We start from the raw sequence: 49012 nt of genomic DNA on the forward strand, positions 1-49012 counted from the left end.
TTGGAGCGACATATCAGGTTCGAACTGATGACCTATACCTTGGCAAGGTATCGCTCTACCAACTGAGCTAATGTCGCGCACTTTTCGCTTTCTTTTAAAATCTAACAGAAATTTGGAGCGACCTTCTTTATAAATAAAGAGGGGTTCGAACTGATGACCTATACCTTGGAACAAGATTGGTATCGACTCTTACAATTAACTCAACTGAGCTAATGTCGCACATATTTCACTTTCTTTTAAAAACATACAGAAATTTGGAGCGACATATCAGGTTCGAACTGATGACCTATACCTTGGCAAGGTATCGCTCTACCAACTGAGCTAATGTCGCGTACTGGTTGCTTCATTTTAACAATCTGCAAGGTATCGTCTTTCAACCTATCAACTGAGCTAATGTCGCGTACTGGTTGCTTCATTTTAACAATCTGCAAGGTATTGTCTTTCAACCTATCAACTGAGCTAATGTCGCATACTTTCAAATTTCAATACAACTTTCTATGACTCAGAGTTTGGCGCTCTGTAGAAAGTTGAGGCCGCATTATAGGTAAATTTTACTACGCTGCAACCCCCTTTTTTAAAAAAATTGTTCAATTGGTTAAATTTTAAATACTTCTGTGCGATAAAACTGCATTTCAGCAATAGACTCTTTGATATCTTCTAATGCTTGATGAGTATTTTTCTTACTGAAGCCATTCATTGTTTCAGGGCTCCAACGACGAACCAACTCTTTGATGGTACTCACATCGATATTGCGATAATGAAAATACTCTTCAAGCTCCGACATGTACTTATTCATAAAGCGACGATCTTGACCAATACTGTTGCCGCACATTGGCGATGCGCCTTTAGGCACGTACTGAGATAAAAAATCAATCGTTTGTGTTATCGCATCTTGTTCAGAACATTTACTGGCGCGCACACGGTCAATCAATCCTGACTGGCCGTGATGTTTTTGGTTCCAATCATCCATGCCTGCTAGAGCCGCATCGGTTTGATAAATCGCGAGTACAGGGCCTTGAGCAATGATATTAAGGTCTTGGTCGGTCACTAAGGTGGCAATTTCAATAACTCGATCCACAGCGGGTTCTAAGCCTGTCATTTCCAAATCAACCCAAATTAGATTATTCGCATCAACAGCCATTTATGCCGCCTTATGTTATCTGTCGCCTAAATTCAGGCATTTTTATAAAAGAGTGTGTATCATACTGTTTTTTTGACACACAAAAAAACACCTATTTAATGAAGATAAGCCTGTGAGTAAAAAGAAACCCCTAAGTCAGGGCCAATTACGCCGAATGCGCGCTAATCAGACTAAGCGATTAAAGCGCAATGACGATAACACTCAACATGCCGAGTTACAGGACAATCTGTTAGGTCCTGAGCAAGCTGGTGTGGTTATTTCTCGCTTTGGTCAGCATGCCGATATTGAAACTGCAAACGGTATGGTCTCGCGATGTAATATTCGTCGCGCGGTCACCAGTTTAGTCACGGGTGATAAAGTCGTGGTAAGACTCGCGACTGAAGTCCAATCCGGCTCCAGTATCGGTGGTATTGTCGTAGCCGTTCACCCACGAAAATCTTCTTTAACTCGACCAGATTTATACGACGGCGTAAAAATTATTGCCGCCAACATCGATCAAATCTTAATTGTGTCATCGGTTTTGCCTAGCTTTACCACCCAAATTATTGATCGATATCTAGTGGCTTCTGAAGATACCGATATTCGACCTATCATCATTCTGAACAAAATTGATTTATTAGATGATACCAATCGTGATGAAATCGAACGAGCTTTGACACGCTACCAAGATATTGGTTATCCGGTTTATCGGATCAGTAGCCACACAGGCGAAGGCGTAGATGACATTAAAGATTTACTCAATAACAAAGTCAGTGTTTTCGCTGGCCAATCGGGTGTCGGCAAGTCTTCCTTAATCAATGCTTTAATGCCAGAAGCTGAACTATTAATTGGCGATGTGTCCGATAACTCAGGTTTAGGTCAACACACGACGACCACGGCCAAGTTACTGCATTTTGTCAGCGGCGGTGATTTAATTGACTCTCCTGGTATACGCGAATTTGCGTTATGGCATTTAGATGCCATCAGAGTCGGTTGGTGTTTTATCGAATTTAGAGATTTTTTAGGAACATGTAAGTTCCGCGATTGTAAACATGGCGACGACCCGGGTTGTGCTTTACAGCAAGCCTTAGCTGATGGAAAAATAACCAAAGACCGCTTTAGTAATTATCAGCGTATTATTGCCAGTTTAGATGAACAACGTCATGCACGACATTTCCGTGCCATTGATGAATAATATTCTGTATGCCTAATACTCTTTATAAAGACTAGGCTGTAGAAATAGTAGGCTGTAGAATAAAATTTTATCGTTCAACCAGATGAGAGAAAAGGGAAACACATTGGACTCAATTAAAATTGCTTTGCAATACATGTTGCCAAAACACTTTCTGTCGCGCTTAGTGGGCAAATTTGCCGCTGCAGAAGTAGGCGTTATCACCACGGCAGGGATTAAATGGTTTATCAAACAATACAAAATTGATATGTCAGAAGCATTGCAACCTGAGCCCGAAGCCTATAAAACCTTCAATGCCTTTTTTACCCGGGCGTTAAAGCCTCAACTGCGACCTATCTGCCAAGACAGCCATTTCATGGCGCACCCGGTTGATGGGGCGATAAGTCAATGTGGTTCAATTGACGCTCGTAACATTTTCCAAGCCAAAGGTCACAGTTATACGACCGAAGCATTATTAGGGGGTGATAAGAATGATGCTGCACGTTTTGATGATGGCGATTTTGCCACTATTTACTTGGCTCCAAAAGATTACCACCGGATCCACATGCCAATCACAGGTACATTATCAAAAATGACTTATGTGCCAGGCGATTTATTCTCGGTTAATCCTCTTACGGCTCAAAATGTGCCCGGACTATTTGCCCGTAATGAACGTGTGGTGGCTATTTTTGAAACCGAAGCAGGCCCACTTGCAATGGTACTGGTAGGTGCAACAATTGTAGCCAGTATTGAAACAATTTGGTCCGGTACAGTGACCCCACCAGGTGGTAAGCAAGTGTTTAGCTGGGACTATCCAACCACAGGCCCAGAAGCGGTTACCTTAGAAAAAGGCGCTGAAATGGGTCGTTTTAAACTAGGCAGCACTGTGGTGATGTTATTTGCGCAAGATGCCATTGCAACATTTGCTGATGGTGTCGAACCAGGTGAAACCACGCGTATGGGTCAACCGTTCGCCAAATTCAACCAGCAATAACTCGCCACCACTAAACCACACCCTGAATTAATTGAACTATATTGAGCCGTACTGCTTTTGAGTGGTACGGCTTTATATTGTAAACTCATTGCTCATTTACCACTGCATTGCGCTTTTTAAGCGCAAAAATAGCGCTGTAGTATCGTGTTACCCCCTTTTTATGATTGGTGCTAGCACGCAGCATTTTAGACGAGCAACAGACCACTCCAACCACGATTAAATAAATAATGATTGTTGCGACAGCTTTATTTGAAACTCAGCAAAGACATCAAAAATATAGATCATAATCTCGCAAATTTGCTACCATGACCATACTCCAGCCTGAGCCAAGTATTATGTTACGTTTAGCGTGTTTATTTCTGTGTTTTCTTATAGCAAATATACTGTCAGTTTCTGTATTTGCTATTACCCCCCTAACCCTAGATAAGCGTTTGGGGCTCAATAGCCAATCTGAAAATCAGCCGCTTGATATACAATCTCAAATTATAGAACTCGAAAGCAGCATTGAAAAGCTGCAAATTGAACAACAAACCTATACCAATATCGAACGCTCTAACAACGAAGCAAAACTCTCACTGGCAGAGCAACTTGCTGAAGCACAGAAACCGTTAAGCCTAAATGTTGAAATCGATCTTAACCAGCAAGCTTCAATGGCCTATTTTCATTTATCGGAATTAAAAGAGACCGAATCGAGCCTTAATCAGCAGTTACGTCTGATTTCACAACGCCAAACGCAATTACCTGATTTAATTGTTCAAGCACAAAATGCCTTAACGCAACATAATAAAACCCTAAAATCGCCAATTGATATTCCATTAGGCCAACGTAACAAACTTCAGGCAGAACTGCTCGCGCAGCATATTGTGACCTTACAAGCTGAACAATTAGCTAACCCTCAGCAGTTAGAAATTACTCAACTACAACAGCAGCTCAATCGCTTGTCTTTAAGCCAACAAGGAATCTTTATTGAGCTTATCAACAAACACAACATTGAGTCTCGCCAGCAGCAAACCGCAGACACCATAGCCAATAACTTAATTGATGCCCAAGAGCTTGCCGATCCATTATCTCAAGAACTTAGCGAAGTAAATCAGCACTATGCTGAACAATTACAGACCCTCACCAGTAATATAAAATCTGCGATCGAGAATCAACAACGAATTGAGAAACGCTATCAATCACAAAATGCCCAACTATCAAACGTACTTGAGCAAATTACCTGGGTTAAAACTAACTCCGCCTTTGGCGATCGTTTTTTGCAGATGCTGCAATCATTACCTAAGCCACCCAATCTAGACAAACTGCAAACAGAATTAGCCGATGCTCGTTTACAACGCTACAAATTAGAACAGCAACAAGCACTGAACAGCCAGCAACTTGATAACCGCGACATGTTTAATGAAACCCAGATTAAATTACTGCAATCACAACAAGAGCTAATCAATCAACTATCGCAAAGTTACGATCAATATCTAGCTGAATTTGCTAAGTTACGCATTGGTTATGAACAATTAAATCAATTACATACCACATTAAAAAACACTCTTAACGAACATCTATTTTGGGTGCCCAATGCGCCTAGCATTGGCGCTTTATGGTTAATTGACTTAAGTCACAGTAGTGTCTGGTTACTGCAACCGAGTCAGTGGCAGTCGTTACAACAAGCTTGGTCTGAACAAAGTAATTATTGGGCTTGGTGGGGCATTTTATTTTTGTGTTGTTTAATGGCACAAGACATGCTGACACCTAAGTTCAATGAAGCGATTAGTCGCTATGCAGTATATGTTGGCAATGTGACTCAAGATAAATTTAAATACACCATTAAAACCCTAATCATCAGCTTAACGTACGCCTTAATAAGGCCGTTACCGGTGATAATGGCAGGGATTATTTTCTCGCGATCAGAACAAAATCTGGTGTATGCCGTGGGAATTGGCATTTTAGCTATTGGTGTCAGTTATCTGATATATCAGTTCTTTTTCTTGTTAACCCTTGATAAAGGTATTTTGATCAGTCATTTCCGACGACCGAAGGAAATTGTCCAACAAGCACAACAAACCATGGCTTCGTTTGTCATGGTATCTGCGCCATTAATCGGTTTAATGGGCTTTACCGAAGCGTTAGATACCTCATTAGTACGCAACAGTCTTGGCCGTGGTGCGTTTATCGTTTTCTGTGTTGTGCTATTCCTGCTGTATAAAGAAGTCATGTTACTTATTGGCCAATATCGCAAAAATAAGCCTAGCGCCACTAATATGGCTATCATTCAAAAAGCGCTATGGGCAATACTGATCGGGACCCCTGTTTTTAGCGCAATCTTGGCGGTGATCGGCTACTACTTCACCGCATTCCAACTTCTATTACAGCTACAAATTTCGGTATTATTAGGCTTGGGCTTCTTGCTGACTTACCAGTTAATTAAGCGTTGGATGTTGATTGAACGCCGTTTAATCGCATTTGATCGTGCCAAAGCCAAGCGTGCAGAGTTACTTGCACAACGAGAAAGAGACGAATTACAAAACAATGAACCAATAGAAACCTATGAAGAACCGATTGTTGATTTAGAAACCATTTCCAGCCAGTCACTGGGCTTAGTGAGATCAATTTTAATTTTGGCCTTCTTCGCCAGCTTATTGGGCATTTTGGCGCAAACGCATACTGCGGTATTCTCGTTTTTAGATGGCATTACTTTATGGACCACCAACAGCAATGTAAATGGTATTGAGCAACAAGTGCCCATTACATTGAAATCAATTCTATTTGGAATTATGTTAGTAGGTTTCTCATTAGTTATTGCTAAAAACCTCCCCGGTTTGATGGAACTGACGTTATTGCAAAGATTAGATTTATCGCCAGGAACCGGGTTTGCCATTACCACTGTGAGCAGTTATTTAGTGGTGTTTTTTGGCATACTGTTTGGTTTTTCAACTCTTGGGATGGAATGGGCTAAATTGCAATGGCTAGTTGCGGCACTCTCAGTAGGCTTGGGGTTTGGCTTACAAGAAATTTTTGCTAACTTTATTTCTGGTTTGATTATTCTATTTGAAAAACCCATTCGTATTGGCGATACCGTTACTATCCGCGACCTATCAGGTACAGTCAGTAAAATCCAAATCAGAGCGACTACGATTGTCGACTTTGATCACAAAGAAATTATTGTGCCAAACAAAGCCTTTATTACCGAACAACTGGTTAACTGGTCGTTGTCCGATCCGATAACTCGTGTGATCGTAACAGTATCGGTATCTCGTGATGCTGATCCAACCAAAGTCGAAATGTTACTTCATCAAGCCGTGCTTGAATGTGATTTATCATTAGCCATACCGGAGCCAGAAGTATGGTTCGCCGGTTTTGGTCGACACACACAAGATTACGAAATTCGTTCGTATGCGAAAGACATGTCGGATCGTTGGCCGTTACGCCACAGCTTGCATAAACTCATTAATAAAAAGCTTAAAGAAAATAATGTCGAACTTGCCTATCCGCAGATGGACATTCATATTAATCATATGCCTAAAGAATCCACCGGATTATATAAAGGCTAATTCAAGTCTTAATTAAGGACAGCTATGCTCGTTTTTGCTCACCGCAGCGCCAGCGGTTATGAACCTGAAAATACCTTAATTGCTATAGACAAAGCACTCGATTTGGGTGTTAGTGCCATTGAACTTGATGTGCATTGCGTTGAAGGTGAATTAGTGGTGTTTCATGATCGCCGTTTAGAAGGTAAGTCAACCGGAACAGGGCTGATCCACTTAACCACAAAAGCAGCTCTGGCTCTATTTACCGTCGGCGGACAAGCGATCCCCACGTTATGGCAGGCACTCGAACGGATAAGCACAAAAAGCGAAGGCTTGTGCAGCGTCAACATCGAATTAAAAGGCGTTGGCTGCGTAAAACCCTTTCTTGCATTATATCCTCAAGCCCTTGAGCAACTCAATTACACCCCAGAACAACTGTTAATATCATCATTTAACCACCCCTATTTGGCTCAGATAAAAAACACTTTCCCACAAGCTATTATCGCCCCATTACTGGCGGGGATCCCGCTAGACTTAGCTCAAATAATGACGACGCTTAATGCCTATTCGATCAATCTTGACGTGAGTTTTATTAATCAAGCTATTATTGATGACGCCCATCAGCGCGGCGGTAAAGTATTTGTGTATACCGTTGATCATCATGAAGATATTCAAGCGTTAAAAGCAATGGGTGTCGACGGTGTTTTCAGTAATTATCCAGACAAAGCGATGGCAATAGCAATGATGCCGGTCACAGTGGACTACCATGGTTGGTTTGAATAAGCCGTCTACGTATCAAGACTAAATCATGGAATCCCTATGGCGAATAAATTATTATTGCTGACCAGAGAGAACGATCAATATCGCCAATTATTGGCAAAGCATTCATTGCCAGATCTCGAAATTGTCGATGACATTCTCGTTGATACTGGCGATGACACGCTCAGCAATATTAATGATGCTGATATTTGGTTAGCAGAACCCCATTTAGCCGCACCATTACTGCCCCATGCAACAGCGCTTAAATGGTTACAATCAACCTTTGCGGGTGTCGATGCGTTAATGCAGCCATCATTACGACATGATTATTTGCTGACCAATATTCGCGGCGTCTTTGGCCCGCTAATGAGTGAATATGTTTTTGGCTACCTATTAAGCCATTATCGACACCATGCCCAGTATACGCAGCAACAACACCAGCAGCTTTGGCGACCAGGCAGTTACCGAACTTTGCAAGGGCAACAACTATTAATACTAGGCACGGGCTCCATCGCTCAACACCTTGCGATAACAGCCCACCATTTTGGCATGACAGTCAGCGGGCTCAATCGCCAAGGCGCACTCGTGAGTGGCTTTAATCGCATCGACACGATGGATAAATTAGCCGATTATTTGCCCCATGCACATGTCATTGTCAGCGTATTACCCGATACACCTCAAACCAAGCATCTATTAAATGCCGAAAATCTGCCTTTATTAAAACCTGATGCCATGTTATTTAACATTGGCCGAGGTAACGCAATTGATTTGACAGCTTTACAAACTGAACTGATGCTATGCCCACAGCGCCAAGCCATATTAGATGTGTTCGAACAAGAGCCCTTGCCTGCTAACCATCCACTATGGCATTACGATAACGTCACTATTACTCCACATATCGCTGCGCCAAGTTTTCCCGAACAAGTAGTACAAATATTTAGCCAAAACTATTGCCGATGGCAACAGTCCAAATCATTGCACTATGTCGTCGATGCTAGCCATGGCTACTAAAACGGGCTGAAATAGCATTGTTTAACCTCAGATCGGAACAATAGATAGGCTAATTCGTTAAATACGGCTTCATTGCAAGTCTTCAATTTTTCATAAAAAGTGATGTAGATCATACTGTATTAAAAATAATCATTATATTTACAAGAAAGGTATTGCCAATGATAACTATTTTCATTTAGAATTAGGTTACTTTCTTAGCTCTGACCCATTTTAAATGAAGAGGCTTTCTCTATGTACGTTTGTCTTTGTCATGCCATTACAGACACTCAAATTAAAGCAGCCGTTAGCCAAGGTGATTGCTCACTTGCTGACGTGAGAAAGCGTTTGGGCGTTTCAGACCAATGTGGAAAATGTGCTCGGATGGCAACTCAAATCATTCAGACTCAGTTAGAGTACGAACCCAATTTCTATGAAGTTGCATAAAATATTTCCTTTTCATAAAAAAAGCTGCTCATATGAGCAGCTTTTTTTCATTCTTTAGCGATTTACTAACCCAAAAATTCAGGGCTGGTTCACTAACATTAATGCGATCCTCGCAATGTTCAGACAAACAACAAGGTTAACGAAACCATGTGATCCTGAAATAAGCCATTAATCTAACGTCTGCGCAGAATCGTCTACCCCTGGCTCACTGTCTACATGGGCACTGTCAACATCAACACTATCCACACGTTGTAAACCTCTTGGTAGCTTAGCACCTCTTCGTCCGCGTTCACCTCGATATTCCTCTAAATCACTTGGTTTCAAGGTTAACTTACGCTTGCCCGCCCATAACGTTACTGAGGCATTTTGAGGAACCACACACAGATGCAATAGTAATTCTTCGCGATTTTTAGCTCGATCAGTAGCAATACCGATAATTTTATTGCCTTTACCTTTTGATAACTGTGGCAAAGCATCTAAGCTAAACATCAGCATGCGGCCTTCAGAAGTTATGGCTAACAAAGATTGACCTGCGGTTTTATTAATTAACTTTGGCAGCATGACTAACGCATTCGTTGGTAGGCTTAGTAACGCCTTACCCGCCTTATTACGGCTGACTAAATCAGGATAAGCACAAATAAAGCCATAACCCGCATCGGTTGCCAACAACAAGAACTGCTCTTCCTCACCCATTAATACATGTTGCATTACCGCGTTAGGCGCCATATTAAAGCGCGTGGTAATCGGCTCACCTTGGCTTCTGGCTGAAGGCAACGTGTGACTGTCGGTTGTAAATGCTCGCCCTGTTGAGTCAATAAACACCGCCGCCTGATTACTTTTACCCATTACGCTGCACAGGTAACTGTCGCCAGACTTATAAGACAAGCCTTTTACATCAACATCATGACCTTTAGCACAACGTACCCAACCTTTATCTGACAACACGACAGTGACAGGTTCAGTTGGGGTTAACTCTTGTTCAGTCAGTGCTTTGGCATCAATACGTTCAATAATAGGCGAACGACGATTGTCACCATAAATCTCGCCATCTTGGATCAATTCTTTTTTGACTAAGGTTTTTAAACGACGATCTGAACTTAATAATAATTCTAATTTGTCACGCTCGGCGGCTAACTCGTCTTGCTCAGCTTTGATTTTAAATTCTTCAAGCTTGGCCAAATGACGTAACTTTAATTCTAAAATTGATTCTGCTTGTTTATCTGACAAGGTAAACCGAGATATCAACTCAGCTTTAGGCTCATCGTGAAAACGAATAATCTCGATCACTTCGTCAATGTTTAAAAATGCGATCATCAAGGCTTCTAAAATATGTAATCGCGCTAACACTTTATCGAGTCTATATTGCAAGCGGCGCGTTACAGTGGTCATCCGAAACTCTAACCATTCGGTTAATAGTTGCTTTAGCCCTTTCACTTTAGGGAGGCCATCAAGTCCCAACACATTTAAGTTAACCCGAAAGCTTTTTTCAAGATCCGTAGTGGCAAATAAATGGGTCATTAACTGATCACAATCAATACGGCTTGATCGAGGAACAATGATTAATCGCACTGGGTTTTCATGATCAGATTCATCACGTAAGTCAGACACCATCGGCAGCTTTTTTGCCTGCATTTGATTGGCAATTTGCTCTAGGATCTTACCGCTACTTGCTTGATGCGGTAATGAGGTAATGACAATTTCACCATGCTCTTCTTTGTAAACCGCGCGCATTTTGATTGAACCACGCCCGGTATCATAAATCCGCTCAATATCGGCTCTAGGGGTGATGATTTCGGCTTCAGTCGGGTAGTCAGGACCTGGCACTAACTCCATGAGTCGGGCTAAATCAGTTTTTGGATTATCGATAAGCTCAACACAAGCTGAAACTAACTCACGCACGTTATGGGGAGGAATGTCTGTTGCCATGCCAACCGCAATGCCGGTAATGCCATTCAATAAAATATGCGGTAATCGGGCAGGTAAGGTTTTAGGCTCCTTCATGGTGCCATCAAAGTTCACCCCCCAATCGACGGTTCCTTGACCTAATTCCGACAGTAACACTTCAGAAAACTTTGATAGTCTAGCTTCGGTATAACGCATTGCCGCAAATGACTTAGGATCATCTGGCGCGCCCCAGTTACCTTGGCCGTCAACCAGTGGATATCGATAGGAAAATGGCTGAGCCATTAACACCATCGCTTCATAACATGCGCTATCACCGTGTGGATGATATTTACCTAAAACATCACCCACAGTACGGGCTGATTTTTTGTGTTTAGACTGTGCCGATAACCCCAATTCACTCATGGCGAAAATAATACGTCGCTGAACAGGTTTTAAACCATCGCCAATATGCGGTAAAGCACGATCCATAATCACGTACATGGAATAATTTAAATAAGCCTCTTCAGTAAAGCGCCTAAGCGGCATTTGCTCTACGCCATCAAGACTTAATTCAATCGCATCACTCATTATTTCATATCCTGTGATTGTTCGGGTGCGTTATAAAACAAACGGTAAATATTACCTTTTAAATCATCTGAAATGTACATTGCGCCGTCTGGCGCATTAATCACATCAAATGGACGTGCGACGGGAAATTCTCCATCCAAAAAACTCACCACGGTTTCACGTTTACTAATTTTATTATCTTCAATACTCAGCATCACAATTTGATAGCCCACTTTACTTGAACGATTCCATGAACCATTTTCAGCAACAAATATTTGGTTACGATAACGTTCAGGAAATTGCTCTCCTCGGTAAAAACTTAATCCGGTTGGAGCAACGTGTGCTGGCAGTTCAAATTCAGGCACGCTGATATTTAAATTTTCAGGTTTATCATAGGCAGGCTCAATCACATCTGTGGCGTGTAAATAAGGAAAACCAAAGTGGCTACCTTTAATGTCTAAGCGGTTTATTTCATCAGGTGGAATATTATCGCCCATCCAATTACGACCTAAATCAGCAAACCACAACTTGTTGGTCACCGGTGACCAATCAAAACCTGTCACACTCCTAAGGCCTAACGCAACTTGCTCACTGGCGCCGGGATCAACATCGATAGCCAAAATACTGCCAAATGGCGAAGGTGATTCACAGACATTACATGCCGAACCAATGGCAACATATAACAGTCCATCGGGGCCAAAGTGCATCGAACGAGAATATTTCTTATCTAAGCTTGGCAAATTTGAATAGACTTCACGTGCTCGACTAGGACGGCGAAGACGAGATTCTATTTCTTCAAAGCGAATGATACGGTCGTCTTCAGTGACGTATAGCGAACCATTATGGAAGGCTAACGCATCAGGGTAATCTAACCCCCTTGCGATAAGGTAACGCTTATCCACTTGGCCATTTTGATCACTATCAACCAACGCATACACGGTGCCACTTTTTTGAGACCCGACAAATAAAGTGCCGTTATCGCCCACGGTCATTTGCTTAATATCGCCTAAATCAGAGGCATACAAGCTTAATCCAAACCCTTTAGTGACAGTGATCATCACCGATTGTGCGGCAATGGCGAGTGTGGGAAAAAAGCCTAATAATATTATACCCGCGCAAGCAAATTTACTGCCCAGGTTAAGATAAAATCGTACGTTAATATACTGCATGTTAATTATCTTTTTGCCTTATGTTATACATTCTTATTGGCAGTAACAAACACGACTAAAGTGACGCTAAGTCGCCTTTACTTTCTAACCAGGTCTTACGATCTGGAGCACGCTTTTTAGCCAGTAACATATCCATCAAGGCTACCGTCTCATCGGCGTCATCGATAGTCAATTGAACTAAGCGTCGGGTGTTAGGATCCATAGTGGTCTCACGCAGTTGCAATGGGTTCATTTCACCCAAGCCCTTAAAGCGAGTCACTTGCACCTTACCTTTTTTATTTTCTGCGGTAATACGGTCTAAGATCCCCGTTTTTTCAGCTTCATCCAGAGCATAAAAAACCTCTTTGCCGATATCAATACGAAATAGCGGCGGCATAGCAATATACACATGCCCATTATTCACTAATACACGATAATGCTTTAAGAACAACGCACACAACAATGTCGCAATATGCAGTCCATCAGAATCCGCATCCGCTAGAATACAAATTTTACCATAACGTAATTCTGAAATATCATCGCTGTCAGGATCGCAACCAATCGCTATCGAAATATTATGCACCTCTTGCGAGGCTAACACTTGCGAGGAATCGACCTCCCAAGTATTCAAAATTTTACCTCTTAACGGCATAATGGCTTGAAATTCACGATCTCGAGCTTGTTTTGCACTGCCGCCAGCCGAGTCTCCTTCCACTAAAAATAACTCACCTCGCATCGGATCTTGACCGCTGCAATCGGTTAGCTTACCCGGTAATGCTGGCCCAGAAGTCACTTTTTTACGCGCCACTTTTTTAGCGGCTTTTAAACGTCGCAGTGCATTACTAATGCACAATTCTGCTAGTTGTTCTGCTAACTCAGTATTGGAGTTTAACCACAAAGAAAAGGCATCTCGAACAACACCAGAAACAAAGGCAGAGCTTTGACGACTGGATAATTTTTCTTTGGTTTGGCCAGAAAACTGTGGATCTTGCATTTTTGTCGATAAGATAAACGCTGCACGATCCCAAATATCTTCGGGCGATAGCTTAATACCACGAGGAACAAGATTGCGAAATTCACAAAACTCACGCATAGACTCAAGCAAACCTTGTCTAAAGCCATTTACATGAGTACCGCCTAATGGTGTCGGAATTAAGTTAACGTAACTTTCACTCAAACTATCCCCACCTTCAGGCAACCAAGTAATCGCCCACTCAGCGGCGTCTAATTTGCCTTTAAAACTGCCAACAAACGGCTCTTCAGGTAACAATACAGAATCTTTTATCGCTTCTTTGAGGTAATCGGTTAAGCCGCTTTCATAAAACCAGTCATACACTTCACCATTTTGTTTATTGGTAAACTTGATGCGTAAACCGGGGCACAATACCGCTTTAGCTCGTAGTATATAAATTAATTTACTGGCCAAAAAGTTAGCCGAGTCAAAATAACTGGTATCGGGCCAGAAATGCACTCGAGTTCCCGTATTACGGCGCCCACAAGTCCCCGTCACGACCAATTCTTCAACCTTAAAACCATTTTCAAAGGCCATTTCGTATACATGCCCATCACGACGAACACTGACTTCAACACGCAGAGAAAGCGCATTGACGACCGAAATACCCACCCCATGTAAACCACCTGAAAACTGGTAGCTTTTATTCGAGAACTTACCGCCAGCGTGTAACTTAGTCAGAATAAGTTCAACCCCAGGAATGCCTTCTTCTGGGTGAATGTCCACCGGCATACCCCGGCCATCATCGGTCACTTCAAGGGAATTATCTTCATGGAGTACAACTTCAATTTTAGTCGCGTGTCCCGCCAGAGCTTCATCAACGCTGTTATCAATAACCTCTTGACCAAGGTGATTAGGCCTAGAGGTGTCGGTATACATACCAGGACGGCGTTTTACCGGGTCAAGTCCATTAAGGACCTCAATAGCGTCAGAAGTATATTGGTTGGTCATAATCCACACATTTGGAGTTAGATAGAGCCAAAGTTAGCTCAAATTGATCGTTGTTTGTAACGCTAAAACGTTACAGCTGAATAAATTTACATATTTTGTCTAATTGTTGTTCATAGCCAACAAAACTGTGGTCACCATTGGGCTCTAAATGTAATTCACAGCTATGGTACTTATGTAGTGCTTGTCGATAATCTAACACTTCGTCACCAGTTTGCAACAGCACGAGAAAACGATCAGGATGTCGGATCACATGAGTATTATACTGAGCAACATCATATTGATGCTGCGGTAACACTTGATAATGCTCGTCAGTATAAGGATTATATTGAGGACCGATAAACTGTTCAAATAATTCGAACGGTTTTACCGCCGGATTAATCAACACGGCTCTACCACCATAGGTTTCGGCTAAATAACTGGCAAAATAACCACCTAACGACGAGCCAATAAAGCGCAATGTCTGCCCTTGCCGTTTCGCTTGCTCAGTGATATTGCACAGTAAAGTAATTGCAGCAATGGGTGACGAAGGTAATTGTGGTTGGTGAAAATCGACTTGTGGATAATGTTGCTGAATATAGTGTGCGGTTTGAATGGCCTTATCTGACCGTGGAGAACTATTAAAACCATGTATATAAAGCAGCATATTCCCTCGCGAGACGGTTAATTAGCACTAAGGGCGTCCTTATTAACATAATATGGCGCGGTAAACTAGTATCCGCTGGCCTCATTATCTGGCGCAAATAGATTTCCTGGCACGCGATACACGTTAGTACGAATGCTACCATCGCCTGCCAACTCCAGCAAACGATAACCGGGTTGAAGATGGTCTAAGGCAAAATAGGATGATAATGGTTTAAATTGAATACACGTTGACGGTGTCGCCATTAATTGAATAGGACCATGCGCCCCTAAATGAATATTATCCACTTGTTGGTGTACGTGCCCCCAAAGAATACCTTTCACTTGCGGGTAACGGCTGGTCCGTTGCAAAAAGTCTTCTCCATTCATCATGCAGTGCTGATCTAACCAAGCGCACTGCATTAAGATCGGATTATGATGCATCACTAACAAGACATGTTTATCGGGTTCAGCGTTAATTGCAGCATCTATTAAGGCAAATTGTCGCTCGCCCATATGGCCACCAGGCTTACCTCGAAGAGTAGAATCAAGCATTAATATCAGCCATTTACCAATAACCACCCGTTGTTGGCCAAACACTTTTTCACCTTGCATACGCAAGCTCATCAAGCGAGGGTCATCATGGTTACCGGGTAAATAATGGCAAGGCAGATTTAACATTTCAATCTTTTGCACAAAATGCTGATAAGACTCAGGTGAGTAATCTTGGCTAATATCACCGGTTGCTAACAATAAATGAGCAGGATATTGAGTGGCTATGTAGGTATTTAACACCGCTTGGAGACTTTGGGCCGTATTAACACCTAGCAGTTGTCCTTCTGGATCAGAAAAGAGATGCGGATCCGTCACTTGTACTAATCGTACAGGCTCATTTTCAGTAACAGAATAATGCACTGCGTCTTTAAGCACTAAAGATTCCCAACATGGTAAAAGAATAAAATAGCTATGATTGGCAAGTCACTCTCCGAGACCCAATCTTCAACAGATCTTCAAGGAATGCATTCACCTGAAATTTTTCATCGCTATGATGCATATGTATATTAGGGTAATCATACATTGGCTTTAAGCGATAAATCTGTTGGCTAGTTAACACTTCTGCTAATTGAGCATCATGATAAACACGAACAGTTGCTTTGGGAGTTTTAAAAAAATGTCCATTGGGTATAGGACGAGATATTTCGACTAGCTGAGTATACTTAGTATTTTCAAGAAGATTGATCGACAAGGTACCAAATTGACCTTCAATCTGCCATGGCACATTAACGCTCATTTTTTCGGGTAACCATTTTAAAATACGTGCATAATTTCTACCACACACAGCTAAAAAAACACTGACATTAGGTTGATATTTTTGCTTTTTTTTCAGATTAAACTCTGCCACCCAATCATTCCTATCTTGCTCACAATCCTATTCAACAAGTTAAAGTGAGTCACGAATTTGTTGGTAATTCAGCATCAACCATTGGATACCCAACACCGTCGCCGCATTATCGATACGACCATTGTTTACCCATTGATAAGCTTGCTCGCGACTGACAACATGAACCCGAATATCTTCATTTTCATGTTCGAGTCCATGTATTCCAGCCGCTTTGGTGGCATCGACTTGCCCCAAAAACAAATGAAAACGCTCTGTTGTGCCGCCAGGACTGACCAAATAGCTGTTTATAAATGTTAAGCCTAATAAACTTAATCCGGCTTCTTCCGCTAATTCACGTTCTGCCACTTTCTCGGGTAATTCGCCGGGTTCAATTATACCTGCCACTAACTCAAGAAGCCAGATTGATTTAGTGGTCGCTAATGCTGGAACCCTGATTTGCTCTATCAATACGATTTCGTCACGAATTGGATCATAAGGTATTACAACAACGGCATGGCCTCGTTCAAAGACCTCACGCCTCACCTCACCACTCCAGCCTCCTTTAAACAGCTTATGCTTAAAGGTGTATTCGTCCAACTGGAAGAATCCTTTGTATAATACTTTTTTAGATATCAAACTAAACCCAGACTCTGCGTCAAAGGTGGTTATAGCGGCTTGCTCAGACATATTTATCCTCATCTATCAAAACGTAAACCATCTGGTCATTTTACAGTTTAAATTAACATAATTAATAACTAAGCATTTAAGCTTGCATCAGCAAAAACAGGTCTAATTAAAATAAAATCTGTTACACTTCAAATTTGACTTGAAAATGAAAAGATCACTACTATCAGTTAGCGCACAATATGTGAGTAGTGCACAATATGCAGTAATAAACATATGGTGAATAAAATGCAATGAGCAATGCGTTGTGGATGTTGAACGACGATATCTGCTGTAAATTATTATGCATACTCATTAAGCAAGTAAGTTAACACTGATTGCCGCGTTAAGACTGAATAATGTTATCTCATTATCTTAACGGAGGACATGACCAAATTTATAAGTTAATCAACACCTCATCTTACCGAGGAATTGTCTAAAAAGGGCAGCAAATGAAATTCAAAATTGGTTCATTATACGCAGCATTAGCATTTGCTATTGCAGCACCAGCAGTACAAGCTGACGATTTACTTCAAATTTATCAAAAAGCACTCACTAGCGACCCTATCGTTTTACAAGCCAAAGCACAACGTGATGCCTTATACGAAAGTATTGAAGAAAATCGTGCACCGTTATTGCCAAGTATCAGTGCAAACGTTGGCTACGCTAAAGCGTGGAATGATCCTTTAGAAGATAGCGACGGATTAATAGGTGGTGTTAACTTAACTCAAGTTATTTACGATCACAGTGCATGGGTAGGTTTAGACCTTGCTGAAATGGCAGCGTCTCAAGCAGACTCTGCTTATGCATCGACATTACAATCGCTGATTACCCGTGTCACTAAAGCCTATTTTGATGTATTAACGGCTAAAGATAACTTCGAGTTCCAAGGTGCAGAAAAAGCAGCAATTGAACGCCAACTTGAGCAAACTAAGCAACGTTTTGCCGTAGGCTTAACGGCAATTACTGATGTTCATGAAGCACAAGCACAATATGACCTAGCATCAGCATTAGAAATTCTTGCTCAAAATACCCTAGACAATAGCTACGAAGCATTACGTGAAATTACTGGTGTAGATCATAAATCAATTGATATTCTTGATACTAACCGTTTTTCAGCCGTTACACCTGCCCCAGCATCATCTGCGGCTTGGTTAAAAATGGCCGAAACCAGTAGCATCGATTTAATGACTCAACGTATCGCCAAAGATATCGCCAATGAGACGATTAAATTGTACAAAGCTGGCCACATGCCTTCACTTAACTTAAATGCCGGCTATAACAAAGGCGTTGACCAGACTCCAGGTCCAGATTATGACAATACCAATATTGGTGTAACCTTGAGCATTCCGCTTTTCGAAGGCTTTAAAGTGACTTCGCAAGTGAAACAGGCTCAGTTCCAATATGTGGAAGCAAGCGAGAGATTAGAACAAACTCATCGCAGTGTAACTAAGAACGTACGTAATAACTTTAATAACGTTAACGCTTCTATCAGTTCAATAAAAGCCTATGAGCAATCGGTGATTTCATCTGAAAGCGCATTAAAAGCCACTCAAGCTGGATTTGAAGTGGGTACGCGTACGATTGTTGATGTGCTGAACCGTACACGTGATTTATACGATTCAAAGCGTCAATTGTCTGAAGCGCGTTATGGCTATATCAATTCTATATTGGCCCTAAAACAGGCTGCGGGTACATTATCCGAAGATGATGTTATCTCGATTAACAGCGGACTAATTGCTCAGTAGTGATTAATCTCCTATAAAAAAACCGCCAATAGGCGGTTTTTTTGTGAGCATACAATTATTAACACAATATTTTTGCTCGATCTTTTAGCACGATCTTTTAACATAGTCTGCAATTAGAAAACTAATTCAACACCAGCAAATGCGCCACTAAAGTCAGTGTTTTGCGTCACACCAGAGAAGTTACTCACATCAAAATTAAACTCACGGTAACCAACACGAATAGCAGTATCAACAGCTAATCCGTCAAACTGCCATCCCAAACCAGCACCATAGTCATGTACATTAGATTCGTCCACTCCTAACATCACATCAGCAAAGCCAAACAAGCCTAAACCAATCATGCCAACTTGTGCACTGGCGTACCCCATCACGATACCGCTGTCGATATCCACTTCTTCAGGATGACCGGCATCAGCAACTCGTAATGAACCGCTCATTAATTTATAGGCGGCACCTAAATCAACAGACACTAAGTCGTTATCTAGGATTTCGTAATACAACACAAAGTCAGTATTACTTAAGTCATTAATGACCGACGCCGCACCGCTATAGCTGTGACCATTAAAATTAAAGTCCGCATTGCTAATGCTCGTGCTCGACTCAAGGCGATTTTCACGAATTTTAACATTAGGCACAAACGGCAATGGATGTTCAACAGCAATCCATACGCTACCTTGAGATGAATCATCATTAAAGCTGTGGGCAACAGCACTATCATCATTAAATGCATTTGTGGTGTCGGCCTGCCAGTAATCAGCGCCGACTTTAAAACCTAATACAGTTGCCGCATGAGCCGATGACACGCTTAACAGGCCCACTAAAGCGGTGGCAATAAGAGTCTTTTTCATCATTATCCTTGTGAGAGTAAATTCGTTAAATCAATTACCGCGGCATTTGCACGCGAAATATAATTAGCCATCACCAACGAGTGATTAGCCACTAAACCAAAACCGTTTCCATTAAGAACCAAAGGGCTCCAAACTGTTTGTTGAGTTGCTTCAAGTTCACGAATAATTTGACGTAAACTGACCGCAGCATTTTTGTTTGCTAATACATCGGCAAAATCAACTTCAATGGCCCGCATAAAGTTCAATAATGCCCAAGCGGAACCACGGCTTTGATAAAATACATCGTCAATTTTCCACCAACTGGTTTTAATTTCATTGCTCGATAAACCGGGGGTCGATTGACGCGCAGAAATATCACCTGCTAGATCAGTATTTAACCGTTCTTGGCCGACACTGGCAGATAAATTTTGTGAGATACTACCTAAGCGTTTTTGAACTTCTTTCAGCCATTCATTGAGGTTGTCTGCACGAGCATAAAACTGCGCATTATTGTTCTCTGCATCATTGATTTTAGCACGATAAAGTTTCAATAATTTGATCGCATCGCGATATTCACCTTCGGCACTTGGCACTAACCAACTGGTATTATCGATGTTTAACTTCGAATGTGCCGTTAATAAATCATCATCCGCAGTGGACTGCGACTGTGAACGACTAAATTCTTTACGCATCGTTAGCGCTAAATCTCGCGCCTGTTCTAATGCACCAAACTCAAATGCAGGCATGTTATCCATCATTACCGACGGAGGCATAATATCATTAGAGAGCCAACCTCCGGGTTTATCCAGCAAGGTTTCCATTGTGGCAATTAATGACGTTGTTGTCGCATAACCCACAATTAACTTACCGTTATCTGTTTTCGACGATACCGGTTTAATTGGATCAGGTGCAACACTCCACCACACACTCATAAAGTAAAGTACTAAACAAAGCACACCAACAACGGCTAATATTTTATTCCTTGTTACTTGCATCAATATTGCTCCTTAATTGTGGTGATGATGTTCATCATGTTGAGTCTCGGCTTTCTTAAGCACGGGAAGCTCAATCATAAGTTGCTGACCATCGTCAAAAATTAATGTTAAAGGCACTTTATCATCAATAGCCAATGGCGCGGTTAACGACAATAACATCACATGATCCCCGGTAGGTTGAAGCGTTAACGAACCGTGGGACGGTATAGTAAACCCTTCGACTTGACGCATTTTAACCATGCCATCTTCTTCAATAATTGTATGTAACTGCGCTACTTTTGCCGCACTCGTCTTCACTTCAACTAACTTAACATCGCTGTTGTTATGATTTTCTAGCGTAAAATAAGCCGCGGTATTGGGCACACTCGCAGGCATTGCTCTTACATGACCATCAACCAACACAACGTTAGCGCTGACTGCGAATGAAATTGATGATAGCACTAAAAAGTTAAACAGATGTTTGAATATTGCTTTCAATGTCTTAAACTCCATGTAATCCCACTCGCGTTCACAACAGGAAGCTACGAATGAGTCATATTCAGGTAAGAGATGATCAAGGCGTACGGATCATCAGTTTTAATCGTCCAGAAAAGCGCAATGCCTTTAATCTAGAAATGTATCAGCAATTCACAGAATACCTGATCCAAGGTGAAGCCGACAACGATATTCGTGCCTTTATGTTTCATGGTACAGAAAACTGTTTTACATCAGGCAATGATATCGCAGATTTCCTCAAGAGTGGTGAATTAGTCGAGGAGCATCCAACGGTTAAATTCTTGTTTTGCTTATTGGATCTTAAAAAACCGGTTGTGGCTGCTGTGACAGGGGCCGCGGTGGGAATTGGGACAACCTTGCTACTTCATTGCGACTTAGTGTATGCCGACAATAGTGCTAAATTTCAGATGCCATTTGTTAGTCTGGCCTTGGTTCCTGAAGCCGCATCAAGCTTATTGTTACCCTTAATCGTGGGCCAACAAAAAGCGGCTGAACTCATCTTACTCGGAGAAGCATTTAATGCTACGACAGCGGCAGAATTAAATATTATTAATAAAGTGGTCGATGATGCCGATTTATTGAGTTTCAGCTTAGCTCAAGCGAAAAAACTTGCTGCACAACCACCTCAGTCACTTCAAGCATCGAAACAGCTTTTACGCCATAATCAGGCACAAGTAAAAGCACAAATGAAGTTAGAATTAGTTCAGTTCTCTAAACGTTTACAAAGTGATGAAGCTAAACAACGCTTCCAAGCTTTCTTACAAAAATAAATATCCTACTCGATATAACCTGTCTACGGGGAAAGTCATGGCCCCGTTTACCCACTGCTGAGTAGACGTTAAAATCGAGTCGTTTTTTGACTCATCACTACGGCTATCACAAAGTAAGCTAACAGACCGATACTGGGGGTGCTTACAACGAGCCCTAGTGTCACAACACGTGTCCAAAGTAATGACCAGCCGTATTGTTTAGCCAACTTAGCTGATACGCCACATACGATCCGAGTTTCATCTTGTAATCTATCGATTAAACGCTTCATATTATCCTCTCGTACTCAACCAGGTTTATCCTAGTCAGTAATGGTGTTCAGATTAAGCCTGGTCATTAATGCTTGGCCATAATAGCCAGCTGACTACTGTCGCACACAGTGCAAAACTGATCACTGGCAATAACAATAACGACATTAATGGCAGCACCAAAGCTATATTCATTGCCCAATCCATTACTTGTTCTCAGTGGTTAAGGTTGTTGTGGTTTGTGGTTGTTCAAAGCTAGTAAACTCTAGGGCTGAATTCATTTCAAATACCTGTTCAGCTATTTGAGTTTGCAACGACAACATTAACTCTTGTTTTACATTGGCAATCATTTGTTGGCTAGCTCGGGTCATCGTCTGCTCAAGCGTAGCAACCGTATTTGAGATTGAGATTTCATCAGCCTGAGCCGAAACACTGGCGGTAACGAGTAATGCTGCAGCAATTGATAATTGAACACTACGACGAATAACGTTAGTTGAAGTTAAAGTTAAAATAGACATAATGGAATCCTTTATTGTGCTGGTTGATGACAACTAAACACTCGTCTAGTTGATTATACAATAGGTATTACAAGTAGCATGCCAACTTCAAAAAAATCAGTAACCCCATAATTAATAGACTAAATTAATTAATTGTCGTTCATATAAATGAACCAACCTCTCGAACAAAAAACCAACAGGTAGTAAAATTAACCATATCCTTAGTGAGAATGACCAGCCCTTTTGTTAACCCATGTAAAAAGGGTGAACAGCTGAAATAAATGGCCAGCTATCACCGGGGTGTTAAATGAAATGACTGAATGAATGAGAGAATGAATGAATGAATGAGTCAACGTTTTAGCGGGTAAACACACTCATAATCTAACGGCGGGATGTCACAATTTGCTTTCGAGCTTAAGCCTTGTAACCATGCTTTCGCGCATCAATGGTAAAACACTGCAACCTTTTCCACTCATAGATCTAATAAAGTCAGTTAAACATTGATGGCTGTCTTGGTCGTTAATCCCAATACGTGCCTTTATGCTTCATGGTACATGGTACAGAAAATGGCTTTACATCAGGTAATGAGAAAGCAGATGTCCTCAAGAGTGGTCAATTAGTCGAGGGGCATCCAACGGTTACATTCTTGCTTTGCTTATTGGGTCTTAAAAAACCGGTTGTGCCTGCTGTGACGGGGCTGCGGTGGGAATGGGTACAACCTTGCTACTTCATTGCGACTTAGTGTATGCCGACAATAGGGCTAGATTTCAGATGCCATTTGTTAGTCTGCTCTTGGTTCCTGAAGCCGCATCAAGCTTATTGTTACCCTTAATCGTGGGCCAACAAAAAGCGGCTGAACTCATCTAACTCGGAGAAGTATTTAGTGCTGGGTAGACGTTAAAATCGAGTCGTTTTTTGACTCATCACTACGGCTATCACAAAGTAAGCTAACAAACCGATACTGGGATTACTGACAACGAGCCCTAGTGTCACAACACGTGTCCAAAGTAATGACCAGCCGTATTGTTTAGCCAACTTAGCTGATACGCCACATACGATCCGAGTTTCATCTTGTAATCTATTGATTAAACGCTTCATATTATCCTCTCGTACTCAACCAGGTTTATCCTAGTCAGTAATGGTGTTCAGATTAAGCTTGGTCATTAATGCTTGGCCATAATAGCCAGCTGACTACTGTCGCACACAGTGCAAAACTGATCACTGGCAATAACAATAACGACATTAATGGCAGCACCAAAGCTATATTCATTATCCAATCCATTACTTGTTCTCAGTGGTCAAGGTTGTTGTGGTTTGTGGTTGTTCAAAGCTAGCAAACTCTAGGGCTGAATTCATTTCAAATACCTGTTCAGCTATTTGAGTTTGCAACGACAACATTAACTCTTGTTTTACATTGGCAATCATTTCTTGACTAGCTTGGGTCATAGTCTGTTCAAGTGCAGCAACTGTATTAGCGGTTGACATTTCATCAGCCTGTGCCGAAACACTGGCGGTAACCAATAATGCTGCAGCAACTGATAACTGAACACTACGACGAATAACGTTAGTTGAAGTTAAAATAGACATAATGGAATCCTTTATTGTGCTGGTTGATGACAACTAAACACTCGTCTAGTTGATTATACAATAGGTATTACAAGCAGCGTGCCAACTTTAAAAAACAACAGTAACCTGCTAATTAATTGACTAAATCAATTAATTATCGTTAATATAACTGAACTAAAATATAGAACAAAAAACCAACAGGTAGTAAAAATCACCATCTAGTTAGTGAAAATGACCAGCGATTTTTATGCAGCATTATAGCAAGGCTAAAAAGTAGCAATAAATAGCGAAATATCACCGCCAACTGAGAGGCTGTGGCAGAGATTAGTGGTTAACTTGGTGACTGGGTTAGTGGTTGAAGTGTGAAAATGTCGGTGACTGTATTAGTGACTGTCTAGCTTATGGTATTAGACACTGTTGTTTAGCAGGCTTTATGGTTCCGCTAGCGATTCTAGCGAGAGACAAAACCAAAAAACGCCTAATAATAGGCGCTTTTTATATGCTAACAGCTGTTTTCAACATGTCTGTCTGGCCGTTTATTTCACGTCTTATTCACGACATAAGCTCGCGATATAATCTGGTGACATAATTCTCTATATAACGAGAATTATATCAAAGTAGATTCGTCACTGGCGAGTGCTTTTGCATCGACAAATTCAGCGGCGTTAAGCACAACCCCAATATCAGCATTGGGCTTATGAGCATTCTCACTCAAATGCCGACGCCAGCCACGCGAACCTGGTAAGCCCTGAAATAAACCAATCATATGACGGGTAATATGATTTAAACGACCGCCTTGGGCTAAATGCGCTTCAATATAAGGTAACATTTGTTCTATCACTTGTTGGCGAGTAATCACCACTTTATCGATTGCGCACAACTGTTGATCTACTTGCGCCAACATATACGGGTTTTGATAAGCTTCACGCCCCACCATCACCCCGTCAAGCTGGGCTAAATGTAGCTTTGCTTCGTCTAACGTTTTAATGCCACCGTTAATGCTGATGTTCAACTGTGGATAATCGCGCTTTAATTGATACACCCGATCATAATCTAACGGCGGGATCTCACGATTCTCTTTCGGGCTTAAGCCTTGCAACCAGGCTTTACGCGCATGAATAGTAAAAGCACCACAACCTTTGGCACTGACGATATCAATAAAGTCGGTTAAAAATTGATAACTGTCTTGCTCATCAATCCCAATACGGGTTTTGACTGTAATCGGAATATCACTGACTTGTTTCATCGCATCAACGCATTGTGCAACTAACTCAGGCTCGGCCATTAAACACGCACCAAAGCGGCCATTTTGTACTCTATCAGACGGACAACCCACATTCAGGTTCACCTCATCATAACCACGCTCAGCAGCCAACTTGGCACACGCCGCTAAATCAACCGCGTTAGAGCCACCCAACTGTAACGCCAGTGGATGTTCTGCAGTGTTATAGGCCAAATAGTCGCCCTTACCTTGCAATATCGCACCCGTGGTGATCATCTCGGTATACAACAAGGCTTTGCTCGACATTAAACGAGCAAAGTAACGATAGTGGCGATCTGTCCAATCCAGCATAGGCGCAATGGAAAAGGTGCGATCGAGAGTATCCGTTGGTGTCACTAGCTTTGGCGTTGTATTCACTGAATTCTTTATACTCATAATCTGGGTTAATTGTGCACATGTCTAAAGGTTTTTAGCGCAAGGGGAACCAGCAGGAAACCATAAAATATTGGATTTTGGTAAGCGGGAAACCCATGCATGACGCCTTGCTGCATCAAACGAAAGATTATACACGGGACAAAGATTCTTTACCAAACGATCAACAAACAACTCTTGAGGGATTGATCCAATAAGCATGCACTCAGGTTCAGACAAGGTGGCTGGATAGGGACTAGAACGTGTCAGATATACTGACTTATTTGGTATTAGCTATGTTTGATTCATAACGCTGCGTCATGGTAACTAATTGCCTGCCGCATGCTCTTGTGCAGATGATTAAGCGAGACGCCACGAGCACGTCCATGTGGGCTTAACCAAAACGTCCCTATTTTGGAGACTCGCTGACTCATCTACACCGGTAATTTAGCTATCTTCGATTTAATTTCATATTTGTCTGCAAATGAGTGCCACATAGAAAGGAGCAAAACTAAGATCTGACTTACTTTGGTCGGATAGGCTGCACCCGTTGCCAAGTGCCGCTCTCCTAAGAACAGTTCACTGCATACGGCTCAAGCCTCCACTAAGGCGCACTATGTTAGTGCGTAACCACAAGGGTTACCTTCGCAATACTCACTTGTAGATTTGATACTTTTTTCTTAATGATTCTCCAATCGATGGATTGTCATTGAGCAAAGCAAGGAGAGGCACTAACTTCATTTGAAGTCATCGCTTGCGTTTCTCCATTAACAAAGTTCTTCTAGTTTTCTTGCAACGGGAGACCAGCTACTCAAAGTGGTGAACAGCGCTTCATACGACTTCACGTCGCACGGGTACAAATGAGTTAGTCATGAAAATCTAGCTAGATGGCGCATGTGATGGTTTAGCTAATATCAATGCTATGGTCGTTATAAAACATGGAATAGAATCGAGTTAACACTAAACAACATCCCACAGAAATAAATTAATTCATCCAGCTGAAAATTAGACTATTAACACTAAACACTTGCCTAAACATTGTTTTTGCTAATAATGTCTCTTTCCATTTCATTTTTGTGTTTTAAGCTAGAAGCAGTATTCCACTTTACTGATATAGTCAGTATTTATCATAATCAGCACCTTTGATGGTTTATGATGATTGGCCCGTGTAACGTGAGCCCTCTTTATCTCCTTAACTATCTCCTTATCACCACTCTTTATATGTAGAAGGATCTCTTAGCCTATGAACGTTGAATTCATCAACCCATTTCTTGTGTCTTTAATCAATGTTATCTCTACCATGGCAACAATGGATTTAAAACCTGGTAAACCTCAATTAAAAAACCATGATATAGCTAAAGGTGATGTATCTGGCTTGATTGGTATGGTGGGCCCTAAAACTCGCGGTTCGCTTTCAATTACTTTCGAAAAAACATTAATCCTTGAAATTATGAATAAAATGTTAGCTGAAAACCCTGGGGTTATTAATGATGAAGTGACTGATTTAGTCGGTGAGCTCACTAACATGGTCACTGGTGGCGCTAAAAACTTACTCAGCGAAAAAGGCTATGAGTTTGATATGGCAACACCCGCCGTAGTCTCTGGTGAAAACCATACGATTTCCCACAAAGCACGTGGTAAAAAAATATTAATGCCGTTTACCCACGAATATGGCAGCGCCTTTATTGAAATTTGTTTTGAGGATGTCCAATCGGTGTAATCAATGTCGCAGATAGATTGAAATGACCCGGCCAGATTGCCGACTCTGATACCATCAAGAATACTCTCGAAAATACTCTCAATAATGCTGTCAAACAGCCATAAACTAAAATGCCCAAGCCGCGACTGCGTATTGGGCATAACACCAGAGCATGGTATGACTAATCAAGCAGCTCAACCAAGACTCGTGGGGTTAATTTAGTGACCAACTCGTAAGCAATAGTGCCAATATATTCGGCAACCTCTTCTACCGCCAACGCCTTACCCCACAGTTGTACATTATCACCCACGTTATCTTGCGCATCAGCACCTAAGTCAACGGTTAACATGTCCATCGACACTCGGCCCACTATTGGCACTCGGCGTCCATTAATCCATACTGGCGTGCCTTCTGGTGCATTGCGTGGATAACCATCACCATAACCTATTGCTACCACACCTAGACGGGTATCTTTTTTTGCGGTCCAAAATGCACCGTAACCGACACTGTCACCCGCTTTGTGCTCGCGCACGGCGATGAGATTAGACACCAGCTCCATGGCAGGCACAAGTTTATGGTTACTCCCTTTATCACCAGCCAGCGGAGATACACCATAAAGCGCAATACCGGGTCTTATCCAATCGGCTTGGCTCGACGGCCAAAACAAAGTACCGGCTGAGTTTGCTAAAGTGCAATCGCCTTCAAGCGACTTTATCTTGCGTTCAAAAGCATCTATTTGCAACTGGGTTAATTGATTATCAGGCTCATCAGCACAAGCAAAATGAGTCATAAAATGAATCGGTTTCGCCACTTGAGGGCACGCTTGTAAACGTTGATAAACATCATCAAACTGCGCCAAGCTAAAGCCAAGACGATGCATACCCGTATCGATTTTTATCCATACAGTAACAGGTTGATCTAAACTGACAGTTTCCAGCATTTGCAATTGCGATTCATGGTGCACCACAGTGTCGATATTATGAGTCACCAATATTGGTAAGTCTGACTGACGAAAAAAACCTTCTAATAATAGAAGCTTACCTTTTACGCCGCCGTCTCTGAGCTGCAGCGCTTCTTCAAGCCTTGCTAAACCAAACCCATCTGCGCCGCCATTATACTTGCCGACACTTTCAGCCACATTTAATAAGCCATGACCATAGCCATTGGCTTTAACCACAGCCATCACTTTGCTATTTGGCGCAATAAGACGCAGTTGCGCTAGGTTACTTTGTAAAGCACAACGACTAATTTCTGCACGGGGAAAAGGTTTCAATAGATAGCCCTAATTAAACAATAAATAACACGCCACGTTTTACTGCCTGTTAGGTGATTTGATGCATCAAATGCAACCACACTAACAGCGATATGTTGCTATCATAAACAACGGAAAAATATAACTAAATATAACATAATCAATGATTAATCTTGGTCGAACTGTGGACCAGAATAATTATCAAAACGAGAAAAATGACCTTGGAATACTAGACGAATACGCCCAATGGGTCCGTTACGCTGTTTACCAATAATGATCTCAGCAGTGCCTTTATCTTCAGAGTTATCGTTATACACTTCGTCGCGATAAATGAACATAATCAAATCGGCATCCTGCTCAATCGCACCCGATTCACGCAAGTCAGAGTTAATTGGACGTTTGTCAGCACGCTGCTCTAGTGAGCGGTTGAGCTGCGACAACGCGATAACCGGAATTTCCAGTTCCTTAGCTAACGCTTTTAACGAGCGAGAAATTTCCGAAATTTCCAAAGTACGGTTATCTTTTAACGACGGTACCTGCATTAGTTGTAGGTAATCGATCATGATCATAGACAAACCACCGTGCTCTCGAGCAATACGCCTGGCACGACTGCGTACGTCTGTTGGGGTGAGTCCTGAGCCGTCATCGATAAACATTTTACCTTGTTCAAGCATAATGCCCATGGTCGATGACACGCGCGCCCAATCTTCATCGTCTAGTTGGCCAGTACGAATTTTGGTTTGATCAACTCGGCCCAGCGACGCCAACATACGCATCATGATCTGCTCAGATGGCATCTCCAGACTGAAAATGAGCACCGGCTTATCTTCATTCATAGCGGCTTGTTCACACAAGTTCATCGCAAAGGTCGTTTTACCCATGGAAGGACGTGCGGCAACAATAATTAAATCGCCAGCCTGAAAACCTGCAGTCATTTTATCTAAATCATTAAAACCGCTTGAAACACCAGTAACACCATTATGAGGATTATTGTAAAGCTGCTCAATCCTGTCGACGGTTTTTTCAAGAATGCTTTTAATGTTTTCTGGGCCTTCATTGGCATTAGTACGCATTTCAGCAATTTTAAACACTTTGCTTTCAGCCAAATCTAATAATGCACTTGAATCACGGCCTTCTGGGTTATAACCCGCATCAGCAATTTCGTGAGCAACAGCGATCATGTCACGAACAACAGCACGTTCACGAACAATATCAGCGTAAGATAAAATGTTACCTGCACTGGGGGTGTTTTTGGCAATTTCACCAAGATAAGCAAAGCCGCCGGCATCGTCTAATTGGTCTTCAATTTCTAACTGCTCGGATACGGTAATCAAATCTAGAGGTTGGCTAGACTCCATTAAACGTTGCATAGCCATGAAAATCATTCGATGAGAACGAGAATAAAAATCTTCGGCCACAACCGCTTCAGAAACACGATCCCACGCTTCAGCGTCTAGCATCAATCCACCTAAAACGGATTGTTCTGCTTCAATAGAGTGAGGAGGCAATTTTAATGCATTAACTTCTACATCTCTCTGCCTGTTTCTGGCTTTAAAAGCACCTTGCTGTGACATTAACACTCCCAATTTACAACGACTTTACAAAATATGGTATAACACCGTGATCAAGCTTAATTTGCCATCATTACGAATTAAAATAACGGCTCCGTCAAACGGAAATAAAATAATAATTTAAGGAAAATACATGCGTATCGCACTTGTTGCAGCACTTTTGCTGACATCTGGCTTTGCCTGTGCCGACGAAGGCCAATGGCAACCGTATCAAATGCCATCCATAGCCGACAAACTCCAACAACGCGGTATTGCTATTCCCGCATCACAACTGGCCGATTTGGGACAATACCCAATGAATGCTGTCGTCAGTCTGGGGTATTGTACCGCCAGTTTTGTATCCCCCCAAGGCCTAGTTGTCACAAACCATCATTGTGCTTATCGCGGCATACAATATAACAGTAAAAAAGAACATAATTACCTCGAAGATGGCTTTTTAGCAAACACTCAAGCAGAGGAACCTTCAGCAGGGCCAAACGAACGCTTATACATTACCGAGAAAGTCACCAACGTGACCAGCCAAGTGATGGCTAACTTAAGTACTGAACCTTTGGCACGCTTTAAAGGCATTCAAACCAACAGCAAAGCATTAATCAAAAGCTGCGAAGCAGATGACAACTATCGCTGTTCGGTTAACAGTTTTCACCATGGTTTAGAATATTATCTGACTAAACAGTTAATCATTCGTGATGTACGCTTAGTGTATGCCCCCCCTGAAAGTGTTGGCGGATTTGGTGGTGATATTGATAACTACGAATATCCCCGTCATTCAGGTGATTTTACATTTTTACGAGCTTATGTCGGTAAAAACGGTAAACCGGCCTCTTATTCAGAAGATAACATTCCTTATAGCCCTAAAAGCTACCTTAAAATTAATGCTGACGGTGTTAAAGCCGGTGACGGTATCTTTGTTGCCGGTTATCCAGGCGCGACCAGCCGATACAACTTAACCAGCGAGCTGCAATTTGCCAGTGATTGGATATATCCAACGTATGCAAAACGCTACCAATTACAAATTGACACCATTACCTTGATGGGAGATATCGATAAAGATATTGCGCTTAAATATGCTGGCGCTATGGCCTCAATGGCTAATCGAATGAAAAAACTTAATGGCTTGTTAGATGGCTTTAACGCTACCGATATTGTCGGCATTAAGCAGCAACGCGAGAATGACTTTTTAGCTTGGCTTAAAAAAGACCCTAATGCTAACCAAAATCTAATCAGCGATCTTGAAGCGCTACTTGCCGAAAAACATCAGCAAATGCAAACCAATTATTTCTTTAAAAATGCCCAATCAAGCGAAATGCTTCAGGTAGCGAGTAAACTTTACCGTTTGGCTAAAGAAAGAAAGAAACCCAATGACCAACGTGAATCTGGGTTTCAGCTTCGTGATATGAAAATGTTTAAAGCAGCACTCAAACGCATCGATAGCAGCTTTGACCCCGTGGTCGATAAAATTTTATGGCTACAAGACTTACAAGCTTATGTTCGCCAACCGTTAAAAAACCAAGTGTTTGATAATGCCTTAAGCATCTCAGACAGTTTTGAACCGCTAGAAACAAAAGTTGAAAGTTTATACGCACTAACTGAGCTAACTAATCAAACTAAACGCCTTGCATGGATGGCTAAAACGGCTGCAGATTTTGAAATTAGCGCAGACCCGTTTATTCGTTTAGCGGTCGCCATTCATGAAACCAACATGACATTAGAGATAAGTGAAAAGTTGCTTGAAGGTAAGCTGTCGTTCGTTCACCCTGAATACATGAAGGCGATTATTGACTATTACAAATCAAATAACTGGCCAGTATATCCCGATGCTAATCGCACCTTACGCATTACTTATGGCATGGTTGATGGTTACCAATCCAAAGATGCGTTATACAAGCAACCATTTACTCGCTTAGCCGGCATCCTTGCTAAAAACACCGGAGAAGAACCTTACTATGTCCCGGCCAAGCTATTAGCAGCCATTAAAGCTGATGACTTGGGCAAGCATCGCGTCACATCGGTATATCGACAGCAAAGTAGTTGTCAGTTTATGTCTTGTTTAGACAAGCCAGCTGATTTTAACTCAGTACCAGTTAACTTTTTATCAAGCGCTGACACTACAGGCGGTAATTCCGGATCACCGGTATTTAATGGTAAAGGCGAATTAGTCGGTCTTAACTTTGACTCAACTTATGAAGCCATTACTAAAGATTGGTTCTTTAACCCAACGATTACCCGTGCAGTGCATGTCGATATTCGCTACATTTTGTGGATGATGGATAAGGTCGATCACGCTGACAATTTGATAAAAGAGTTAACATTAGTGACCAAGGCTGAAGGAGAAGCAAAGGTAGCAACTGCCATAGCGACAACTGAAATATTGCCAGAAATTACATCTGAAACGTCTACTAAAGCGACGACAGAAACAACAACGGTAGTAGCACCCGAAGTGGCAACTGAGGTGGCAACTGAGGTGGCAGTCAAAGCGGTAACTGAAGTAGCGCCCGATGTTGCAATTGAAGTAGCAACTGAAGTAGCGACTGAAGTTCCTACCAAAGCGACGGCTGAAGCAGTAACGGTACTAGCACCCAAAGTGGCAACTGAGGCGCCAGTCAAAGCGGTAACGGAAGTAGCGCCCGATGTTGCAATTGAAGTAGCGACTGAAGTTCCTACCATAGCGACGGCTGAAGCAGTAACGGTAGTCGCACCCAAAGTGGCAACTGAGGCACAAGCAGATACGGTAATTGAAGTAGCGCCTGAAGCCGTACCCGAAGTTACAACGACAGCACCTACCAAAGCAGTGGTTTTAGTCGCACCTGAAGCAGCGCCCGAAGTTGTAACTAAAGCTGTAACTAAAACACCTGCCAAAGCAGCGGTTGTAGTCGCACCTGAAGCTGTGCCCGAAGTTGTAACTAAAGCTGTAACTAAAACACTTGCCAAAGCAGCGGTTGTAGTAGCCCCTGAAGCAACAGCTGGAAAAGAACCAAACTAACCCTAGTAAACAATATACCAGTGACCATCAAATAGATGTTCACTGGAATATTCTCTGACATTGAACGATCCCAAACAGCTGGCCGTGCGGCCTAAACAGTTATGGTTAGCAAGGCTAGGGATTAAATCGCAGACATAAAAAAACACCGCCCTAGGGCGGTGTTTTTTATGGAGCTAAAGGTAATTAAGCTTCTGCAACTACAGAAATTTTAACTACGGCTTTAACTTCAGCGTGTACTTGAACTTCAATTTCGAAGAAACCAGTAGTGCGTAAAGCACCTAAAGGTAAACGAACTTCAGATTTAGCAAGAATTACGCCAGCTGCAGTAACTGCATCAGCGATATCACGGTTGCCAATTGAGCCGAACAATTTACCTTCATCACCCGCTTTAGAAGTAATAACTACACCTTCTAAAACAGTTAATTTATCAGCACGAGCTGTCGCTGTTGCTAATTCAGTAGCTAATTTAGCTTCTAATTCAGCACGACGAGCTTCAAATACTTCAATGTTTGCTGCATTTGCTACAACTGCTTTACCGTAAGGTAAAAGGTAGTTACGAGCATAACCAGCTTTAACAGAAACTTGGTTGCCTAAGCTACCTAAGTTTGCAACTTTATCTAGCAGAATAACGTTCATTATCAAGTCCTCTATATTCGATTAGGAATTAATACTGCAATATTACTGATGTAAATCAGTATATGGCAGTAGAGAAAGATAACGAGCACGCTTGATAGCGCGAGCTAGTTGACGTTGATATCTAGCACTAGTACCAGTGATACGGCTAGGAACAATCTTACCGCTTTCAGTGATATAGTTCTTTAAAGTAACGATATCTTTGTAATCAATCTGTACAACACCTTCAGCGGTGAAGCGGCAGAACTTGCGACGACGGAAATAACGTGCCATTTTGACAGTCTCCTAAGTTTTCAATTCGACATTTTCAGCATGCAAGACTAAACGGTTTTGGCCATTTCGCCCTTGTTGTAGTGAAAGAAACCCTTCAACATCAACTTGCACACCTGCTTGTAATTTATTTGCAACGCTATTAAAGCGCGGGCCACTTAATACCACTTGGATCAAACAGTAGACGTTTCTCAACATTTCTACTTCTTGTCGCTGTGATTTATGCTCTACCGTTATGACCACATGGGCAATACCGCTAGGGCTATCAAATCGCCTTGAACGAGTTATCGTTCCTGACAACGTTAAGTGGTTATTCACAAAAAATTATTCAGCCTTTTCTTCAGCGCTTTCTTCTACCTTACGGTCATCAGCAGGTGAACGACGTGTCTCACGTTCGTCTTTTGCTTTTGCCATAGGAGAATCTTCAGTAACGGCAACTTTAGTGCGCATTACCATGTTACGCAGAACAGCGTCGTTGAAACGGAAAGCTGTTTCTAGTGCTTCAATAGACTCTGCAGATGCTTCTACGTTCATAAGAACATAGTGAGCTTTATGTAGGTCTTGAATTGGGTAAGCCAATTGACGGCGACCCCAATCTTCTAAACGGTGGACTGTACCATTAGCAGCGGTGATAATACCGGTGCAACGCTCAATCATACCTGGGACTTGTTCACTTTGATCTGGGTGAACCATAAATACGATTTCATAATGACGCATCTATTGCTCCTTACGGTTAGGTAGCCTCGTTTTGGCTCAGTCAGACCAAGTTAGAGGCAAGGAACGAATTAAAGTGACTGATTTGAGCGCGCGATGATACATAAAGTGCGCCGTAAACTCAAGCACTAACTCACTCTTTTCAGCAATCTTGATTACAGGTATGATGTCGACAGTCCAAAATATCGCGTTTACGCCGTTAAGAATAAAACACTCTAATGATGTCTATAAAAAAAATAGTAACCACATGCTGCTTCTTTCTATTGTCTGCACCAGCATGGGCATTGGTTCCACCAGATTACCAAGAGCCACCCAGTAATTTTAATGCTGAGATTGAAGCAGGACTTCAGTTAAATAGTGGCAATAATGAAACTAAAAACTTCAACGGCCGCACTTATTTAACTTATGACTCGCCGAGTACCAAACAGGAAGCGACGATAAAAGCATATTATGCTGCTGATGGAACCGAGTCGACCGCAGAGCGATATCAGCTGTTTTTACAGTCAAACTATAAGTTGGAACGAGGTTATGTGTTTGGTCGTGGTGAATTTACCTGGGACCAATTTGGCTCATACACACAAATTTCAACTATTTCAGCAGGTTATGGTTTTGATTTAATTAAAAACTATAAAACCAAATTAAGCCTTGAAGTCGGTCCGGGTTATCGTTATGACTTAGCCAAAGAAAGTACCTTAGTGCCTGACCCAGAAGCAAACCGCGATATTATTCTGCGTTCTGCGGCTAAGTACACGGTTAAATTACAAGAGTACACTAGCTTTAATGCCGATGTGACCGCTGAAACAGGTCAAGACAACAATACATTAACTCTTGATATGAGTTATAAAAATACTTTTATTCAGGATTGGGCATTTAAAATAGGCATGAACATCAAGTACACCGAGGTGGTTCCTGATGAAAGTAGAAATACCGATACCATTACCACATTCAACTTGTTATACACGTTTCAATAGTTATTGATCTTCATTGAAGCGAAGCAATACACTCAATAAATAAGGCCTCATGGCCTTTTTGAACCACTAAATAAGGCCATGAAGCCTTTTTGAACCAATAAAGGCCCAGTTATGGACAGCCCGCTTCGCAGTTTTGCATCATTATATAGCACCACCTTTTTAATGGTGCTGGCGGCAGGTTTACTAACCACTTACTTAGGCTTAAGCCTGACTAACATGCAAGTTCCACAGATATGGATTGGTGGCATGATGTCAGCCTACTATATTGGGCTTGTCTGCGGCTCTAAAGTGGGTCATAAACTCATTGCTCAAGTTGGCCATATTCGTGCTTTTGTTGCTTGTGCGGGGATCGTTACCGCCTCTGCACTGGGTCATGCCTTAATAGACAACTTAACTGTCTGGTTAGTGCTACGTTTTGCTGTCGGTATGGGAATGATGTGCCAATACATGGTGTTAGAAAGCTGGTTGAACGAACAAGCTGAAACCAATCAACGCGGCACTGTTTTTGCGAGTTACATGATTGTATCTTACTTAGCATTAATGGCTGGCCAGGGAGCCATTAGCTTATATCCTGATCTAGGGTTAGAACCGCTACTATTAATAGCCATATGCTTCGCATTATGTATTGTGCCAATTTCAATCACCCGCAGAATTCATCCTGAACCGTTAACGCCAGCACCGTTACAAATGGGTCGTTATTGGAAACTCGCTCCTCAAGCCCTAACAACGATAGCATTAGGTAGCATGATAGTGGGGTGTTTTTATGGTTTGGCGCCATCTTACGCCACTGCCAAAGGCATTGATCCTGAACACGTTGCGATCTACATGTCTTGTACCATTTTTGCAGGATTGTTAGCTCAATGGCCCATGGGTAAATTATCCGACAAGATCTCTCGTAGCTTATTAATTCGAATTAACTGCACTTTATTGGGTGTTATCGTATTAATTATTACTGTCGTCCCATTCCACTCAGTATATTCATTAATATTAACCAGCCTATTTGGTATTTTAGCTTTTACCTTGTATCCATTAGCAACCGCATTAGCTAACTCGCGCGTAGAGCAACACGAGCGAGTAGGACTGTCAGCCACAATATTAGTCACGTTCGGTATAGGAGCAAGTATTGGCCCCTTAGTTGCTTCTGGCTTAATGCAAGCGTTAGGCGACCAAATGCTCTATGGATTTATGGCCATCTGTTCGTTTACTTTACTCGTAAGACTACTATGGATTAATGTCCGTCAAAAAGCTGAGCACACGACTACCGAAGATTATATAATGGCAGCGGGTGACATGGTAGGCTCGCCGCTAGCAGCCTCGTTAGATCCACGCGTGGATATTGAAATGGTCAACGAGCAAATGATCAATCCTGCTGAGGGTGCATTTGATATCATGCCAGAATCAACCGATGATGAGTTTGATGATACCGATGAGCCAGCAGAATATAATACCGCTTATGCTAGCATTGTGAGCGCTGATAATTTGATCGCGGAAGAATTGGATGACGAGGATGTCGACAACGAAATCGGTAGACGCTAATTTTCTTTACTTTGATATGTGATGAATAAAGTATTGAACAATAAAAAACGGCGATAAATATCGCCGTTTTTTGATCGCGCTTTATAGCAAACAAGCTACTGGTTGGTCATTAACTTAAACGCTGCCTGACCGCTTCAAATAAACAAACCCCTGAAGCAACAGACACGTTGAGACTCGACACGCTTCCAGCCATCGGAATTGAAACCAATGAATCACAGCCTTCGCGAGATAACCGGCGCAAACCTTTATCTTCAGCACCCATAGCAACCGCTAGCGGCCCTTTAAGGTCAGCTTGATATACATTACTCTCAGCTTCACCTGCCGCGCCGACTATCCAAACACCTTTATCTTGCAAGTGACGCATGGTACGAGCAAGGTTAGTCACTTGAAATAACGGTATGATTTCGGCTGCGCCACAAGCGACTTTGCTTACTGTTGAGGTTAATCCGACTGAATTATCTTTCGGCACGATAACCCCATGCACACCCGCAGCATCTGCATTACGTAGACACGCACCAAGGTTATGCGGATCAGTAACGCCGTCTAAAATTAATAAAAAAGGCACTTCTGTTTTATCAAGCAATGCATCTAAATCACTTTCAGTTAGAGGCTTAAGCGCTTTTACTCGCGCAACAATACCTTGGTGATGTGAACTACCGGCTTTGTCATCTAATACTTTACGTGCAGCACGCTGAAGTGTGGTACCAAACGTGGACGCTATATTAATCAACGGTGTTAAGCGTTCGTCATCACGGCCTTGTAATAGCCAAAGCTCAATGACGCGTTCAGGGCTATTATTTAACAATGCTTCAACGGCATGAATGCCAAAAATGGTATCTTGTTTTTTCATTTAATTACTATCTCTTGCTGCGCTTGGCAGGGTTTTTCTTAACACTAGAATTGGGTTTTGTGGCATCAGCTTTTTGTTCCACAGCGGAAGAGTTGTTAGCAACCGCAGGTTTGGCTGCTGGCGATGAAGCTTTTCCACTTGAACGACGCTTGCTGGGCTTAGGCTTATCCGATTTAGGCTTATCCGACTTAGGTTTATCAGATTTAGGCTTATCCGATTTAGGCTTATCCGACTTAGGTTTATCAGATTTACCTGTCGATTTACCCCGTGCCGATTTAGCCCCTTCTGCATTCACTCGTTCACGAGCGGTTGAAGGTTTGCTGCCTTTGCGTGCAGGTTTACCCGCGCCTTTACTGTTGTCACCCACCATCAACAAGTCAATTTGACGATCATCAAGATTAACCGCGGCAACTTTAACGGTCACTTCATCACCCACTTGGTATACTTGGCGAGTATTTTCACCAATTAATCGTTGGCGCATAGGATCAAATTTATAGTAGTCACTGGCCAGGCTTGAAATATGCACCAGCCCATCAATAAATAATTCGTTAAGTCTAACAAACAATCCAAAACTAGTGACTGAGGCAATAACTGCATCGAAGGTATCGCCGACATGATCTTGCATATATTCACATTTCAGCCAATCACTGACATCGCGAGTTGCTTCATCAGCGCGACGCTCAGTGGTAGAGCATTCTTCACCTAATAAATCTAATTCTTCAAGTTGGTAGAGATAACCCCCATCCCGCGTCCACTTATCGTTAACATCGCCCTGCTCTTTTGCGAGCAAATATTTGATCACTCGATGCAAAACCAAATCAGGGTAACGGCGAATTGGCGAGGTAAAATGCGAATACGCTTCTAATGCCAAACCAAAGTGACCTTCGTTATCTGGGCTATAGACTGCTTGACGCATAGAGCGCAATAACATCACTTGAATTAGCTCAAAGTCAGGGCGATCGGCTATTTTCAGCATGATATTTTGATAGTCTGTCGGTGTCGGCTCGAGTCCACCATCCATACTTAAGCCGCGTTCAGCAAGAAACTCTTTAAAATTAGCCAGTTTTTGCGCCGATGGAGCTTCATGAACACGGTATAGCACTTCGCCTTTGTGTTTTTTAACAAACTTAGCTGAAGCCACGTTGGCTAAAATCATACATTCTTCGATGATCTTATGCGCTTGGTTACGACCTCTTGGGACGATTTTGTCAATTTTACGCTGCTCATTAAAGATAAACTGCGTTTCTAGGGTTTCAAATGCAATTGCCCCACGCTCTGCACGACGCTTATCTAAGGTGAGATATAATGACTGCAAACACAATAAATGTGGGAATAACGCTTCGTGCTCAGGCGCAATAGCGCCACCTTCAAGCATCGCGGCCACTTGAGTGTAAGTAAAACGAGCATGAGAGTGCATTACTGCAGAATAAAACTTGGTTCCCGATAATTTGCCGGCAGCAGAAATGGTCATCTCGGCCACCATGCACAAACGATCGACCTGGGGCTTTAATGAACACAAGCCGTTAGAGATTTTCTCAGGCAACATTGGAATAACTTGCGACGGAAAATATACTGAGTTACCTCGTGAGTGAGCCTCAGTATCTAATGCAGAATCAGTACGTACATAATGGCTCACATCAGCAATCGCAACCCATAAACGCCAGCCACCACTTGGTTTTGCTTCAGCGTATACCGCATCGTCAAAATCACGGGCATCTTCGCCATCAATGGTGACCAACGGTAAATGACGTAAATCAACGCGACCTAACTTATCGTCTTCGGTGACTTCGTCGGGAATACGTTTAAGTTTTTTCTCAATAATCTCAGACCAAGTATGGGGTAAATCATAATTACGTAACGCAATTTCGATTTCCATACCCGGTGCCATTGTCTTACCCAAGACTTCAGTCACTTTTGCTGCTGCTTTAACAAAACGACCTGGACGACGAGTTAATTCAACAACAACCACATCACCGGCGCGAGCGCCAAACGTATCTTCGCTGGCGATTAATATTTCTTGGGTAATACGTCGGTCATCTGCAATCACAAAGCCCATACCGCTGTCGACGTGATAACGTCCAACTAACGCTGCGGTTCGCTCATGTACTAGTCGGACAATACGTGCTTCACGGCGACCACGACGATCGGTACCCGCTTTTTGAGCGAGCACTTTATCACCATGGAAATACATCAGCATATCGCGATTATTAATAAATAAGTCATCACCGCCTTCATCTGGCTTAAAAAAGCCAAATCCATCGCGATGGCCTAAAACCGTACCAGACAATAAATCCATCCGTTCAGGTAAGCCATAGCTTTGCCCGCGGGTAAAGACTAATTGCCCATCACGTTCCATTGCGCGTAAACGGCGACGAAGCGCTTCTAATGGCACTTCTTCAGTAATGGTTAATGCTTCGGCAATTTTATCGCGGGTAACAGGAGACTTTTGTGCACGCAAGTATTCTAAAATATACTCACGGCTAGGAATAGGATTGTCGTACTTGTCTTGTTCTCTCTCAAAATGAGGATCGTTGATCATTCAATTTCCAAATAATTCGCTCCATATCGTGGAGCCTTTAACGTGTGTACAGCTGTGGCTGCTGTGCTCTGGCCACAATACTGGCAGGCATTTTTGCAGCTAGCATCTGCAATAAGGACGAGGCCTTTTTCTGTTGGGCGTCGTCGTCAAATATACTGTTATATAACCAATGATAGCCTAGTTCATAATCGGCAGGACTTCCGTAGCCTTGTCCAAATAAACGAACCAATATCATTTTTGCGGTTAAATCCCCATTCGCTGCGGCAGGCAACACATATTGCACTGCACGATTAGGATCTTTAACCACTAGTTTACCGCGATAATAATAATCTGCCAATTTTACCATCGCTTCGGGGCTACCTTGCTCTGCAGCGGTTTGCAGTAGTGCCATACCGCGAGAGGGATGTGCCTTTACGCACACACCGTTATTGAGCATTTCACCCCATAAAAACTGGTACATGGGTTGCTGCAACACTTCTGCACGGGCTTCAATGTCTTGCACTAACTGACAGTCGTCAGCTTTTACGCGTTGCAAATATTGATTTGAACGAATGAGCGAAATCAATTGTTGATCGCTATAGATATCGACGGCTTCGGTGACCGCAAAAACATTGATGGACACAACACTCAACAACAATAAAGAGATACGCAACATAAGGATTCTCGATGACACTATCATGACTAACCCATCGGCAGTATAGCGTATTTCTTGAGTAGAAACTGCTACGACAGTTAATCGCACTCATTAAAAAGGCCGCTTATCGCGGCCTTTTTAGTTTACTTGAACGGACTCACCAAAATCATGGTTTCATTTCTATCCGGACCGGTAGAGATAATATCAATGGGCGTTTCTAATAACACTTCGAGACGCTTGATATAATTAATTGCCGCGGCAGGTAATTGCTCGATGGTTGTGGCACCGAAAGTGTTTTCACTCCAACCAGGCATAGTTTCATAAATTGGGGTAACTAGATCATAACCTTCAGCAGCTAAAGGGGTCACCTTTGAAACTGTTCCATCAGCATATTGATAGCCAACACAAATCTTAACTTCTTTTAGACCGTCTAAAACGTCTAATTTAGTTAAGCAAAAACCGCTAAGACTGTTGATTTGAACGGCACGGCGCATGGCCACAGCATCTAACCAACCAGGGCGACGTTTGCGACCCGTTGTAGCACCAAACTCTTGGCCTTTCTCACCAATATAATCACCAATTTCATTGGTTAATTCCGTTGGGAATGGACCCGCACCGACACGCGTCGTGTACGCTTTCATGATGCCTAACACATAGTCTAGATGACGAGGACCAAAACCTGAACCCGTCGCAACACCACCCGCAGTTGTGTTTGATGAGGTCACAAATGGATAAGTACCGTGGTCGATATCCAATAATGTTCCTTGAGCGCCTTCAAATAGAATGGGCTCACCCGCTTTACGGGCAACATCTAACATTTCACTGACATCAGTACACATGCTTTTGAGATAATCAGCAATTGCCAATGCATCATCTAGTGTTTGCTGATAATCAACGGCTTCAACATGGTAGTACTCAGTTAGCATAAAGTTATGGTATTTCATAACTTCTTGTAACTTAGTCGCAAATAGTTCTGCATTAAACAAATCACCAATGCGCAAACCGCGACGAGAGACTTTGTCTTCATATGCAGGACCAATACCCCGTCCAGTGGTGCCAATGGCTTTATTACCGCGCGCTTTCTCACGGGCAACATCTAATGCACAATGGAATGGAAGGATAAGCGGACATGCTTCAGAAATTAATAAACGTTCCTCTACAGGGACACCACGTTTTTTTAACATGTTGATTTCTGTCATCAACGCATCAGGAGAAACGACCACACCATTACCGATAATGCATTTTACGTTATCACGTAAAATACCTGACGGAATAAGATGAAGAACGGTTTTTTCACCATCAATTACCAAAGTATGACCGGCATTATGGCCGCCTTGGTAACGAACTACATATTTTGCCTGTTCTGTTAAAAGGTCGACAATCTTACCTTTACCTTCGTCACCCCATTGAGTGCCGAGCACGACTACATTCTTACCCATGATTAGCTGCAACGTCTTGTGGTATAAAATAGAATTTTAACAGATTTTAGGGGGTTATAGGCAAGTATTTTATTGAAATGTGATCAATAAAATGACGCCTATAGTCACTAAACAGCCACCTAAGCGTCTGAGAACATTTTGCTTTTGTGTTGAAAGCTCTAATAAATATTTTTGCCACTTGTTAGGGAAAAGTAACGGACCAAGCCCTTCAAGAATTAAAACTAAGCCAAATGCGGTTATTAACAGCTGTATATTCATGTTGTAGTCTCTCTTTAACTGACACCAATCGTGTTCAATATTGGGTCATGCAGCGGGAATTTAAGTTGTTTTAATCAAGACCAAGACTTAAAGGCATAGTGTTGTTCGGCAACTGCTCTGGGTTGATCTACCTTTTGTATCTGACCGCCATGGACAATGGAGGAAATGTCTTATCTTGTATGGAACAAAATAGATCATGCCGTCGTACGTTAAAATGCGTCAACACAGAGTAAAGTAATTTGATTGGCATGACATCTTCGGCCGATGTTTTCGAGCTTATCTGCAGCGATTTTATAGAACATCATTAATATGCACACAAAACACATCTTGCGCGCTAAATTTTAGGCAATAAAAAACCCAGCGTAAGCTGGGTTTTTTGAATCCAAAAAACGAATTAACGCTTAGAGAACTGTGGCTTACGACGTGCTTTACGTAGACCAACTTTCTTACGCTCAACTTTACGTGCATCACGGGTAACAAAACCAGCGGTACGTAGAGAAGGACGTAATGTTTCATCTAGTTGCAATAGTGCACGGGTAATACCGTGACGAATTGCACCAGCTTGGCCAGTAGTACCACCGCCCTTAACAGTTACATAGATGTCTAATTTATCAGTCATTTCAACTAACTCTAATGGTTGACGAACAACCATACGAGCCGTTTCACGACCAAAATACACATCCAGTGGAAGTTGGTTAACAACGATATTGCCACTACCTGCTTTAGCGAAAACGCGAGCTGTAGATGTTTTGCGACGGCCAGTGCCGTAGTACTGAGTTGCAGCCATTTTATTACTCCTCCCGTTTAGATATCAAGAAATTGTGGTTGTTGTGCAGCATGGTTATGTTCTGTGCCAGCGTAAACTTTAAGCTTACGGAACATAGCACGGCCCAAAGGACCTTTTGGTAACATACCCTTAACTGCTTTCTCGATGATCATTTCAGGCTTATGAGCTTGAAGCTTCTCAAAGCTGATCTGCTTAATGCCACCAATGAAGCCTGAATGAGAGTAGTAAATCTTACCAGCAGCTTTATTACCAGTTACAGTTACCTTTTCAGCATTGATAACGATGATATAATCACCAGTGTCAACGTGCGGTGTGTATTCTGGCTTATGCTTGCCACGTAAGCGAGTTGCGATTTCAGTTGCGATACGACCTAAAGTTTTGCCTTCAGCGTCAACAACAAACCAGTCACGAGTTACAGTTTCTGGTGTAGCAGTAAAAGTCTTCATTATTACAAAAACCCAAAGTTAATTTTCTGTCTTACATGCTGAATGCGGATTGCAATCAACACAAAATTACCGATTCTTGCCCCTTCGAACATGAATATTGGCTTATAACTTCCGCCCAATTGGCGGATTAACGCGGGCAGGTCGCAGATTATACGCAAAGCCACAGCAAAGATCACCTGCTTTTTGATAATATTTTAAATTAACTGCTCTATACACGTTGAACAAAAAGCGTTCGGCTTTTTTTAAAAAAATAGCGCTGGTAAACTAAGGCAAATGTTCCAACGCGAGATACTCTCTCGATTGCATTTCAATCAACCTTGAACGGCAACGCCTGAATTGAAAACTTAACAGGCCATCAGTATAAATGTGCTCCAATTCCACTTGCGCTGAAATAATCAATTTCACATTTCGCTCATAAAATTCATCGACCATAGCTAAGAAACGCCGGGCGATATCATCACCCGTTTGCTGCGCCCCCATTTGCTCAAGCCCACTCAAAAGCACAGTATGATAAAAGCAAGCCATTTCCATGTAGTCACGTTGCGAACGAGGCCCATCACACAAATCACGGAAGTCGATTAACAGCACACCTTGCGACTGTTGACGAATACGAATGGCGCGTCCATCGATTTCTATCGGCGTGGTAAATCTATCTGATTCCGGCGCGAGTTGATCAAAATAATGTAATAGATTGATATCAGCTTGTTCATCGAGTGGATAATGATAAATCTCTGCTTGCTCTAAGGTCCGTAGACGGTAATCAATCCCTGAATCAACATTTAAGACTTCACAATGCTGGTTAATCAATGCAATCGCAGGTAAAAAACGCACCCGCTGTAAGCCATTTTTGTATAATTCATCAGGAATGATGTTCGAGGTAGCGACAAGTGCGACCCCTTCTTTAAACAATGCTTGAAATAAGGTGCCCAACAACATGGCATCAGTGATATCAGACACAAAAAACTCATCGAAGCAGATAATTTGATATTGTGACGCCATCTTTTTAGCAATCGTCAGAAGAGGATCTTGTACCCCTTTGAGTTCGCCTAAGTCATGATGAATTTGATGCATAAAACGATGGAAATGAGCACGTAATTTTCTCTCCGTGGGCAAGGCATCAAAAAAGGTATCCATCAGATAGGTTTTACCCCGGCCAACCCCACCCCATAAATACAAGCCTTTTACTGGGGCAGATGCCGATTTTATCCCCACCGCAGCAAACAACTGATTCAAGCCCGAAACGGGTTTAGCGGCGACAATCAACTCGTCATATACGCGTTGCAATGACTTAACCGCTTGTTCTTGTGCGATATCATGTGAAAAGTCGTCTCGGGTAAGGTCTTGCTGATAATGTTGCCAAGGGGTTAACTGCGACACGATTACGACTCTCTTACATCAAATAATTGCTGCGGATAATAACATTAAACAATAGGTACGAGTAATGGCTTCAAAGGATCAAATTAACCTTTGTTAATAAAAAAGGAACTAACATAATAACAGCCACTCTGATTGATTAACGTAAATTTGCTTATTCTTTACCTATAATTGTGCTGACTTGCTCGCCATTGTAGAACATCATAAAACGAGCTTTAGGCAACACATCAGCAAAATGATTAACGATATTTAACTTTAACATCATGTCATCAAGCCAGATATTTTTCTCATCAAGCTTGAATGTATACAGGAGCTGTCCCTAGATGAAAACCAAATTAAGCTTACTCTCTGCTGCGTTATTAACGGCATCGTTAGTCATGACACCAACGCTGTCGCTAGCGGCCATTCCACAAGCCGTTGACGGTCAAACCCTACCTAGCTTAGCGCCAATGTTAGAACGCACAACGCCAGCAGTTGTGTCGGTAGCGGTAACGGGCACCCAAGTGTCAAAGCAACGTGTACCGGATGTGTTTCGCTATTTCTTTGGCCCCAACGCACCACAAGAACAAGTTCAAGAACGCCCTTTTAGAGGCTTAGGCTCTGGCGTTATTATCGATGCTGATAAAGGCTACATTATTACCAATAATCACGTCATTAACGGTGCAGACGACATTCAAATTGGTTTACATGATGGTCGCGAAGTAACGGCTAAGCTCATTGGTGCAGATAAAGAGTCCGATATTGCTTTACTGCAAATTGAAGCCCAAAACTTAACCGCTATTAAGCAAACTGATTCTGACGAAATCCGCGTTGGTGATTTTGCTGTTGCCATTGGTAACCCATTTGGTCTTGGGCAAACCGTTACATCAGGGATTGTCAGCGCGCTAGGTCGCAGTGGTTTAGGCATAGAAATGCTCGAAAACTTTATCCAAACAGATGCCGCTATAAATAGTGGTAACTCTGGCGGCGCATTGGTTAACCTAAAAGGCGAACTCATCGGGATAAATACCGCAATTGTCGCCCCTAATGGCGGTAATGTCGGTATTGGTTTCGCTATCCCTGCCAATATGGTGAATAACCTTGTTGATCAAATTATTGAACATGGTGAAGTCAGGCGTGGGGTATTAGGTGTATCAGGACGCGATCTTGATAATGAACTCGCCAAAGCTTTTGGTTTAGATACTCTGCATGGCGGTTTTGTTAATGAAGTCATGCCAAAAAGTGCTGCGGATAAAGCAGGGCTAAAAGCGGGTGATATTATAGTCAGCCTCAATGGTCGCAGTATTAAAACCTTCCAAGAATTACGTGCAAAAGTGGCCACTATGGGCGAGGGAGCAGAAGTAGAATTTGGTATTATTCGTGACGGCGATAAAAAAACTATTGAAGCGACATTAGGTAAAGCAGATAAAGTCGAAGCAGAAGCGGGCAATGTGCATCCTATGCTACAAGGTGCCACGTTAGAAGACAGCAAAAAAGGCATCCAGATCACAGAGGTTGCTCAAGGCTCACCGGCGGCAATGAGCGGTTTAGAGAAAGGTGATTTAATTGTGGGGCTAAACCGCAGTAAAGTGACCAGCCTTAAAGCATTAACAGAAATGTTGAAAGATAATCAAAGCTCTGCGGCACTTAAAATATTACGAGACAACCATTTGCTCTACCTTGTATTACGTTAACATATATTACGCTAACATTTATTACACGATGACTGCCTATAAACAGAGTCACACAGCAATAACAACCATTACGTTATAGTCTGTGGTGTTAGTTAAAGAATGAAGCATCGCCAAGCCTTTGGTCGGTGCTTATTTCTTTGAGCTATGTTAATATTTCAACTATTATTTTTAACAATTATTCAAGCCATGAATTTAAAAGACACTTGCATTTATATAACTAAAGCTGTGGTATTTGGTCTGATCATGGCAGCTGTTTTTTTAGCCATAACCTCGTTGATGCAAAATTCCTCGTTCAATCATAATTTATCCAATGTCAGCTCCAGTGGCTCAGAATTATCTTTTGCTAAAGCCGTTCGACGAGCCGCACCGGCAGTTGCTAATATTTACAGTCTTAGTATTGATCAAGGTAATCCACTCAATTCAAGTTCGCTTCAAGGCTTAGGCTCTGGGGTAATAATGAGTAACGAAGGTTATGTACTAACCAATTACCATGTGATAAAAAAAGCCGACGAAATTGTTATTGCACTGCAAGATGGGCGAAAATTTACTGCCGAAGTGGTGGGTTCCGATCCCGAAACAGATTTAGCTGTATTAAAAATTGAAGGCGATAATTTACCTATCGTACCGGTTAATCTTGATAAACTAGCCCAAGTCGGCGATGTGGTATTGGCGATTGGTAACCCTTACAACATTGGCCAAACCATTACCCAAGGTATTATTAGTGCAACCGGCCGCAACGGCTTAAGTTCTGGTTACTTAGACTTCTTACAAACAGATGCGGCCATTAATGCCGGTAACTCTGGCGGAGCATTAGTCGATACCGGTGGTGAGCTCATTGGTATCAACACCGCGGCATTCCAAGTGGGTGGCGATAATGGTGGTAACGGCATTAGCTTTGCGATCCCGATAAAGTTAGCCCACAGTATTATGGACAAATTAATTAAGGATGGCCGGGTTATTCGTGGCGCGTTAGGCATTTCGGGAGAACCGCTTAACGCTGTCATGGCACAAATACTTAACCTACCAGATTTGAAAGGCGTGTTGGTGACGGGTATCGATCCTGGCGGACCGGCTGCCCGAGCACGTTTAACCCCTAGGGATGTTATTACTCAGTATAATGACGAAGATGTGCCTGGTGTTGAAATGTTGATGGACCGAATTGCAGAAACCCCACCGGGCACGAAAGTCAACATGACCATTATACGTGAGGGTAAAAAGCAGACGCTGCCAGTCATTATTGCAGAAAAAGTCACTAACCCTGAGTAATACCATTAAAAATATCGACAAAAAAGCCATTCAATTGAATCAATGCCGATCGTTTAAGAGCACTTGACCGATCCTGCAGATGAAAGATAATCCCTACCAGTATTCTGGTGGGGATTT

At 42.2% G+C, this 49012-nt stretch carries 43 protein-coding genes, 2 tRNA genes and 2 pseudogenes; 15 read left to right on the forward strand and 32 right to left on the reverse strand.

Annotation, left to right across the window (positions count from 1 at the left end; all coding sequences use genetic code 11):
* Position 1: 1 nt before the first annotated feature.
* The 3 genes from AAEZ02_RS14005 to orn all read right to left on the reverse strand — a co-directional run bounded on the left by AAEZ02_RS14005 (position 2) and on the right by orn (position 1141).
* A tRNA-Gly gene (locus AAEZ02_RS14005) sits at positions 2 to 77 on the reverse strand.
* Positions 78 to 255: 178 nt separating this feature from the next.
* Positions 256 to 331 (reverse strand) — tRNA-Gly (locus AAEZ02_RS14010).
* 264 nt (positions 332 to 595) lie between these two features.
* Positions 596 to 1141 carry an oligoribonuclease gene (gene orn, locus AAEZ02_RS14015; protein WP_101034152.1) on the reverse strand — a complete coding sequence of 182 codons (546 nt, stop codon included), beginning with the start codon at positions 1139 to 1141 and terminating at the stop codon, positions 596 to 598.
* Positions 1142 to 1253: 112 nt separating this feature from the next.
* On the opposite strand from orn, the gene rsgA reads away from it, so the two are divergent.
* The 6 genes from rsgA to AAEZ02_RS14045 all read left to right on the forward strand — a co-directional run bounded on the left by rsgA (position 1254) and on the right by AAEZ02_RS14045 (position 8999).
* Complete coding sequence (gene rsgA, locus AAEZ02_RS14020) at positions 1254 to 2315, forward strand: small ribosomal subunit biogenesis GTPase RsgA (protein WP_351075173.1); 1062 nt, start codon at positions 1254 to 1256, stop codon at positions 2313 to 2315.
* Positions 2316 to 2418: 103 nt separating this feature from the next.
* Positions 2419 to 3285: an archaetidylserine decarboxylase gene (gene asd / locus AAEZ02_RS14025; protein ID WP_351075171.1), complete on the forward strand. Its 867-nt coding sequence runs from the start codon at positions 2419 to 2421 to the stop codon at positions 3283 to 3285.
* Between the two features lie 305 nt (positions 3286 to 3590).
* Positions 3591 to 6830 carry a mechanosensitive ion channel domain-containing protein gene (locus AAEZ02_RS14030; RefSeq protein ID WP_502959548.1) on the forward strand — a complete coding sequence of 1080 codons (3240 nt, stop codon included), beginning with the start codon at positions 3591 to 3593 and terminating at the stop codon, positions 6828 to 6830.
* Between the two features lie 24 nt (positions 6831 to 6854).
* Positions 6855 to 7589, forward strand: coding sequence for a glycerophosphodiester phosphodiesterase (locus tag AAEZ02_RS14035; protein WP_335686794.1), 735 nt, complete (start codon positions 6855 to 6857; stop codon positions 7587 to 7589).
* Positions 7590 to 7625: 36 nt separating this feature from the next.
* The gene (locus AAEZ02_RS14040; protein WP_351075169.1) at positions 7626 to 8576 is read left to right on the forward strand and encodes a D-2-hydroxyacid dehydrogenase; all 951 of its coding nucleotides are present in this window, start codon (positions 7626 to 7628) and stop codon (positions 8574 to 8576) included.
* Between the two features lie 231 nt (positions 8577 to 8807).
* Complete coding sequence (locus AAEZ02_RS14045) at positions 8808 to 8999, forward strand: bacterioferritin-associated ferredoxin (RefSeq protein WP_101034146.1); 192 nt, start codon at positions 8808 to 8810, stop codon at positions 8997 to 8999.
* 168 nt (positions 9000 to 9167) lie between these two features.
* Here AAEZ02_RS14045 and parC read toward each other — a convergent pair whose 3' ends face one another.
* The 7 genes from parC to nudF form a co-directional block, all read right to left on the reverse strand.
* On the reverse strand, positions 9168 to 11471 hold the full coding sequence (gene parC, locus AAEZ02_RS14050) for a DNA topoisomerase IV subunit A (RefSeq protein WP_351123689.1): 2304 nt from the start codon (positions 11469 to 11471) through the stop codon (positions 9168 to 9170).
* A complete protein-coding gene (locus tag AAEZ02_RS14055; RefSeq protein ID WP_418895976.1) occupies positions 11471 to 12619 on the reverse strand; it encodes a PQQ-dependent sugar dehydrogenase in 1149 nt (382 codons plus the stop codon). The genes parC and AAEZ02_RS14055 overlap by 1 nt, the downstream gene beginning before the upstream one ends.
* A 55-nt stretch (positions 12620 to 12674) precedes the next feature.
* Positions 12675 to 14561, reverse strand: a complete 1887-nt coding sequence (gene parE / locus AAEZ02_RS14060; protein ID WP_101034143.1) for a DNA topoisomerase IV subunit B — start codon at positions 14559 to 14561, stop codon at positions 12675 to 12677.
* 70 nt (positions 14562 to 14631) lie between these two features.
* The gene (locus AAEZ02_RS14065) at positions 14632 to 15204 is read right to left on the reverse strand and encodes a YqiA/YcfP family alpha/beta fold hydrolase (RefSeq protein WP_101034142.1); all 573 of its coding nucleotides are present in this window, start codon (positions 15202 to 15204) and stop codon (positions 14632 to 14634) included.
* 65 nt (positions 15205 to 15269) lie between these two features.
* Complete coding sequence (gene cpdA, locus AAEZ02_RS14070; protein WP_101034141.1) at positions 15270 to 16109, reverse strand: 3',5'-cyclic-AMP phosphodiesterase; 840 nt, start codon at positions 16107 to 16109, stop codon at positions 15270 to 15272.
* Between the two features lie 34 nt (positions 16110 to 16143).
* The gene (locus AAEZ02_RS14075) at positions 16144 to 16581 is read right to left on the reverse strand and encodes a DUF1249 domain-containing protein (protein ID WP_335686790.1); all 438 of its coding nucleotides are present in this window, start codon (positions 16579 to 16581) and stop codon (positions 16144 to 16146) included.
* A gap of 39 nt (positions 16582 to 16620) precedes the next feature.
* Entirely contained in the window at positions 16621 to 17247 is a 627-nt protein-coding gene (gene nudF, locus AAEZ02_RS14080; protein WP_101034139.1) for an ADP-ribose diphosphatase, read from the reverse strand.
* Between the two features lie 428 nt (positions 17248 to 17675).
* Here nudF and tolC point away from each other — a divergent pair, with 428 nt between their 5' ends.
* Positions 17676 to 18971 carry an outer membrane channel protein TolC gene (gene tolC, locus AAEZ02_RS14085; RefSeq protein ID WP_101034138.1) on the forward strand — a complete coding sequence of 432 codons (1296 nt, stop codon included), beginning with the start codon at positions 17676 to 17678 and terminating at the stop codon, positions 18969 to 18971.
* A gap of 113 nt (positions 18972 to 19084) precedes the next feature.
* Here the strand turns inward: tolC and AAEZ02_RS14090 are convergent, their stop codons facing one another.
* Genes AAEZ02_RS14090 through AAEZ02_RS14100 form a run of 3 tightly spaced genes read right to left on the reverse strand, consistent with a single transcriptional unit; the run spans position 19085 to position 21285 of the window.
* A complete protein-coding gene (locus tag AAEZ02_RS14090) occupies positions 19085 to 19819 on the reverse strand; it encodes a TIGR04219 family outer membrane beta-barrel protein (RefSeq protein ID WP_124012459.1) in 735 nt (244 codons plus the stop codon).
* 2 nt (positions 19820 to 19821) lie between these two features.
* The gene (locus AAEZ02_RS14095; protein ID WP_101034136.1) at positions 19822 to 20793 is read right to left on the reverse strand and encodes a DUF2333 family protein; all 972 of its coding nucleotides are present in this window, start codon (positions 20791 to 20793) and stop codon (positions 19822 to 19824) included.
* A gap of 12 nt (positions 20794 to 20805) precedes the next feature.
* Positions 20806 to 21285, reverse strand: a complete 480-nt coding sequence (locus AAEZ02_RS14100) for a copper chaperone PCu(A)C (RefSeq protein WP_351123693.1) — start codon at positions 21283 to 21285, stop codon at positions 20806 to 20808.
* Between the two features lie 35 nt (positions 21286 to 21320).
* On the opposite strand from AAEZ02_RS14100, the gene AAEZ02_RS14105 reads away from it, so the two are divergent.
* A complete protein-coding gene (locus AAEZ02_RS14105; protein WP_101034134.1) occupies positions 21321 to 22058 on the forward strand; it encodes an enoyl-CoA hydratase-related protein in 738 nt (245 codons plus the stop codon).
* Between the two features lie 68 nt (positions 22059 to 22126).
* Here AAEZ02_RS14105 and AAEZ02_RS14110 read toward each other — a convergent pair whose 3' ends face one another.
* Together AAEZ02_RS14110 and AAEZ02_RS14115 are read right to left on the reverse strand one after the other, a co-directional pair.
* Positions 22127 to 22327: a PspC domain-containing protein gene (locus AAEZ02_RS14110; protein WP_351075159.1), complete on the reverse strand. Its 201-nt coding sequence runs from the start codon at positions 22325 to 22327 to the stop codon at positions 22127 to 22129.
* A gap of 183 nt (positions 22328 to 22510) precedes the next feature.
* The gene (locus AAEZ02_RS14115) at positions 22511 to 22822 is read right to left on the reverse strand and encodes a hypothetical protein (protein WP_351123697.1); all 312 of its coding nucleotides are present in this window, start codon (positions 22820 to 22822) and stop codon (positions 22511 to 22513) included.
* Positions 22823 to 23345: 523 nt separating this feature from the next.
* Between AAEZ02_RS14115 and AAEZ02_RS14120 the strand changes: the two are divergent.
* Positions 23346 to 23665 (forward strand): annotated as a pseudogene (locus tag AAEZ02_RS14120) (enoyl-CoA hydratase-related protein); the annotation flags it as partial.
* Between the two features lie 33 nt (positions 23666 to 23698).
* On the opposite strand, the gene AAEZ02_RS14125 reads toward AAEZ02_RS14120, so the two are convergent.
* From AAEZ02_RS14125 to dusA, 3 genes are all read right to left on the reverse strand, one after another.
* The gene (locus AAEZ02_RS14125) at positions 23699 to 23899 is read right to left on the reverse strand and encodes a PspC domain-containing protein (protein ID WP_101034131.1); all 201 of its coding nucleotides are present in this window, start codon (positions 23897 to 23899) and stop codon (positions 23699 to 23701) included.
* A gap of 183 nt (positions 23900 to 24082) precedes the next feature.
* Entirely contained in the window at positions 24083 to 24388 is a 306-nt protein-coding gene (locus AAEZ02_RS14130) for a hypothetical protein (protein WP_124012461.1), read from the reverse strand.
* Positions 24389 to 24974: 586 nt separating this feature from the next.
* Positions 24975 to 26024 carry a tRNA dihydrouridine(20/20a) synthase DusA gene (dusA, locus tag AAEZ02_RS14135; RefSeq protein ID WP_124012462.1) on the reverse strand — a complete coding sequence of 350 codons (1050 nt, stop codon included), beginning with the start codon at positions 26022 to 26024 and terminating at the stop codon, positions 24975 to 24977.
* Between the two features lie 1219 nt (positions 26025 to 27243).
* On the opposite strand from dusA, the gene AAEZ02_RS14140 reads away from it, so the two are divergent.
* Positions 27244 to 27720 (forward strand): chemotaxis protein CheX, encoded by a 477-nt coding sequence (locus tag AAEZ02_RS14140; protein WP_124012463.1) that lies wholly within the window; start codon positions 27244 to 27246, stop codon positions 27718 to 27720.
* A 160-nt stretch (positions 27721 to 27880) separates the two neighbouring features.
* On the opposite strand, the gene alr is transcribed toward AAEZ02_RS14140, so the two are convergent.
* Both alr and dnaB read right to left on the reverse strand, forming a co-directional pair.
* Entirely contained in the window at positions 27881 to 28972 is a 1092-nt protein-coding gene (gene alr, locus AAEZ02_RS14145; RefSeq protein ID WP_124012464.1) for an alanine racemase, read from the reverse strand.
* Between the two features lie 146 nt (positions 28973 to 29118).
* Positions 29119 to 30525 (reverse strand): replicative DNA helicase, encoded by a 1407-nt coding sequence (dnaB, locus tag AAEZ02_RS14150; RefSeq protein ID WP_101034076.1) that lies wholly within the window; start codon positions 30523 to 30525, stop codon positions 29119 to 29121.
* A gap of 130 nt (positions 30526 to 30655) precedes the next feature.
* Between dnaB and AAEZ02_RS14155 the strand changes: the two are divergent.
* Positions 30656 to 32845: pseudogene (locus AAEZ02_RS14155) on the forward strand (S46 family peptidase); the annotation flags it as partial.
* A gap of 843 nt (positions 32846 to 33688) precedes the next feature.
* Here AAEZ02_RS14155 and rplI read toward each other — a convergent pair.
* The 4 genes from rplI to rpsF are packed head-to-tail and all read right to left on the reverse strand — an operon-like array spanning position 33689 to position 35125.
* Entirely contained in the window at positions 33689 to 34141 is a 453-nt protein-coding gene (gene rplI / locus AAEZ02_RS14160; RefSeq protein WP_101034074.1) for a 50S ribosomal protein L9, read from the reverse strand.
* Between the two features lie 42 nt (positions 34142 to 34183).
* A complete protein-coding gene (rpsR, locus tag AAEZ02_RS14165) occupies positions 34184 to 34411 on the reverse strand; it encodes a 30S ribosomal protein S18 (protein ID WP_101034073.1) in 228 nt (75 codons plus the stop codon).
* Positions 34412 to 34423: 12 nt separating this feature from the next.
* On the reverse strand, positions 34424 to 34726 hold the full coding sequence (gene priB, locus AAEZ02_RS14170) for a primosomal replication protein N (protein ID WP_101034072.1): 303 nt from the start codon (positions 34724 to 34726) through the stop codon (positions 34424 to 34426).
* A 6-nt stretch (positions 34727 to 34732) separates the two neighbouring features.
* Positions 34733 to 35125 (reverse strand): 30S ribosomal protein S6, encoded by a 393-nt coding sequence (rpsF, locus tag AAEZ02_RS14175; protein ID WP_101034071.1) that lies wholly within the window; start codon positions 35123 to 35125, stop codon positions 34733 to 34735.
* Positions 35126 to 35340: 215 nt separating this feature from the next.
* On the opposite strand from rpsF, the gene AAEZ02_RS14180 reads away from it, so the two are divergent.
* Together AAEZ02_RS14180 and AAEZ02_RS14185 are read left to right on the forward strand one after the other, a co-directional pair.
* Positions 35341 to 36093 (forward strand): DUF481 domain-containing protein, encoded by a 753-nt coding sequence (locus AAEZ02_RS14180; protein WP_101034070.1) that lies wholly within the window; start codon positions 35341 to 35343, stop codon positions 36091 to 36093.
* Positions 36094 to 36204: 111 nt separating this feature from the next.
* The gene (locus AAEZ02_RS14185; protein WP_335686783.1) at positions 36205 to 37629 is read left to right on the forward strand and encodes an MFS transporter; all 1425 of its coding nucleotides are present in this window, start codon (positions 36205 to 36207) and stop codon (positions 37627 to 37629) included.
* A gap of 109 nt (positions 37630 to 37738) precedes the next feature.
* On the opposite strand, the gene rlmB is transcribed toward AAEZ02_RS14185, so the two are convergent.
* The 8 genes from rlmB to zapE form a co-directional block, all read right to left on the reverse strand.
* Complete coding sequence (gene rlmB, locus AAEZ02_RS14190) at positions 37739 to 38479, reverse strand: 23S rRNA (guanosine(2251)-2'-O)-methyltransferase RlmB (protein ID WP_351075131.1); 741 nt, start codon at positions 38477 to 38479, stop codon at positions 37739 to 37741.
* Positions 38480 to 38486: 7 nt separating this feature from the next.
* On the reverse strand, positions 38487 to 41018 hold the full coding sequence (rnr, locus tag AAEZ02_RS14195) for a ribonuclease R (protein ID WP_124012468.1): 2532 nt from the start codon (positions 41016 to 41018) through the stop codon (positions 38487 to 38489).
* A gap of 37 nt (positions 41019 to 41055) precedes the next feature.
* Entirely contained in the window at positions 41056 to 41673 is a 618-nt protein-coding gene (locus AAEZ02_RS14200) for a tetratricopeptide repeat protein (RefSeq protein WP_164839439.1), read from the reverse strand.
* A gap of 122 nt (positions 41674 to 41795) precedes the next feature.
* The gene (locus AAEZ02_RS14205; protein ID WP_101034065.1) at positions 41796 to 43091 is read right to left on the reverse strand and encodes an adenylosuccinate synthase; all 1296 of its coding nucleotides are present in this window, start codon (positions 43089 to 43091) and stop codon (positions 41796 to 41798) included.
* A 69-nt stretch (positions 43092 to 43160) separates the two neighbouring features.
* The gene (locus tag AAEZ02_RS14210) at positions 43161 to 43349 is read right to left on the reverse strand and encodes a DUF2065 domain-containing protein (RefSeq protein WP_124012469.1); all 189 of its coding nucleotides are present in this window, start codon (positions 43347 to 43349) and stop codon (positions 43161 to 43163) included.
* 394 nt (positions 43350 to 43743) lie between these two features.
* Positions 43744 to 44136, reverse strand: coding sequence for a 30S ribosomal protein S9 (gene rpsI, locus AAEZ02_RS14215; RefSeq protein WP_101034063.1), 393 nt, complete (start codon positions 44134 to 44136; stop codon positions 43744 to 43746).
* 17 nt (positions 44137 to 44153) lie between these two features.
* Positions 44154 to 44582, reverse strand: coding sequence for a 50S ribosomal protein L13 (rplM, locus tag AAEZ02_RS14220; protein WP_101034062.1), 429 nt, complete (start codon positions 44580 to 44582; stop codon positions 44154 to 44156).
* Positions 44583 to 44846: 264 nt separating this feature from the next.
* A complete protein-coding gene (gene zapE / locus AAEZ02_RS14225) occupies positions 44847 to 45959 on the reverse strand; it encodes a cell division protein ZapE (RefSeq protein ID WP_124012470.1) in 1113 nt (370 codons plus the stop codon).
* Between the two features lie 320 nt (positions 45960 to 46279).
* Here zapE and degQ point away from each other — a divergent pair, with 320 nt between their 5' ends.
* The gene (gene degQ, locus AAEZ02_RS14230) at positions 46280 to 47629 is read left to right on the forward strand and encodes a Do family serine endopeptidase DegQ (protein WP_101034060.1); all 1350 of its coding nucleotides are present in this window, start codon (positions 46280 to 46282) and stop codon (positions 47627 to 47629) included.
* A gap of 186 nt (positions 47630 to 47815) precedes the next feature.
* Positions 47816 to 48895: an outer membrane-stress sensor serine endopeptidase DegS gene (gene degS, locus AAEZ02_RS14235; RefSeq protein ID WP_124012471.1), complete on the forward strand. Its 1080-nt coding sequence runs from the start codon at positions 47816 to 47818 to the stop codon at positions 48893 to 48895.
* Positions 48896 to 49012: the final 117 nt, after the last annotated feature.

This window comes from Shewanella sp. T24-MNA-CIBAN-0130 (assembly GCF_040310185.1).
In the GTDB taxonomy this organism is placed as follows: Bacteria; Pseudomonadota; Gammaproteobacteria; order Enterobacterales; family Shewanellaceae; genus Shewanella; species Shewanella psychromarinicola.

Excerpts from the sequence above, each read along its gene's own strand:
- AAEZ02_RS14105 (WP_101034134.1), top strand. The coding sequence starts at position 21,321 with ATGAGTCATATTCAGGTAAGAGATGATCAAGGCGTACGGATCATCAGT.
- AAEZ02_RS14115 (WP_351123697.1), bottom strand. The coding sequence starts at position 22,822 with ATGTCTATTTTAACTTTAACTTCAACTAACGTTATTCGTCGTAGTGTT.
- AAEZ02_RS14125 (WP_101034131.1), bottom strand. The coding sequence starts at position 23,899 with ATGAAGCGTTTAATCAATAGATTACAAGATGAAACTCGGATCGTATGT.
- dnaB (WP_101034076.1), bottom strand. The coding sequence starts at position 30,525 with ATGTCACAGCAAGGTGCTTTTAAAGCCAGAAACAGGCAGAGAGATGTA.
- parC (WP_351123689.1), bottom strand. The coding sequence starts at position 11,471 with ATGAGTGATGCGATTGAATTAAGTCTTGATGGCGTAGAGCAAATGCCG.
- AAEZ02_RS14205 (WP_101034065.1), bottom strand. The coding sequence starts at position 43,091 with ATGGGTAAGAATGTAGTCGTGCTCGGCACTCAATGGGGTGACGAAGGT.
- AAEZ02_RS14065 (WP_101034142.1), bottom strand. The coding sequence starts at position 15,204 with ATGCTGCTTTATATACATGGTTTTAATAGTTCTCCACGGTCAGATAAG.
- rnr (WP_124012468.1), bottom strand. The coding sequence starts at position 41,018 with ATGATCAACGATCCTCATTTTGAGAGAGAACAAGACAAGTACGACAAT.
- dusA (WP_124012462.1), bottom strand. The coding sequence starts at position 26,024 with ATGAGTATAAAGAATTCAGTGAATACAACGCCAAAGCTAGTGACACCA.
- nudF (WP_101034139.1), bottom strand. The coding sequence starts at position 17,247 with ATGTCTGAGCAAGCCGCTATAACCACCTTTGACGCAGAGTCTGGGTTT.
- AAEZ02_RS14210 (WP_124012469.1), bottom strand. The coding sequence starts at position 43,349 with ATGAATATACAGCTGTTAATAACCGCATTTGGCTTAGTTTTAATTCTT.
- AAEZ02_RS14185 (WP_335686783.1), top strand. The coding sequence starts at position 36,205 with ATGGACAGCCCGCTTCGCAGTTTTGCATCATTATATAGCACCACCTTT.
- AAEZ02_RS14140 (WP_124012463.1), top strand. The coding sequence starts at position 27,244 with ATGAACGTTGAATTCATCAACCCATTTCTTGTGTCTTTAATCAATGTT.
- degS (WP_124012471.1), top strand. The coding sequence starts at position 47,816 with ATGAATTTAAAAGACACTTGCATTTATATAACTAAAGCTGTGGTATTT.
- degQ (WP_101034060.1), top strand. The coding sequence starts at position 46,280 with ATGAAAACCAAATTAAGCTTACTCTCTGCTGCGTTATTAACGGCATCG.
- AAEZ02_RS14055 (WP_418895976.1), bottom strand. The coding sequence starts at position 12,619 with ATGCAGTATATTAACGTACGATTTTATCTTAACCTGGGCAGTAAATTT.
- AAEZ02_RS14035 (WP_335686794.1), top strand. The coding sequence starts at position 6,855 with ATGCTCGTTTTTGCTCACCGCAGCGCCAGCGGTTATGAACCTGAAAAT.
- rpsF (WP_101034071.1), bottom strand. The coding sequence starts at position 35,125 with ATGCGTCATTATGAAATCGTATTTATGGTTCACCCAGATCAAAGTGAA.
- rpsR (WP_101034073.1), bottom strand. The coding sequence starts at position 34,411 with ATGGCACGTTATTTCCGTCGTCGCAAGTTCTGCCGCTTCACCGCTGAA.
- AAEZ02_RS14040 (WP_351075169.1), top strand. The coding sequence starts at position 7,626 with ATGGCGAATAAATTATTATTGCTGACCAGAGAGAACGATCAATATCGC.
- rplI (WP_101034074.1), bottom strand. The coding sequence starts at position 34,141 with ATGAACGTTATTCTGCTAGATAAAGTTGCAAACTTAGGTAGCTTAGGC.
- AAEZ02_RS14095 (WP_101034136.1), bottom strand. The coding sequence starts at position 20,793 with ATGCAAGTAACAAGGAATAAAATATTAGCCGTTGTTGGTGTGCTTTGT.
- parE (WP_101034143.1), bottom strand. The coding sequence starts at position 14,561 with ATGACCAACCAATATACTTCTGACGCTATTGAGGTCCTTAATGGACTT.
- rpsI (WP_101034063.1), bottom strand. The coding sequence starts at position 44,136 with ATGGCTGCAACTCAGTACTACGGCACTGGCCGTCGCAAAACATCTACA.
- AAEZ02_RS14110 (WP_351075159.1), bottom strand. The coding sequence starts at position 22,327 with ATGAAGCGTTTAATCGATAGATTACAAGATGAAACTCGGATCGTATGT.
- AAEZ02_RS14130 (WP_124012461.1), bottom strand. The coding sequence starts at position 24,388 with ATGTCTATTTTAACTTCAACTAACGTTATTCGTCGTAGTGTTCAGTTA.
- AAEZ02_RS14090 (WP_124012459.1), bottom strand. The coding sequence starts at position 19,819 with ATGAAAAAGACTCTTATTGCCACCGCTTTAGTGGGCCTGTTAAGCGTG.
- AAEZ02_RS14045 (WP_101034146.1), top strand. The coding sequence starts at position 8,808 with ATGTACGTTTGTCTTTGTCATGCCATTACAGACACTCAAATTAAAGCA.
- AAEZ02_RS14200 (WP_164839439.1), bottom strand. The coding sequence starts at position 41,673 with ATGTTGCGTATCTCTTTATTGTTGTTGAGTGTTGTGTCCATCAATGTT.
- AAEZ02_RS14030 (WP_502959548.1), top strand. The coding sequence starts at position 3,591 with ATGACCATACTCCAGCCTGAGCCAAGTATTATGTTACGTTTAGCGTGT.
- AAEZ02_RS14180 (WP_101034070.1), top strand. The coding sequence starts at position 35,341 with ATGATGTCTATAAAAAAAATAGTAACCACATGCTGCTTCTTTCTATTG.
- rplM (WP_101034062.1), bottom strand. The coding sequence starts at position 44,582 with ATGAAGACTTTTACTGCTACACCAGAAACTGTAACTCGTGACTGGTTT.
- orn (WP_101034152.1), bottom strand. The coding sequence starts at position 1,141 with ATGGCTGTTGATGCGAATAATCTAATTTGGGTTGATTTGGAAATGACA.
- tolC (WP_101034138.1), top strand. The coding sequence starts at position 17,676 with ATGAAATTCAAAATTGGTTCATTATACGCAGCATTAGCATTTGCTATT.
- AAEZ02_RS14100 (WP_351123693.1), bottom strand. The coding sequence starts at position 21,285 with ATGGAGTTTAAGACATTGAAAGCAATATTCAAACATCTGTTTAACTTT.
- rlmB (WP_351075131.1), bottom strand. The coding sequence starts at position 38,479 with ATGAAAAAACAAGATACCATTTTTGGCATTCATGCCGTTGAAGCATTG.